Genomic DNA, 40747 nt, shown 5'->3' on the forward strand with positions numbered 1-40747 from the left:
ATAATATCATATTTCTTAATATCCTCTTTAGAAATATATTCCGCAATAAACGCCACTTTATTTTTCCTTTCTTACATCTATTAATGCTACACTAAAATCATCCTTATCCTCCCAGCCTGGTCTAAATTTAAAATCAATCAAAACATCTCTCAATATTTTAATAACTTCATTATCTGGAATAATAGAATTTAGAACATTTACCTCGATAATTTTCCACACCCTTTGAAATTTGCGTCCATCCACTTCTTGATCATATTCGTAGTCCAAAAGAATATCTAAATTATTTCCTTGAATATAAAGCCTCCATAGCTTTTTGCTCCCATAACCATAATCATACCCTTCATTTGGTAGTCTTTCAATTAAAAGAAACCAAATATCTTTTTGTCTATCAACAACAAAATTTCTAGGTAGTTCTTCATGATACGGACTATATTGATAAAAAATTTTGCTCAACCCGTACTTCTCATCATCCTCTTTGGTGATGATTGCATTTTCAAACGCCATTTTATTTTTCTCTCCCATCAACTAAATCTTGTAATTCCATAGTGAAATTTTCAATCTGCCCCCAAGCGCCATCATATCCATATACATTCAAAATTTTATTTAAAAGCATAAGTATTTGATTTTTTGAAAGGGATTTGGTTTCTTTTGGCTTTAATTCTAAAAGCTTCCAAATTCTATGAAATTTTTCTGTATCCGATATATTGTTTTGGTAATCAAGCGTAGCCTCTATTATCTCTCCTTTACAATATAAAGTCCAAACCGATTTCTTAAGATATGCATGATCGTATTCCGGATCTTGAAAAAATTTAGTTTCCATAAACCAGCAATCTGCACTTTTATCGACGACCCATGATTTTCCATCGGGTAAGGTTTTATAAGTGGGGTTAAATTGATAAAACAATTTGCTCAACCCATACTTCTCATCATCCTCTTTCGTGATGATTGCATTTTCAAACGCCATTCTCTCCTCCTTAAGGAATTTAATAATCTTGATTTTACGATATGTTTATATTCGCCTATGCGCTCATAAATATATCGTAGCAAGTAGAATTTATTATACTCGTTTCCCAATCAGGCTTAATAGAATTTAGCTTAGAGGCAAATTCCGCTTTATCCATACCGTTGATTTTAGTGATATTTTTGTTTTTGAGAAGTTCGGGGAGTTCGGTTTGATAGAATGTTCTCTCGACTTTAGCGTCTTTTCCTATTACAGTCACTACTTCACCTTTAATTTTGGAGACAAAGCGCCTAGAGGCTATATCCCATAAGCCGCTGTCTTTCTTATCAACATCGTGAAAGAATTTGTTGAGTTCAGATAGCGGCACTTTGCCATCAGCACTACCGCGTTTCTTATATTCTTCAATTACGTCAAATTCTGGATCACCATTACCAAATGCTCTCGTTAAAGCATTTTGTAAATTTTTATTTTCCCAGATATTTAAGAATTCACCGACTGACGTTTTATCTATCATCCTAACATCATTATATTGATTGGTTTTTCTTATATAGTCTTTAAAACCATCCATATCTTCTATGCCAGAATATAATATGGTTTTTGATCTATGTGCAGACAAGTCCAGCTTATTTAATACATTTATTATATCTTGTTTGGTGTTAGCTGTTTTTAGCAACTCATTTGCTTGTTCAAGTGTTAAATTTTACATAATCTTATCCTTTCAGCTGATTTATTAGTGTTACTTTATAGTTTGGTGATTTAGCCTGTCTCCATGCACCACCCAATCCATAAACATCAAGAATTTCTTTCAAAAGTATAAAAATTTCTTTATTAGTTAATCTACTATAAGTAATCGGTCTTATATCCAATAGAAGCCATACTTTATCATATGATATTTGATCTATAATTTTATTATAAAGCTCGGTATCTAGTATAATTTCGAACATCTCGCCTTTATAATAAAGCACCCATAAACTTTTTGAGAGGTAAGCGTGGTCTAGCTCCGGATCCGGAAAAAATCCACTCTCCATAAGCCAGCAGTCGCGCTCTCTGTCTATGACCCAATACCATTGATCCGGCAAACCCCTATCGTGCCGATTATACTTGAGAAACATCTTAGTAAGTCCATACTTTTCATCATCCTCTTTGGTGATGATCGCATTTTCAAACGCCATTCTCTCCTCCTTAAGAAATTTAATAATCTTGATTTTACGATATGTTTATATTCGCCTATACGCTCATAAATATAGCGTAGGAGTTAAATTTATAATTGATTTTGCCTTGAACCGCGCGCAACGCTCTCGTTAAAATTTTTAAAATTTTAAAGTGCAACTTAAATTTACAGCCGCAGCTCAGCGCGCGCAAAGCGTAGACCGCCGCCGTATGTTTTGAAATCCCGCTGCAAATCATGCGGCACTACGTATTCAAAACCCGCGCATATCAGGCGCTGTGATGGCGCGCCGAGCTACGCGGCGCGATTAAATTTCGCCGCGTCGCGCCTAAGCTTCTATCACGTAGGGGATTTTATCTTTCGCGCCGGCGCCCGCAAAGCCTTTAAGCCGCAGCAGGCAGCTGTCGCAAAGCCCGCACGCAGCGTCCTCACGCTCGTAGCAGCTCCACGTAAGCTCTAACGGCACGCCGATCCCAAGCGCCAACGAGACGATCTGCGCCTTGCTAAGGTGCACGAGCGGGGTTTTGATGCGCGGATGAAAGCCGCGGCTCGTGCCCAGATCGAGCGCTCGCTCAAACGCGCCGATGAAGCCCGCGCTGCAGTCGGGGTAGCCGCTGCTATCCTCCTGCACCACGCCGATGAAAATCGCGTCGCAGCGCTCCTTCTCGGCAAGGGCGGCGGCGATGCTCAAAAACACGCCGTTGCGAAACGGCACGTAGGTGCTCGGCAGATCCGAAAACACGCTCTCGCCGCCCTGCGGCAGAATTTTATCGCTTTGACTTTGCGATGAAATTTCACTCTCTGCGCGCTTCGATGAAATTTTATCGCCCTGCTGCGGCTCGGCTCCGCTTTGAGGTAAAATTTCACCTTCTTGAACCAGAATTTTACTGCCTTGCAGCGAAAGCTCATCGCCCCCTAGTAAAATTTCAGCGTCTTGCGTTAAAATTTCACCGCTCTGCGTACAGCTGCTCCGCGCCAAATCTACGCCGAGCGGAACGTTTGCGGAGCTCGTCGAGAAATTTGACGCAGCAAAATTTTGCCCGCCAATCTCGGCATTAATAGAATTTGCCGCAATAGAATTTTGCCCGTCTAGTTCAGCGGGGGAATTTGTCTCGATAAAATTTTGCCTACTGAGCTCAGTGCTCTTGGAATTTACCGCGCTGTCAATTTCGGCGCCGGTACAATTCGCCGCGCCGCAAAGCTCCGCCGCGCCCTTTCTGATCGGCAATGTGCCGTCTGTAAGGGCGCTGCCGCCGATTTGCGCGATGAAGCGAGCGTCTAAAACGAGCCTCTTTGCGACCCCCAAATCGTCGCAAATTTTACCGAAGCATTCGCGCTCTTTGCCCATCGTGCGCTGATCGTAGTCAAAGTGCAGCGCCACGATCTCGTAACCTTCGCGCCTCGCGATATAGGCGCAGGTCGCGCTGTCCATGCCGCCGCTGATCACGCATAAAGCTCTCATTTTCGTCCTTTTTTTGCTAAAATTATACGAAAATTTTATAAAAGAGGGGTAAAAATGATACTTTGCGAACAGTCCTATCCCGAAATTTTGGACGCTATCGCGGCGGAGCTGGGCGGCGGGAGCGTCGAGCTAATTTTCGTGCGCGGCGAGGAGATGCGGCAGCTAAATGCCCAAACGCGCGGCATCGATAAGACGACCGACGTGCTGAGTTTCCCGCTCGATCCTGCAGCGTTTGCGGGCTTTGTCGGGAATTTGAACGAGGAAAATTCCGCGCATAAAAACAGTGACGATAAAAATCAAAACGCTGCGAATTCCGCTAGTGAAAATACAAGCGCCGCAAATTCTGCGAGTGAAAATTCCAATACCATAAATTCTGAAAATTCCGAGGGCGAAAGTTCTGGCGATAAAAATTTAAAGAATGAGAATTTTGGCGTCGGGAATTTCGCCCCCGCACTGCTCGGCTCGGTCGTGATAAATTTAGACCTCGTAGAGCTGAAAGCCGCGCAGCTTGGGCACGGCAGAGATGACGAGACGGCGCTGCTTTTTACGCACGGCTTGTTGCATGTGCTAGGTTACGACCACGAGAGCGACGACGGGCAGATGCGCGCCAAGGAGTGTGAGATAATCGAGAAATTTCGCCTTCCAAAAAGCCTGATCGTGCGAACGGAGGGAAGCGAGGAGTAGGCGCTGTATATCGAAAAGGGGCGAGCAAAGCATGTGCGGCGACGTAAAATTCTAATCAAATTTTAAAAACGCAGATTGGGAAGCAAAAACTGCAAGCCCAAACCCGCAGCGATAAAAGGATTTTTAGGGTAAATCGCCATGATTTCCCAACCAAAATTTTGCATACTTAAAGTTATCAACGGCAACTGAATGCATTGCATGGTATACTCCTTAACGATAAATTTTTGTATTTAAATACGAATTTATACAATTTATAGAAACGGATGTTCGCGAAACTTTGTCTTTAAATTTACTAATTTGAATAGAAACCGCTTTAAGACCGTTTATTAAATTTACGGAATCGATAAAAAGTAGATAATCTTCGCTCTTATATTTTATCGGTCCGAAATAAATCAGGGTATCTCCTGCGATCTTGTTTCGATAATCCTCAAAATCTGCCCTGCTATAATATGAATCTCGTATGAGGGGTCTTTTATAATTTTACTGCACTCTTGCGGATCTAGAATATACATAAAATTTGCAAAAGACATCTCGTATTGCCGAAAATCTTCTCTATACGTCATAATATACAAAAGCTTATTATCAAATTTATATAACGTAAATCCTCTCCCCGTAAAGCCGTCTCTAATCGTTTTATTCATATCCATATACCAGCAATCGCCCATATTTTTCTTTAAAACGGGGTTATTGTAATCCGTCGTATCAAAAACCAGAGGCTTGATTACGCTTATATTTTTCCATTCGAATAGATCATCGTAAAAGTCGTTGCAGAAGTCTCTTTCTTTTGATAAATGCTCTTCATACTCTTTTTTGAGCGTTGCATTTCTATCTATTTGCCAAAAGCTAACGGTTTTTCCGTTGAAAGTGGTTTCTCCTTCTACCATACCGGAAGGATTGTTTCTTACTACTTTCCTATCATTAGCTTTCCATAAAGCTATTTTTAAATCAAAAGGAATTTCCGTATCGCTTACATCGTTTGCATTCGCAAATAGTACGAATGCGATCATTAAGATGAAAATATGAACCCACATAACCGCCCCTATCGATAAAGCTTCGTATTTACGTATGAATTGCTACAAACAGGCATTTGTAAAATACCGTCTTTAAATTTCCTGATTGTGACGTTGAATAGTTGTCCGCTATCCGTATTGTCAAAATCTATGAAAAGTAGATAGTCTATATCTTTATAACGTATCGGTTCGGCATAAAACAGACGCCGTTTATATATGATATTGCCTGGAATCTCCAAATTTACCCTGCTACGAGGATCTTTTGTGATTTTACTACACTCTTTGGGATCTAAAATGTAAGCAAGATTTGCGAAATCATCCGTCTGATATATATAAGGAGTGGTTTTGTAAATCATAATATACAAAAGCTTATTATCAAATTTATATAATGTAAATCCTCGCCCGCTAAAGCCGTCTTTAATCGTTTTATTCATATCCATATACCAGCAATCGCCCATATTTTTCTTTAAAACGGGGTTATTGTAATCCGTCGTATCAAAAACCAGAGGTTTGATTATATTTATATTTTTCCATTCGAACAGATCATCGTAAAAGTCATTGCAGAAGTCTCTTTCTTTTGATAAATGCTCTTCGTATTCTTTTTTGAGCGTTGCATTATCTTCTATCGTAAAAAAATAAAAACTCTTGCCGTTAAAGGTAGTTGCACCCCGGATCATAGGTTCGTGAAGGGCTTTTCTTACAACTTTTTTATCTTGAATTTTCCATAAAATAGGTTCCAGTTGCCATGGCATCGATGGATGCTTTATATCATCCGCTTTTGCGAACGATACGGCAAACAAGATCGCTAAAATAAAAACACGAATTTGCATCCCTCACTCCTTAAAATGAGCTTTTGAAGCCTTAAAAGCGTTTTTGTTATCGGTCGTATAAGCTTATACAACATAATTACTTAATCAAAGTATAAAATACATTATCATATCCGCACAAATATGAATTTATGCATATACCGCCGATCTATACGGCAGGCTTTCAGTGTTTCAATTACCGATCAATTTTATTCACACTCATGAATGTATGGATCTTTTAGGGTAAATTCACCGTAATTTCCCAACCAAAATTTTGCATACTCAAAATTATCAATCGCAAATGTCGCATGGTGTTCGCTGTATACCCTGCGCGATCTGCATTTTTTGCCTTTGTAATCATAGTGATCTGATAGCTTTTTATAAAACTCGATGCTTTCGTTATCAAAGTCGTAGCCCAGCGCGATATCTTGATTTCGCCCGTCGTAAAAATGAATATAGTCGAAATCGAGGTTGTAATAAACTTTGCAATGATCATTATCGCCGTTTATTATAGCATCGCCGCAATATTTTTCTAGCTTTAATTTCTCTTTTTCAAACTCATGCCGTAGCTCAATCTGCTCAGACGGGTCTAAATTTTGTGTTTTTTCAGTAAAAAATTCCTCTTCATACCTAAGCGCTTTTTGCAATAAAATAGTCGCATATTCGGCTTTTTTGGAATAAAAATATAGGAAATAAGAGGTGTATAACATAAAGATAAACCCTACAAAAATCATAAAATTTCTAAGTAGTTTTTTCAAATCGTTACCTTTTTAGATGCTTTATAGATTATTGGGTATCTCTCGAACCAACTGAATGCGTTTGCATGATTTACTCCTTAGTAAAAAATTTCTTTTTATCTATCAGATACGATATTTCACATTTAGTCTCCAACTTACTATCTTTAATCTCCTTAAGCCTTATAGTAAAGCCGAAGCCCAAACCAGGAAGATTTCTCTCAATATCCAACGCGTAGTATCTATCTTCATAAAAAATGGGTCTAAAATAAACGCCTTCCACATAATTTCTATAATTTTCTAGATGAATCCTACTTTTATACGGATCATAATTAAAATCCCTTATAGCTTTGGTACACTCTTTGATATCTAAAATATAGGCTAAATTTTTAGCAAGATTGTTCGATACGTTATATTCCGCATACTTATAGAACATTATATATAAAAGCCTATGATCGCCGATCTTATACAAAGTGAAACCTCTGCCACGATACCCTACTTGAACCGTTCTATTCATATCCATATACCAACAATCACTCATATTTTGCTTTAGCTCAGGATCATTATAATCTATGCTATCGTTAACTACAGGGCGGATAGCGCTTATATTTTTCCATTTAAACAGATCGTCGTAAAAATCGGTGCAAAAGTCTCTTTCTTTAGCCAAATGCTCTTCATACTCTTTCTTAAGGGTCGCGTTTTGATCCATTTGCCAAAAATACACGCTTTTACTGTTAAAAGTAGTAATACCAAAAGTCGCATTGGTTTCACTGCTCTTTCTAGTAATATTTCTATCCCGTACCTTTGATAAAATCGAATCTAACATCCAAGGCATAGCAGTAGTAGTATTGTTCGTATCGTTTGCATCTATAAACGATACGCTAAGTATGATCACAAGCGTAAATTTTATAAGTAAAGCAGGTCTAGGCATTCTGTCCTCCATTCAAAAAGAGCAATATCATACTAGACTTATGGGTGCATTATATCCTCACTCAAGTTAAATTATACTTAACAATTTGATATTATTTTTTGATTTTGATTTAATATGAGATAGGCGGTAAAGCATAAAAATTCAGCGTTGCAATACATCAAATCCTGCAGGTTCTATGGACAAAATTTATGCGAATAAAATTTTATAAATCGCGCTTAGCCGAAGTTTACGGGATCCATATCGATCTCGACGGGCAGATGCTCAAGCGCGCGCGCAGCATTAATCAGCGGCACGTGCGAACTAGCGCGCAGCAGAATTTCAAAGCGAAATTTCGACGCGATATAGGCGATACCCGCCTTGCCGTAACCGATGATCTCAAAGCTCTCGCTCGCTTTTTCTTTCAAATGCTGCGCGGAATTTTCGGCGGAATTTTCAGCCGCTAAATTTATAAAATTTTGCGCGGCACCGTTTCTTTCAGGCTTTAAATTTACGCTACCCGCATCCCCGTCGCAAGCTGAAATTTGCGCGGTGTTTTTTAAATTTGAAGCATTTTGGCGGTTTAAATTTGCATCACTCCCGCGCAGATCCGGGCTTTGAAATTTAAAATTTGACATCCGTTTACCGCCCTGCTGCACAGAATTTTCTAAATTTAAAGCGCTTAGATTTGCTCTCCTCGCGTCCAGCCCGTCATGCGATACAAACGCGCTGCCTCCCGCCTGCTTGCGTCGTAAGATTTCAAGCGCGGCGCTCATTATCTCGCTCGCCGCGTTTTCGTTTTTATGCGAGATCAGCACGCGCAAAAGCCGCATATACGGCGGATAGAGCCCCTCGCGAAACTCCGCCTCGTCGCGCAAAAAATCATCGTAATTTTCGATATAATCCCTAAAAAAGCCGCTCTGGCGCGTCTGTATGACGACTCTGCCCTGTCCCGAGCGACCCGCGCGACCCGCCACCTGCATCGCAAGCGCCAGCGTCTTTTCGCGCGCCCTAAAATCAGGATAGCTCAGATGCTCGTCGATCCCCATTATCACCGCAAGATCCACGCCGTGGTAATCGTGCCCCTTACTAAGCATCTGCGTGCCTACCAAAATGTCGATTTTATGGGCGTTGAAGTTATTGAGCAGCGCCTCGAGCTTGCGCTGCGTGGTGATCTCGTCGCGATCAAATTTTGCGATGCGAGCGCTCGGGAAATGCGCCGCGAGCTGTGCGGCAAGCTCGCCCGTGCCGATCTTGCGCGCCTGCATTACCTCGCCGCCGCAGTTTTCGCAAGACGCCCTGTAAAACGTGCTAAAGCCGCAGTAATGGCACTTTAGCGCCGCAGCATCCGCGTGGTAGCTCATCCCGACGGCGCAAAACGGGCAGCGCACGATCTGCCCGCAGTTTTCGCAAACCATATATTTGTAGTTCGCGCGCGTCGGCAAAAACACGACAGCCTGCTTGTCCGCTTCGAGGCTACGCCTAATCTCGGTTAAAATTTTAGAACTCAGCCCCGTCTCGCTCTCGTCGAAAATGAAGCGCTTGGCGCTGCTAAAGTAGGTGCCGCGCAGGCGGAAGTGCGGCTGCTTCGCGTAGGTGCTAAGCGCGGGCGTCGCAGAACCTAAAACCACGCGGATGCCAAGCTTCTTGCCGACGAAAATTGCGGCGTCGCGGGCATTTAGGCGCGGCGCGGCGGCGGATTTATAGCTGTCGTCGTGCTCCTCATCCACGACGATGAGGCCTAGATCGCTAAAGGGCAAAAACAGCGCCGAGCGGGCGCCCGCGATGAGCCTGATCTCGCCTGCGTTAAATTTCGCTAAAATTTCACGCTTTTTCTTGGGCGAAATTTTGGAGTGCCAGACGCCGAGCCGCTCGCCGAAATAGCTTTGTAGCCGCTTCGTCATCTGCGGCGTGAGCGAAATCTCGGGCATCAAAAACAGCGCCTGCTTGCCCGCAGCGAGCGCCTGCGCGATCAGCGCTATATAAATTTCGCTCTTACCGCTGCCCGTATCGCCGAAGATCAGCGATGTCTCGTTGGCTTCAGCAAATTTACGCGCTTGCTCCTGCGCGGGGGTTAGGTTTGGAATTTTACCTATTTGAAGCAGGGATAGCGACGGCGGGACGGAGCTTTGTGCCGCGGCGTCTGAATTTTGAATTGAGATGGAATTTTGCGCTGAAGTAGAATTCTGAATCGAAATGGAATTCTCTCCCTCGGTAAAATCCCGCTCTTGGATCGAATTTTGCGCGATAGCGAAATTTTGTTTGTGTGCAGGATCGGGAACGGCAACAAAATTTATTGTCATAGCGGAATTTTGAGCCAATGTAGAGCTTTGAATTGAAACGGAATTTTGCTCATCGACAAAGTCCCTCTCTTGGATAGGATTTTGCGCGGCGGTAGAATTTAACGCCAAATTTTGCGAGATAGAATTTGGCGTCCGCTTTAAATTTTGTTTTTGCGTAGAATTCGGCGCGATGACGGAATTTATAACGGTAACGGAATTTTCTGTGGTAATAGAATTCCTCGTCAATGTAGAATTTTGAATTGAGGCGGAATTGTGTGTGGCACTAAAACCCCAGTCGAAAGCAGAATTTCGTGCGGTAATGAAATTCTGCTCGAAAATAAAATTTTGTTCGCGGGTAGAAGCTTGTTTGCAAGCGGAGACCAACTCACTAACGGGAATTTGCTCGCAAGCGCAATTCCGCTCGGTCATAGGATCCTCCTGCGAATTCCGCAAATCCTGCGCCGTATCGCTCGCAGGCTCGAAAATCCCAAATGCAACGCCCTTTTCGCAGACATAGTAGTACGCGATAAAATTTGCAAGTGCGATCTGAAACGGGCTAAATTTAAGCTGCGAAATCTCTAAAATTTCCTTAGTTTTGAAGCTCGGCTTTGCAACCTCGCGCAGGATCACGGCGGATTTGATACTTGATTTTACGGGAACGGATACGATTTGATAAGTTGGGATTTCAAGATTTGAACTATAAGTAAGCGGTTTTAGGCTGGCGCCCAAAACCGCAACTTCATAATAGAGCATTTAGCTATTGAGCTAAGGATTGACAAAGATCATCAGCGTGATTGCAGTCGAATGAGCCTACATTTCTATCTTTATTTGCACCGGAAGTAGGTATACTAGCTCTTGTTGGATAATAAGTAAAGTTAGTACTTTTGCCTGCTACGGTAGCCGTATATGTAGATGTAGCATTATCGTTGCCATTTCTAACCAAAGTCCAGCCGTTCCTACCGCCATCTCTCATAGGATAGATAGGTTGCTGCAAAACGCCATCAAAAAGAGTGGCGTTGTCTGAGCCCTCCAAAGCAGGCCATGTAGTCACGCCCCTCATCATGTTCTCGCTTCTAACTAGCGAAAGTCCGCTTCTAATGGCGGCGATGTCTCCGCGCATCTTAGCGATAGTAGCATCATCGCGCGTAGCGGCTAATCTAGGCACTGCAATGCCCGCCAAAATACCTAAAACGACGATGACGAAAACAAGCTCTATCATCGTAAAAGCTTTTAAATTTTTCATGTTAAATCCTTTGATTTAAAGTGAGATGATTATAGCCAAATTTAAATAAAATTAATTTTAGTTAAAGAAAAAATCCTGCATTTTAAATGGAATTTTATGAAATTTCATTAAATTCTGCGATTTTTTGTCCGAATTTTACGGACGTATCAGTCGGAGTTTCAAATTTTAAAAACTCGCTTTGCGCTACAAGCACGATCGTCGAGCCCAGCTCGAAATTCCCTAGATGATCGCCCTTTTTAAAGCTTAAATTTTCATATTCGTAAAGCGCCCCCTCCCTATTCGCGCATGCATTCGTTTGTATTCGCGTATCGAAATCAAATCTCATCTTGCCGACGTTTAAAGCGCCCACGAAAACCATCCACAAAATCCCGCCGTTACACATCTTGCACTTCAAAATCACGCGCTCATTTTTAGCGTAGAGGTTTGGAATTTTAAGTAAAAATTTCTTCGCCACGCTGTAAAGATCGGCAGGAATATAAAGCGCCTGCAGCACGCTCAGATCGCACGGCGCGTGATAATGATGATAATCGCGCGGGCTTAGATAAATGTTTGCGTAGCTTAAATTTACGCCGCTTGTATTTTCGCCGCCTTGGGCGTCCTCTGCGCTCGTTTCGCGGCTCACACTACTTTCATCACTATAAATTTCAGCTTGCACGCCGCTCGCGGCATAAGTTGCGCCGCTTTCGTCGCTTATGATTTTCGCTTGCGCAGCGTCCGCGGCGTCATCTAAATTTTTAACCGCTCCGCCGCTTTCACTCGCAGTAAAAGTGCGCCCCAATAGCTCGCTAAGGTTGTATTCGCAGCCCTTCACGCTAAAAGCTCGCAGATTGGCGCAGCATCCGCTCTCAAAGATCACGCCGTCGCTAGGGCTTATAAAAGCCGTCTCGTCTGCCGCTATCTCGCGCGGACGCAGCAAACGGCGAGTAAAAAGCGCGTTTAGGCTCGCGTAGCTTTGCGGCGGATCAAATTCGCTCATATCGATTTTGAAAAATTCCACATATTTGCGGTTGATAAAATTTTGTATAAATTTAGGAAATTTCACCGCGGCGATAACCCCGAAAATCCTCGAAATAAAATTTCTCATCTATGCCTTTCTAAGCTTAAGCAGCGCGATCTCGGCATCAGCAAAGACCCTTATCGGCGGGCCCCAAAACCCTACGCCGCTGCTTACGTAAATTTGCTTCAGCCCGTCATTATACAGCCCGTAAAGATACTTCTGGCTAAGCAGCACCAAAAGCGTCCATGGGAAAATTTGCCCCGCGTGCGTGTGTCCGCAGATACACAGATCGACCTCGTCGCGCACGAAATCCACGACGTATTTTGGCTGATGCGCGAGCAAAATTTTAGGCTTATCGGGGTCTGCCTGCGTTAGCGCGGCGCTTAGATCGGGCTGCATATATCCGAAGCGAAAGCCGCTAAGATCGTGCACGCCCATTAAATTTAGCCCTTCAAATTCCACGCTTTCGTTTTGCAGCACCCGCACGCCCGCTTTTTGCATCGCTTTTATAAGTCCGCTTGCGTCGCCGCGGTAATACTCGTGGTTGCCCGTGACGAAAAATATAGGTTTTTTGATCGCCTCAAGAGACTGCAAAATATCCCCGAGCTCATCCGAGCGCAGATCAAACATATCGCCCACGATCAGCAGCGCATCGTAATTTAGCGAGTTTATCTGCGCTACGACGCCTTGCAAAAACTCCTTTTTCAAAAACTCGCCCAGATGCACGTCTGAGATGACGGCAAAACTTAGCTCGCGAGCTAAGTTTTTGATTTTTATTTCGCGCTCGGTGATTTTTGGAATTTTTAGTGCATTATAAAGCCCTTTAAAAATATAGCTAAACGCCATTATTACGAAGGTTACGTCTATAAAGGTTTTTAAAAATTTTCGCCTGTTTTGGCTAAATTTAACCACATGCGCAGCGGCACTTAGCACATCGTAAGCAAGGCAGATAAAAAAGAGCGAAAAGGACGCTGCCATGCAAAATACGCAAGCTTTATAGAGCAGCTCATTTTTAAAGCTTCCATTAAGCCCAAAACCCGCAAAAAATATTGCATCTAAAATTGCTAAAGCTACGCAAAGTAAGCTCAAGACAGGGCGAAACGTAGCGAAGCCTTTATATGGCGCAAAACGCGCGCTGATCGATCTGTAGACGTAAAGATTAAAAAACAGAAATAAAACCGTACCGACGATCGGGAAAATATAGGCGCTTTTCAAACTCTAGCCTTGGATATACTCGTCCAGCTTATCTTTATCAAAGCCCGTGATTTCTTGCTTATCGTCTAAAATTAGTGCGCCGCTCTTTTTAAATTTAGTGATGGTGCGCGAAAATGTTTCGGGAGTCACGTTTAGAATTCTGGCTATTCTAGTGTATTTTGTGCTCATAAAAATATCAAAATTATCGTTGATAAACTTAGCGATTTTGCCGTCGCAGTTAAGCACGACTTGATTATCAAAGACCGCATTTAGCGCACGGATCTTCTCAGACATCGATTTTAAAAGCTCCAGGCAAATCTTTGGATCACTCATAAACTCGTTTTTAAATTTTTCATAATCGATCTTTAGCACCTCGCCGTTTGTCGAAAACACGCCGCTTGCAGGATAGCTCGTCTCTTCGAAATTTACCATCTCTGCCACGAGCGAGATGGGGCGGATCTCGCGCATATGGATCTCTCGCCCCTTTGCGGAGGTTTTATAGATTTTTAAAATTCCTTTTAGCAGGATTAATAGATACTGCGAGCGCTCGCCCTCGAAAAATAAAATTTCGCCCTTTTTGTAGCTTTTATGGATGCTAATCTGCTCCAAACGATCAATTTGCGCTGCGCTTAGAGCTTTGAAATAAGGAATTCTCTCAAGCATCGCCGCGACCTATTTTTTTAGCAGATCTCTTATCTCGCTAAGAAGTTTGACCTCTTCGCTAGGCTCAGCAGGTGCGGCAGGCTCAGGCGCAGGCTCGGCGGGCTTTTTAAGCTTATTAATCGCCTTGATCGCGCAGAATATACAAAACGCGATGATGATGAAATCGACCGTTACTTGGATAAACGAGCCGTAGTTTATCGTAACGGCCGGGGTCTGCCCCACCGCTTCTTTTAGCACGATCTTAAGATCGGTAAAATTCATTCCTCCCGTAAGAAGTCCTAAAACAGGCATCATAATGTCGCTTACGAGCGAGGTTACGATCTTGCCAAAAGCCCCGCCGATGACGACGCCCACCGCCATATCGATAACGTTGCCTTTCATCGCAAATTCTTTGAATTCCTGAATGAAACTCATATTGTCTCCTTAAATAAAATGCGCCGATATTAGCCTATTTTTGCTTTGTTTTTGCTTTTTATTAGGAAGTAAAAAGTATAATCCCAGCTTAAATTTAAACCCAAAGGACCTAAATTGTATCGCTTCGCTCCGTCGCCCACCGGCGATATGCATATCGGAAATTTACGCGCGGCTATTTTTAACTACATCTGCTCTCTACAGGATAAAAGCGGCTTTATTTTGCGCATCGAGGATACCGACACTGCGCGCAATATCGAAGGCAAAGATCAAGAGATCATCGAAATTTTAAAGCGATTCGGCATCTCGTGGCAGAGTCTGTATTATCAAAGCAAAAATTTAAAATTTCATCAGCAGTTCGCAGCCAAGCTGCTCTCCGAAAAAAAAGCGTTTTGCTGTTTTTGCAGCGAGGAGGAGTTGGAGGCTAAAAAGCAAGCCGCCAAGGACGCGGGCGAGGCTTATCGCTACGACGGGCACTGCGAGCATTTAAGCGACGAGGAGGTGCTAAACTGCGAGAAGCCCTTTACTATCCGCCTTAAAAAACCTGATCACGCGCTGGAATTTACCGACGCGATCAAGGGCCGTATCGCATTTGAGCCGCAGAATATCGACAGCTTTGTCATAATGCGCGCGGACAAGACGCCTACGTATAACTTCGCCTGCGCCTGTGACGATATGATGCAGGGCGTGAACTTCGTAATCCGCGGCGAGGATCACGTCTCAAACACCCCAAAGCAAAACTGGATCCGCCAAAGCCTCGGCTACGACGGCGAGATCAAATACGCGCACCTGCCGATCATATTAAATTCCGAAGGCAAAAAGATGAGCAAGCGCGAGGATAGCTCCTCGGTAAAATGGCTGCTTCAAAGCGGCTACCTGCCCGAGGCGATCGCGAACTATCTGATCCTACTGGGCAACAAAACGCCGCGCGAGGTCTTTAGCATGGATGAAGCGGTGGAGTTTTTCGATATCGCTAAAATTTCAAAAAGCCCAGCAAAATTTGACGAGGACAAACTCGCCTTTATAAACCGCGAGCATATCAAAAGAGCGAGCGAGCAGCGCCTGGCGGAGCTTTTTGAGCTCGAGCCGAAATTTGCGCCTTTGATAAAATTTTACACTCAAGAAGCGAGCCTTATCCCGCAGATCAAAGAGAAGATCGCAGCGATCTACGGCGCGAAAGATATCCCGCAGGAGTGGGCGGCGCAGGCGCAGGCGCTGCGAGAGGCAATCTTAAATTTATTAAGCTCAAACGGCGCACCGGCAGAATTTAATGATTTCAAAGCGGCGCTTTCGCAGGCTACAAGCTTAAAGGGCAAGAGCTTATTTATGCCGCTTAGGTTTTTACTAACCGGCGCACCTCACGGGCCGGAACTTAGCGAGCTGTATCCGCTGATCCGCGCCGATTTAAAGGAGATACTCGATGCTACTAAATAGCGTATTTTACGGCATTTTAGTGAGTATTCACTACGTGATTCAAGCTTATATGATGCTAATTTTCGTCGCCTGCGTTTTGAGTTTCATCCGTCCAAATCCGTTCGGTAAATTTTATAAAATCGTCCGCGTCATCTCTGCGCTTACTGAGCCTGCGTTTGCGTTGGTGCGTCGCTATCTGCCTACGACTTTCGGCGGATTTGATCTTTCGCCGCTTCTTATCCTACTCGTGCTTAATTTCTTTGACAGCGCGATAATCTATATCATCAATAGGACGGTCATTTGAAAATATTTCTGAAATTTAGCCTTGTTTTGGGACTGCTGTGCGCCGCAAGTAGCGGTAAAATTTTAAGCTACGAACAGATCAAAGACGAGCCAAAATCCCTAGCCAAGGACTATTACATCTATCGCCTAATAGATGAGACGAAATACAACAAAGCGGAGATTAAAATTTTAAAACAAAGTATCTTTCGCTACAAAGGCAAGCTAAAAGATAAGCTAGATAGAATTTTCGGCGCCATTCGCCCTCCTAAGCGTCCGGATCGCTGCGCAGGCGTTACCTCCGCCAATATTTTAGATGCAAATTTAACCTGCAAAAAGGCGCGCTCCTATCCAAATTTCATCGCCAAGCTAAGCCCGTCGGTACGCGAGACGCTCGCTTCGCAGCTTGAAAAGCATCAAGACGCGGCAAGTAGAAACGCCGTAAATTTACTGCGCGGATTTAACGACAAAAATCCGAGCGAGTATTTTATGCAGAGCCGCAATGCGCAAAACTACTTTTTATATTATGACTACTTAAAAGGCGCGGGCAAAGACGCTTTGATCGACATCAACGCCGACGCAGCCTTCGTAAGCGAACTAGCTTCGCAAAAAGGCTTCAAAGCGGTTCTCAACGACGCGCTAATTAACCGCAAATACCCGCACTTGCGCCGCTCGCTTACGGGCGTCGATCCGTCGGCTGTAGAAAAGGACGTAGCATTTATGCTGGGCGTAAATGCCGTCATGCAGGGCGATGAAGGGGCTGCGCTTGCGTTTTTTAGCCGCGCAGCAGCGAGCTTTGAAAAGCCTCACGATGTACACAATGCGAAATTTTGGGTATATCTGCTAAACGGAGATCAAAACGTCTTGCGTCAGCTTGCTAGCAGCGATTATTACAGCCTCTATGCGCTTTATGCCAAGGAGGTCTTAGGAGATAAGAATTTAAACATCATCATCCCAAATCCCGCTAAAAATTCCATCGAGGGCTACGATATCACCGATCCTTTCGCTTGGGTTCGCACGAAAAATAGCGCTGATCAGATGTCGCGCCCACAACTTTTGGAATTTGCTAAAAAATTCGACACCAAGCAAAGCATCGGCGAGTACTCATACATCATAAATAAAGCAAGCGGCGGCAAGGACAACTTCTATCCGACGCCGTTTATGGAGTATATCGGCGACGGCGATAACCGCCGCAAGGCGCTAATTTTGGCGCTCGCCCGCCAAGAAAGCCGCTTCGTGCCCGCATCGGTATCTACGTCGTATGCGCTTGGGATGATGCAGTTTATGCCATTTTTGGCTAACGAAATTGGAAAAAAACAACTCAAAATCGACGGCTTTGATCAAGACGATATGTTTCGCCCCGAGATCGCTTACCGCTTCGCCAACATCCATATCGACTGGCTGGAGCGTAAAATTTACAGCCCGGTTTTCATCGCATACGCTTACAACGGCGGGCTCGGGCTCGTCAAAAAGATGCTTCAGCGCGGCGATATGTTTAATAAGGGCAAATTTGAGCCGTGGCTTAGCATGGAGCTCGTGCCATATGCCGAGAGCAGAGACTACGGCAAAAAGGTGCTCGCAAACTTCATCATCTACTCGCAGATCCTCGATCCGCGCGCGAAAGTCTCAGTGCAACAGGAGCTGCAAGACCTGCTGATCCCCTCTCGCAGCGATAACTTTCGCTAAGCTAGCGGCGAGCTTGGAGGATGATTTTAAAAAGCGATGAGCAAGGAATTTTAAAAGCCGTCGCTTTAATAAAAGCGTAAAATTTGCCCGCCAAAGGCTTAGACGGGCAGATCAAAGCGGCGAAATTTTGCCGCGCAAGTAAGCAAAGGCGCTATAAAATCGTGCGAATTTATTTTGACTTCAGTGGTTAAATTTTATCTCTTGATGCTAGCCAAAGGTTATTTCTGCACTGCACGAAAGGCGGCGCGCCATGCAAATTATCGCGACCGTAGTTCTCATAATAGCCGCCATTTTGTGCGTATCGTTATTGAAAGACGAAAAGAAGCGCTCCGCAAATTTAGCGGCTTGTTTGTTTTTTATGGCGTTTGCGTATTGCGTGCAATTCGGCGTAGGGGACGATAGCTACGTCCGAGTGGGCGGCGCGGCGCTGATATTGTTTTTTATATTTGCGCTTGCTTTTTTCGAGCTTTATTTCTGGGGTGACGAGCTTTAAAATTCAAAATTCATTGAAATTTTAACGCGGCGTTTTGTGAGCGATCAAATTAGCACCCGAGCATAAAATTTTAAGTAGCGTGAAATCAAATCGAGCACTTTCGGCTATGGAATTTAAACAGATAAACTATCCGCAGCTTGCCCGCCGCAAAGGCTGCGGCAGGTTTAAATTTAGCCGCTTTTGCGGCCTACTTGCGGCGCTTTAAAGCTTGGGTATGCAAACCGTCGTTTTAAAATTTCGGCAAGTTTTAAATTTTAAATCCACTCCTCTTTGCCGCTGCGCCGTTTTAGTTAAATTTTAACCGCGCGGCGCAGAGCTCGCGAGCGCAAGATGATTTAATTTTACGACCTTAACTCCGCGCGAGCTTCTGCGGAATAAAATTTAGCGATCAAATTGCTATTTGAAAAGCCCTTTGATCTTGCCGAAAAGCGACTTTTCGCCGCCTGCGGAGGTTGCGTCTTTATGATCTTCTGCGGTGGAATTCTCGCTGTCGCCCTCCATTGTATCGCCACTGCAAGGGACGGAATTCTCGCTGCTTACCTTCATTGCGCCGCCATCCGCTTCCGTCGCACTGCCGCCGCCCGTTACATCGACGCCGCGCAAGGCAGAATTCTCTCCGCCCGTAGTATCTCCTCCGCCTGTCTTATCTCGCTCTATCGCCTCGCCGATCTGCTGCGCGGCGATTTCCGCGTAGATCAGCGCGCCCTGCGTATCGCAATTAAAAAGATTTGAAAACGACTCGGACCTATTCAGATCGATCGGATTGGGCTCAACCACCTCGGTAGCCTCAAGCAGCCCTACTCCAAGCTCCGCAGCCAAATTTAGCGCGTTTAAAAACACGGGCAAATTCTGCGCATAAAACCCATCTATCGCCTCTTTTATCTCGCCGTCCGCTTCATAATCGCGCAGCAGTTTCTGCACATTATCGGCGCCAAGATACGCGCCGCAGCAGTAGTTTTCGATGATCTCGCTGTGAATTTCGCCGCTAAACTCCGTTAGAAATTCCGCCGGCAAAACCTCGCGCCAATCGCTTATGTAAGGTTTAAATTTAAAGCTTTGCGCCGCCAAAAAGCTAAACGCCGTGCCGCGCGTGTAAAAATACTCTCTAAAATAGCCCTGCGCCACGGCGAGGTGAAATCCGTGCGTTTTATTAAAAATGCCCCCTGTGCCGTACTGCAGCGCCGAGCGGAAGCCGTCCGCGTATTTTTCTACATAAAATTCATCCATCCCCGCTTCGCGCGCGATTTGGGCGATACTTTCAAAATCTCCCCCCTGCGCGAGCTTTAGCGGCTTAAAATACCACTGCGAAATTTCATCTTTGCCGATCGCGTGATAGCTTATGTCGTAACCCACCTTCTCTCCTTTAATCTTTCAGATCGATCTGCGGCTGCCAATACAGCGACTTTGAAACTTTACGAAATTTCATCGTGGCGCCCAGATCATTTGAGGTGCGGTAGCTAAGCACCAGCTCGTCCTTATCGCTCTTAGGCGCGGTGATCTTGTAGCGGCTTGACCACGCGATCTTAAAAAGCTCCTTTTGCAAAAGCGGATCTCCGTCGTGCAGCGGCACTATGTTTGCGTTTGCGCCGTTGATCTGCACCGCGCGGATCTGCACTTCTTTAGGATAGGAGGTGAGCAAAAACACCTCGTCTCCAGCGGCGTTTCTAAGCTCGGGCGCGACGGGATTTAGATAGGTCGCCACTGCCAAATAGCGATCGCCCGCGCGCACCGATTCAAATTTTTGCGTATAAGCAAGAAACTCGTTTTTAAGCGGATCGTGACGGGGATCGTTTGCGGAGCAGGAGTTTAAAAATAGCGCTAGCACGGCTAAAATAGCGCCCTTTGCCGCAACGCTTAACGAGCCCCTTGCCGCACTGCCTCGCGCGCCGCTAAAATCAAATTTCTTCATCGATCTTCCTTTGAAATTTTAGGCGCATTCTAACGAATTTTGCTTTTTAAAAGGCTAAATTCGCTACAATCTGCTCATCTTAAAAAGCCGGATTTTAAAAATGAAAAGACTTGCTATCGCATTTTCAGGCCCTTCCAATAGCGGCAAAACGACGCTAATTTGCAAGATCGCTAAAATTTTTATCGCTAGCGGGCTTCGGACTGCGATCGTAAAGCACGATCCTGGCGATAAGGCGCGCTTTGACGTAGAGGGCAAGGACAGCGCCAAATTTAGCGAGCTCGGCGCCGAGACCGTCGTGATGAGCCCTACGCGGACGAGCTATTTTTCGCAGCGCTGTATGCAGATTGACGAGGTCGTGCGGATGCTCGGAGATTTCGATATCCTGCTCGTAGAGGGGCTAAAGACGCTGCCGCTGCCGCGCATAAGCCTGTTTCGCGACAAGATCGATCCGGCGTATCTACCATTTTCGGACGCGATCGCTTCAAATTTAAGCGGCGAACAGATGGATAAGTTCTGTCGCGTAAATTTCGACATCGACGACGCTGCGGGCATTAGCGAATGGATCTTAAAAAACGCCAAAAAAATGTAAAGGAATAAAATGCAAGAGATCGTAAAATCAATCCAAAATATCGCGTTACAAATCGCCGAGGAGCTGAAATACGCGGACTTCGGCTACACAGATCATCACAACAGCACGGGCGATACGCAGCTCAAACTCGACGTAAAAAGCGACGCCATAATCGAGGCGGAATTTCGCAAAAACCCGCTCGTACGCGCCCTAATCAGCGAAGAGAAAGATGAAATTTTAACGCTGCGAGAGGACGCGCGCCTCATCGTCGCCTACGATCCGCTCGACGGCTCGAGCTTGGTGGACGTAAATTTCGCCGTGGGCTCGATATTTGGCATCTACGAGGATGAAATTTCGCCCGCAAGCTTAAAAGCGGCGATCTATTGTATCTACGGACCGCGCCTTGAGATGGTCGTTTGCGAGGACGCGCCAAAGCTATACCGCCTAAATCGCGAAGGCAAATTTAGCTTCGTAAAAGATCTGCACCTAAACGAAAAGGGTAAACTAAACGCCACGGGTGCGACGCAAAAGGGCTGGAGCGAGCCGCACCGAAAGCTCGTGCGGGCGCTGTTTGACGAAGGCTACCGCCTGCGATACAGCGGTGCGATGGTAAGCGACCTGCATCAAATTTTATTAAAAGGCGGCGGACTTTTCAGCTACCCCGCTACCAGCGATCATCCGAGCGGCAAGCTTCGCGTAACTTTCGAAGTGCTGCCGTTTGCGTTCATATTCGAGCGCGCAGGAGGCGCCACTAGCGACGGCGCGAACGACTCGCTTTTGGATCTTAAGATTGAAAAAATCCACCAAAGCAGCCCTTGCTTTTTCGGCTCGAAGTACGAGATCGCGAAGATGCATGAAATTTACGGCGAGAAAAACTGATGGCGGATACCGAGGTCGCCGCGCCGCGCGACGTTTACGACGAAATTTTAGATAAAAGCTTAGCCGCGCTACAAGCGTGCCAGGCGGAACACAACCTCACCAGCTGCCTGGAGTGCGAGAAGCTGCTAGATTGCGCGGTGCGCGATAAATACGTCAAGGCGGTCTATGAGAGCATGTCGCACGGCGCGACGGGGGATTTTTCGTTTTAAATTGCGCTATTGCGATCGCGGAATTTTACCAAGCAGGCTGCTTAAAGCTCTTGCGTCACGAGGTTTTGCAAAGCGAGCTTGCGCGCAATATCTCTGCAAACCAGGCTGTGGCGTGGAATTTGCTCTGCAATGTGGATTTAATCCGATAGCGTGCAAATTTTGCTCTGCAGCATGGAATTTGTCCCGCTGCGAAACGATAAAATTTACGGCGCGTTTAGCTTCGCGGCGGGGTCTGCTCTGCGGTGCGTCTGTTTTGCAGGCAAGGTTTTGCGGCTGCCGATAAAATTTAAAATGAGGGCGTAGCTAAATTGCAGGCGTGCGGCTAAATTTCAAACGCACATACGGTTATTCGGCACGCGGCTAATTGAAGCGGACAAACGTTGATCTCGGGCTCCGCGGTCGGATTTTTAAAATTTGCGGATAAAATTTTAAGACAGGCGGAACGGCGGGGTTGTATCCTTCGTTGAATTTTTAAAATTTTCGGATAAAATTTTAAAGCGCGAAATTTCGCTTCGCAAAATTTCAGCCGCGATTTACGAGCGCGGATACGCAAATGTCTGAAATTACGCAGAGCCCCGGCGGGCTAAATTTTACCGCCGCGATCTTAAAATTTACGCGACTAAAACTTACCGACTTGCGCGAGCCGCCGTTTGTCGCCAATCTTTTGCTAGTTTAAATTTTGCCTTGCAAAATTTAGCTCGCAAACTTGCGGCACAAACGAGACGGCAGATTTTGCCTCGCAAAATTCTAGCCGCAAAATTTAAAGTGCAAATTTAAATCGCGATCCGCGCATTGAAATTTAAAAGCTAAATTTAAGTGCCGTGCGAATACTCGTATAAATTTCAAAGCATGAGCATGTAATGCTCGCGTTGAAATTTTGCGACTGAGCGTGTATGTGAATCGCTCGTTAAAATTTCAAAGCCGAGGCGCATGCAACCACACACGTTAAAAATTTTAGAGCCGAAGCATATGCGACTGCTCGCGTTAAAATTTTAAAGCTAAGGCGTATTACGGCGGCGTTTGCATTAAATTTAAAAATCGATCGGCAGTCGCGCGGAATTTTAGATTGGTCTATTTGCAAAGCCGCGCCCATAGATCTATTCGCAGCATCGCACGCCGAAATTTTAGAGCAGTTTGGGGAATGTAAGGAGAGGGATGCAACAATTTTTACAAGGGATTTTGATGGGACTTGGCGTTAGCGTGCCGATCGGCCCGGTAAACGTACTGATAATGTCCTACGCGCTGCGAAGCTACACCAAGGCGCTGTGCCTGGGCCTAGGCGCCATGAGCGCGGATATACTGTATCTGGCGCTATCGGCGTTTGGCATATCGCAGCTAGCCAAAATCCCGATCGTTTTTGCCTGCATATCGGTATTTGGCGCATGCTTTTTACTCTACACGGCGTACGCGATCTGGCATGGCGCGACTAGCTCGGTGCAGCCTGCAAGCGTCGAGGCTTGCTCAGGCGCGGCGCTTTATAGCAAAGGCTTTTTGATAAATTTACTAAATCCATACGTCATTATGTTTTGGCTCAGCGTATCTGCCGGCACCGCGCGAGCAGATTTCGCGCTTGCCCTTGCGGGGCTTGTAAGCGGAATTTTAGCTTGGATCACGCTTTTTCCGCTTGCGATATATCTAGCTCGCAGCAAGCTTCCAAACATGATAGTGCGGGCATTTGCATATATTTCGGCGTTTATTTTGGTATTTTTTGCACTAAAGCTTTTATACGCTATAATTTTTGCTAAAATTTAAACCGAAGGAAGGCTTATGAAACCGATTGAAATTCTAAAAGAGCTCATCAAATTCCGCTCGCTCACGCCTAGCGACGACGGAGCTTTCAACTACGTCTCGATGCTGCTGGCAGACTTTAGCGAGGATAGATTCGAGCTAAACGGCGTAACTAACGCGATTTTTACCAAGTGCTTCGGACAGGGTCCGCATCTGTGCTTTGCCGGACACATCGACGTCGTGCCGCCGGGCGAGGGCTGGGCGAGCGATCCGTTTGTGCCGGTGGAAGCGGAGGGCTTTTTATACGGGCGCGGCGCGCAGGATATGAAAAGCGGCATCGCAGCGGCGATCTGCGCGCTAGCGGCGGCACGCGATTTTAAGGGCACGCTAAGCCTGCTGCTAACCAGCGATGAGGAGGATGACGGCATCTACGGCACGCGCGAAATGCTTTCTAAATTGCGCGAGCAAGGTGCCCTACCCGACTTCGCAGTCGTTGCGGAGCCTACATGCGAAGTGCGCTTCGGCGATACCATTAAGATCGGCCGTCGCGGCTCGATTAACGGCGTCCTCACGCTCACGGGCATCGGCGGGCACGCAGCCTACCCCGATAAATGCATCAATCCTGTCCACATTTTAGCGCCGGTTCTCGCAAGCCTCGCGGGGCATGATCTGGACGCGGGCAGCGAGGATTTCGCTTCGGCTAAGATAGTCATCACCGACATTCGCGGCGGTTCGCAGGTAGTAAACGTAACACCCAAGGACGTGCGCGTGATGTTTAACGTCCGCGGTGGCGTAGGGCTGGGGCTAGAGGACGTGCGAGACTACGTACTGAGGTTATTTGAACTGGACGCTAAAGATGCGCTATGCAGCGAAAGCGAATCCTGCGGCAAGCTAGAAATGAGCTGCACCGCGCAGCTGCGAGCAGGCGCGTCGCTACACCTTGCGCTAAAAAGCTCCTCAAAGCCTTTTTTAACTCAGCGAAACTCCAAAATCGTGCAAAAACTAAGCGCTAGCGTGCAGAAAATCTGCGGCGCAGCAGCCGAGCTAAACACCGCAGGCGGCACGAGCGATGCGAGATACTTCGCGGAGTTTGGCGTGGAGACGGCGGAGTTTGGCGTGCGAAACGACACGATCCATCAGATCAACGAACGAGTAGAGATTAGTGATGTCGAAAATCTAGCTAAAATTTTTAGCGATCTGATAGAAAATTTCGACTAATTTAGGGATTTGGCAAAGCTACGTAGATTTGATAAAATTCTGCGTTCTACCCAAACTTTGCTGAATTTGCCGGGGTTTTCGCTCGTAGTTGCTTGGCAAATTTTATCTCTGCCGTGATTTTGAATGGGATTTCGCTCTGATATGCCACTTTTGTTAAGAATTTCATCTGCAGTACGCTTGCCGCTTTTACAATTACTTTGCTATGCAACGTCGCTTTCGCAAGAAGCCTTAGCAAAACGCCACCGCCTCAAAGGCGAGCTTTGACAACGAACGCTACCGCTGCTAGGAATTTTTTAAAAGAATACTGCTTTTGCGCGAATTTTAGCAAATAGCGCGATCTTTGCGCAAAATTTCCATCGCTCTCTTTGCATGGAATTTCATTCTTGCCTAGCGTTGCTATCAGGATGCTGCTGCACTTTGCTGCCTCCGCGAGAAATTTTATCTTTGGCGCGCTCGCTGCTTACGCAAGAAGCTTGGCTAGGACAATGCCGTTTCTGCTGGGATACCGCCCGCTTCGTGGATTTATAGAATTTTACTTAGCCACGTTGCCGCTGAGATAATTCCGCCCTGCCTTACTACTTCTATGGAAATTTTACCCCGCTTCGGCAAGCGCAATTAAAAATTTACTTTGCCTTAATACGGCGGCGTTGAATTTTACCTTGCAGCGCGGTGACGCAGAATTTTTAAGCTATGCAAAATTCTACCGCAAAACCTTGCTATCCTCGCCTATCTGCACAAAAGGATCGGCAAAATTTTGCTGCCTTACGCGCTGCTGCACAAAATGCACGCAAGATGAAAATTTATCGAAGGACTTCAGCGCGGAATTTCGCGAGGCTAAATTTATCACTGCGAAAAATTTCAACCGCTCATAGCAAATGTCTGCGGCGCGATAAATTTAAAGTTAGGACTTGAAAGCCGGCTTAGCAGGCTCCTTGCTAAATTTTAAATATTTCAATTGCTGTAAAAACTATAAATTTACAAAATCGCTTTATGAAATTTCGCAGCGTCTCGCGGTAAAATTTTAAAATCAGCGCCGTGCCTGCAAGGCATAATTTAACGGAATTTTACTTGCCAAATTTGGCTAAATTTTCTCTTTCGAAGTTTAGCAGCCACGCTTTGGTCGCTACGCCGCCCGCGCCGCTGTATCCTCCGAGCCCGCCCGCAGCTACGACGCGGTGGCACGGCACGATGATGGGAATTTTATTTTTGCCGTTTGCGCCGCCTACTGCGCGGCTTGCGTGCGGTCTACCGATAGCCCGGGCTAGCTCGCCGTATGTTACGACCTCGCCGTAAGGGATCTCTAAAAGCGCGCTCCACACGGACTTTTGAAACTGCGTGCCATTTTGGCTCAGTTTAACGCTGAAGCTCTCAAGCTCGCCTCTAAAATAGGCGCTAAGCTCGTCGGTGCAAAGAGCCAAATTCTTTCTTAAATCGCTAAGCCTTAAATCGCGTCCTTTATCATCCGTAGCACGCACAAAACCGAATTTAAGCCCTGCGTCGTGTTTTTTAAAGATCTCATCATTGGGCCCGCAGACAGAGCTTTTGACCCAGTCGATGTTGCAGATCCCGATCTCGTCATCCTGAATTTCAAGCATTCCAATGGGCGAATTAAAAAAGGCTTTTTGCATCTCAATCCTTTCAAATTTTTACTGGTTTGATCAAAAAAATTTTAAAAAGCGCTTGTTGCGGTGCGAGCTAAAGCTCGAAAACGATGGAATTTCATGCGGTAACGCGAATTTTTAAAATTTACACGCGAGGCGCCGCAAAGCCTCTACTCAAACCGCATGATGTTTACTAAAACCCCGTCGAAAACGTCTTGCTTAAAAAGCTTGATCTCGCGCACGATATCTGCATTGTCGTCGTCGATGACGCCGTTTTTGACGAGGCTGTCCTCGATGAGCTTAAAGATAAAGGCGTGGTTGCTGACGTCAGAGATACCGCTTTTAAAGCCCATTTCAAGGCGCACCGGCACGCCTATGTGCACGCCGCGTAGGTCCTTGGCGATGTAGAGATCGGCGATCGTGCGCACCATCTTTTTCGCCATTTGGTAGCTCGCCGTGGACGACAAAATATCATTAAGACCGAAATTCTCCATCAAAAGCGGAATACGAACGCGCGCCAAAACCCCTTCGCCCGGCTCGCTCGCGCTCTTTTTCAAAAACGAAATTTTAATCCTGTGCGCGATGCCTATGAAGCGCGGCTTAAGCTCGATGAGCCTAGCTTTAGACGTTTGCGGTAGCGAGATAGGACGCGAAGTGCTTGCAATAGGCAGAGCCTGCGGACGCCCCATCAGGCTCGCGCGCTCTTTCGTAGGCGCTTTGCGCGCAGGCTTGTCATAAAAATTTACTGGCTTAGTCGCAAAAGTTGATTCGCTCCCAAAAGCAGCAGACGCGGGCTCATCACCAAGCGCCCCCTCCGCCATAGAAGAAGCAAACGTAGAATTCTCGCCCGTTAACGCAGACTGCGCGGATTGCTCAAATTCGGGCGCAAATTTATTTCCTGCTTGCGGTGGCAAATTTAAAGGCTGCCACTCTTGTGTGGAGCTTTTCTGTGCTAAATTTTGCTCGTCGGAATTTTTTAGCGCGTAATTTTGCCCTTTTGCCAAGCACATTGAATCCTCACCGACTAAATTCTCATCTTGAGGCGTAAATTCCGAGGTATTTTCTGAGGCAAAATTTGCGGCACGGCGGCTAGCGGAATTCGCGATTTGCCCCTTAGAAAACTCGGAGCCTTGAGGCCCACAATCATTTGCGCACTTTATATCAAGCGCAGAATTTGCGAAAGTGGAATTTTTTGATGCAGAGCTTTGCGCCGTAGAATTTTTACTTCGTAAGTTCGCGCCCTGCTCTGCTACAAACGAATTTTCAGCTGCAAAATTCTCCGTTTGCGCCATAAAATTAGAATTTTGCGCCTCAAATGCGGAATCTTTCACGAGCGCAGAGCTTTGCGCGGAAATAAAATTTCGCGATGCAGGAATGAAGCTTTGCCCTTTGGCAGAATTCGCAGACACAGAGCTTTGCGGCATAAAATTTTTACTCCTCGCATTTTCGCTCTCTTCGAAATTAGCAGCAAGCCCCACGCTCATGTCATTCTGCACAGCGTCATTTTGCGAAATTAAATTCTCGCACGACGTATCCCACGCGGTATCTACGCAAAATTCCGCCCGAGCCGCACCATAAAATTCTGCTTGCGAAACATCTTGAAATTCTGCCTGCGAAGTAAAATCTTGCGCGTTATGAGCGCTGCGCGCAGAAAAATCTCGCTCGCCGCGCCTTGCGTTTGTAGTATACGAAGTCTTTGCCAAGCTGTCGCCAGCCTCGGGCGAAACTGCGCTTAAATCTCCTTCGCAAAAGCTACCAAAATCGCAGGCGCCGTCAAACTCAGCATAGCCATAACCATCCGCTGCACGGAGACGATCTGCGCGGGCTTTCTTTTTGGGCGTAGAAGAGAGCGTGAGCCTGCCTGCAAGCTCGCGTCCGCCAGAGTTTAAAATCCCAAAAATTCTAGCCCGAAATCGCTCGAACTGCTCGCCGCTAAGCGCGATCTTATCGCTTAGGCTCTGCACGCCGAAGTCCGCGGCGGTAAAATTTACGATCGCTCCGTCCCTACTCGCGACGCGCACGCGGCCTTTGACCGAGCCTTTTAGCTTAAAATCGCTGCCTGCGAGAATTTTTTTCATCAACTCCTTCGGATTGTAGGGCATTCTAGCGCTCGCCAAAAACCACTTCGTTGAATTTAGCGACGAAGCTTAGCGGATTGACGCTCACGCCGTTGATCGCGATGCCGAAGTGCAGATGCGGACCGCTAACTCTACCGCTCTCGCCCGAAAGTGCGATTTCATCGCCTTTGTGAACGTGATCGCCAAGCGTCACTTTGATCTCGCTTAGATGATAGTACTGCGAATAGATGCCGCCGCCGTGATCGATCACGACCGAACCGCCGGCGTAGTAGCGGTCTTTGGCGATGACTACGACGCCGTCGTTGGCAGCGCGCACCACAGTGCCTACCGCGGCGCGATAATCGGTGCCGCTGTGATAGCTTTTAAGCTCGCCGTTGAAAGTGCGGGCATTGCCGAATGCAGAGGTTATTTTGGAGTTTAAAGGTAGCTCAAATGGCGCGGAAAAAAGATAGCGTGGCGTGGTAATCGCATAGATCGCGTTGGCTTCGTCGAGCTCTTTTTTGATACGCGCGGCGGCTTCTTTGGGCGGTTTAACTTTACCTGGAGCGACGCTTAGAGCCTCTTTTTTATACTCGCCCTTTTTCAAAGCGACGATCTGCTCGTGGCTGCCGCTTTGATCTACTATCCGCAGCGCGAAATCCCCCTTAGCACGGTAGTTTGCCGCCAGAACGACGATTTTATCGCTAGAATTTGGTGCCTCGATGAGGGGGATTTTCTTTGAGCCAAAGCTCAACTCGGTTGTGCCTTTATCTAATTTTAAGACTATGACATCACCGTTTACTATGTCTAAAGCGAAAATTTTGATCGCCAAAAGTGCAAAAATAGCTAGAAATTTCATAAATTTTCCAAAATTAGTTATTTTTCATCAATTTTTTGTTAAAAATTAGCTAAAACAAATGAAATTGCTGTTATAATAACGAAAATTCAATTTTAAAAGGATTAAATGATGAAAAAGTTTTTGCTTCTAGCATCTGTTGCACTTTGCGGTCTTTTGCACGCGGACGTCGTGGCAAATCAAGAGGTTATAGCGGCGACTAACGTCGTTAGATCTTTCGTAGCGGCTAATAACTTCGGCACCGATGAGCGCTATCTAACCAGCGCCAAAGCCGTCGCAATCCTAACCGACGTAAAACGCCTAGCTGCGGGCGCATCGCTACAATACGGCGATGGAATTTTTAGCGTCAAAGGCGAGAACGGCGAGTGGAGTTCGCCGATTTTTATCAAATATAAAGGCTACGGCGTGGGCTTACAGGCAGGCTACGAGACGAGCGACATCGTGATGATCTTTCATACTACGAAGTCATATCAAGACATTTTTACCGGCACAGACACCCTTGAGATCAATGTAGGTGCCGCAGCAGGCGGCGTAGGTAGAAGAACCGGTCGCGCAACCGATCTACCTGATATTTCTGCATGGATGGTAAGCCCGGGCGAACAAACAGGCGTTTACCTAGGCGTATCGATCGACAACGGCAGAATAACTATCGACGATCAGCTAACTAACGACTTCTATGAGAGAATTTACGACTACGAGGATATCTTAAACGATTCTCCGCGCGCGAATAAATACGCAAAAAGATGGAAAGAAGTGATGAGGAAGTATTTTACAAACGGCGAGAAATACGGCGCTAGCAGCAGTGCGGCGATACCTGTAAATCACGTGCAGAAAAAATACCCTGATGGTAAGCCAATCATCTCAAACCGCTCTCCTAGAACTCATGCTAAGGCTACGCGAAGCAAAAAGGCTAAAAAAGCAAAATAAATTATCGAGCCAAGCCCCGCCTATGGGGCTTCTTGTTTTAGCTTTGCGTTGAGTTTATGCTAGAGCGCCTAGATGTGAAATCGAAGCGCATAGGTTATTTTTAAAAAGATTTATTAATTCTTTATTAAAGTATTTTATTTAATTTTTATGAGTTATTAGATATATAAAGACCGAATAAAATTTTATGAAATTTAACGAAATTTTTATAAAATTTAATCAGTTTTTTATATTTTTATCACTACAATTACAATTCTTGTCTCGTTAGCTCAGTTGGTAGAGCATCTGACTCTTAATCAGGCGGCCGTAGGTTCGAATCCTACACGGGACACCATCTATCAAATTTTCCCCCTATTTTTAGTTTTTTGATTTTTTTAAAAGCCCTGTTTTACGGCTTTTTCAAATTTTTTCAAAAAAATTTGAAATGCCAAAAACGCTAGATTATACAGACGGTTTAAGAGAAACTACTATATATTAAAAAAATGTATAGTAGCTCCTAAGCTTGTTAAACTCTTTGGAAACTTTTATAATTTATCCTATCATTTCCATATCCGCCTATTAGTAAATCGCCGCCGCCTTTACCCATTAGCGTTCATCGCCATATCCGCCGAATAAAACATCGTCTTTGTAGTCGCCCGTTAAAAGTCCGCTTGGGGTTACGCCATAAGGGAAAAATGACGACGATAAAGGTCTTGCATAGACTGTTTTGTCGGGCATTGTTACCTTTTAGAATACCTTTTTGCAAAGCGTTCATATCAATATCTGATAGTCCGTCGCCCGTTATTTTGTCCCATAAATTTTGTGCTTGTTTACGTAAATCAAATATGCCGCTATCTTTTCCGTCCAACTTATCTAATAAATTTCCTATGTCATACCATAGCGTTATCCAACCGACAACAGGGATAAATTTTGTAATTGCAATAAGCCCGAAATCCACAGCTGCGCCCACGACGGTATGACCGAAGCTTTGACCGTCAGCTATATCATCGACTATACCAGCCAATGCTTTACCAATTCCAACATATCCTGCAGCTCCCTTTAATTCATCTAACTCCGGTTTTGTATATCTTTTGCCATTTATCTCAACATATTTTTCTAATCCAGTAAATGACATATCAGCACCAGAAAGTGCATCTTTAAGGAATTCAGTTAATTGTCTAACCAAATCACTATTTTTTCTAAGTCTTACTTCTGCTTTGTCTAATTCTTGTTTAGCAACTAATTCTCTACTCATGTTTTTCTCCTTTTTAGGTTAAAATTTCTTTTCAACCAAATTTAAATTTATATGTTTCTTATCAGAAAAATATTTTTGTAAATCTGAATAATCTTGTTTATGAATTATATAAACCATATGAAATTTATCTTTAAGAATATCTAAACTAGACCTTCCTTTGCATATGAGTTCTCCATAATCAAATATAAAAGCAGGAAATAATGTAAAATCTTTCAAATTTCCGCCTAAAATCAAATGAAAAATAAGTTTAAACAAACAATTTAAAAGTAAATAAATGACATAATAGGCGATAAGATAATGAACCATTTTTACTAATACAACCATAAAAAATATAAGTAGATTAAAAACAATAATTCCAATTAGCGATGATGGCGTAAGCAATCTAAATGTCCTTACTACAGGTTCTAAATCAACCAAATTCTTAACCCTTTTTGTTTCGCCATTTATGATAAATTCTATCGTTTTATTTGTGAATTTTGTTTCGCATTTGTTTTTAATAATGTAATAATAAAATGTAGCGACGATATGCAAAACGCCAATTCCAAAAAAAGCCCATAGAAAAATATTGCTAACATTTGTAATCCCCATATAATCAGCATAAACCAATAAAACAAGCACCGTTCCGCAATGAGAAAAAAAGAATAAATTTGAAAGAAAGAATTCGTAAGGATTTTTAATTACTATCGGCTTTTTATCGTAGTCTCTTTGTTGCTTGTTTTAATTGCTTGTTGTATTGGTATTATATTCTTGCACTATAATCCTTTGTAAATTTGAGATTAGCAACTATAGCATCATAAGCTTTATCTAGCTCGATTTTAGCAACACTTTCTCTACTCATGTTTTTCTCCTTTTTTAGGTTGAAAATTTCTTTTTAACCAAATTTAAATTTATATGTTTCTTATCAGAAAAATATTTTTGTAAATCTAAATAATCTTGCTTATGAATTATATAAACCATATGAAATTTTCCACTATATAATCGCATATCAATTGTAGCTAATCTCCACAAGCGTCCACCAATATATTGCGGATAATCAAAAACAATAGCTGGATACAACGAAAAATCTTTTAATTTTCCGCCTAAAATCAAATGAAAAATAAGTTTAAATAAAAAATTTAAAAGAAACCAAAGTATATAATAGACCATTATTATAAAAACATATAGCAATGATTTTTCACTAATTGAAATTAAAATAATCAAAAAAAATAGAAACAAATGAAAATATACTCCAAGAGAATACGAAAGCTTAAAATTTCTTGTAATAGGCTCTAAATCTATCAAATTTTTAACCCTTTTAACTTCTCCATTTATGATAAATTCTATCGTTTTATTTGTGAATTTGGTTTCGCATTTGTTTTTGATAATGTAGTAATAAAAGGCCCAAATAATATGTAAAATTACAAACGCAAAAGGAAAATATAATAAAATTTTAATTTCTTTTGTGTGTATATTGTCTGTGTAATCAATACAGACAGTTGATAAAATCACAAACGCTCCTATAAAACAAAATAAATCCAAATTTTTAAGAAAGAATTCATAAGGATTTTTAATTACTATCGGTTCTTTATCGTAGTCTCTTTGATTGAAATCGCTTAAATTTGCATTTTCGTTTGAGTTTAAATCACGTTTTTTAACATTTTTATTCCAGTTTTCAAAATTTTCCAAATTTTATCCTTCCGTTTTCTTTGCTTTTCTCGTCATTGCAGTAAACTTTGCAAGCGAAGCAATCTGCCAACAGTGAATGTTATAAAAATCTCAGTCCTCTTCTTGCATTTAATTTGATTGCTTTTACGAATTCTATATCCACCTTACTTAAGTAGCTATAAATTCCTCGTGAGTCTTTAGCTGCTTCACTTACTCCCGTCCATTAGTAGATCAGCATCGATAAGAGCAGCAGCCTTAGAGCCTTGTTTTACGGTGTTAGAATTCTCATTTATCGTTATCTCTTTGTAGTTTAGATCAATGCTTTTGACATTATTATCCGCAAGTGAGCTTAATTCTACTTCGTCGGTAATGCCGTTAGAATTCGTACCTTTCCAAATTTTAAGCTTATTAAATATCTCGTCCTTTTAGTCTATTACGTTGTCGTCATTTAGATCATAGGCCTTTAGAGCCTCATAGCCGTTGGTCGCTTTTTATCTGTGTATCCGTAAGCGGTATTTGAAATAATGTGATTTCCGAATAGTTCATTTCCATTGTCTATTTTACCGGACACTATCCCCCTATCCCTCAAACAGATCAAAATTTTATCTGCAAACTCACTAAATTTTAAAACTCAGCTTTTTGCAATGGGCGATTTAGAATTTTAGAAAGAGCGGCGCGGAAGTGAGGATAAAATTCATCCGCTTTGCGTAAATTTTACGTCGTAGTATTCGAGCAGAAGCGGAAAGCAAAAGTAAAATTTAACGGATAGCGCCCCATTTTTATGTGTACTTAAACAATACGATTAACGCTAATACTTTTTCCTAGATACTAGATATTAAAGTTGTCCGCATTAAATTCGCCATCATTTTCGCGTAGTCTTATTTTACGCAAACATGCGATGAAATTTCAAAATTTCAAATTTTACGCCGCAAATTCCTAGCTATTGCCGCGCGATTGTATTGTTATATATATATATATATATATGATTTTAAATAGTGCAAATTTATCCTCAAGCGATTCTAATATCTCGATCAAAGCGCCGTATTAAATTTAAAATTTATCTCAAAAGAAAGAGCCCGTCTTAAAGACTCTATAAGCGATCAGCTTGCCCCTTCACGCGCCAAAACGACTTTGAAGGTTTTTAAAATAATGACGATGTCGTTCCAGATCGACCAGTTTTTCATATACCACGTATCCATGCCCGCTCTAGTCGCAAAATCCACGTCGCTGCGCCCGCTCACCTGCCAAAGCCCCGTAATGCCGGGCTTGACGGCGAGTATGAGATCGGCGTATTCGCCCATATCTTTGCGCTCGTATTGCGCGCACGGGCGAGGGCCTACGATGCTCATTTCGCCCTTTAGGACGTTGATCAGCTGCGGAAGCTCATCAAGCGAGCTTCTTCGCAAAAAATCGCCCAGCTTCGTGATGCGCGGATCGTGCTCGTATTTGTGATATTTTTCAAAATACTCCACCTCTTGCGGATTTTGCTTTAGATACCGAGCTAAAATTTCGTCCCCGTTTTCTCTCATCGAGCGAAATTTCAGACACCCAAACGGCTTGCCGCCAAACCCCATCCTTTGATGCGAAAAAAATATACGCCCCGTGGGCTCTTTTAGCTTCATCATCAGCGCAATTACGCCGAAAATCGGCACTAGCAGAGGAAGCGCCAAAATGATAAGTGCTAAATCAAGCCCGCGTTTAAGCGCTAAATTTAGAGGACTTTTCAGAGAATTTCGTATCGCAAAGAGGCTGGTGCGCGAGGCAAAGATGCTGTAAATATAGGTCTGCGTAAAGTCGTACGAACGCAGCACGGGAGTGAATAAAATTTCTTTATTCTCCCTGATGTTGCTCTCGATGAGCTCGTTTAAGGCGCTCGCTTCGAGCCTGCTTCCGCCGATAAACAGCACGTCGTAATCCCTACCCAGCGCTCTTACATACCCAAGATATGCACTTCCCAAAACAGCGCTTTCAAACTCCTCGCCCTCGCCTAAAATTTTCGCCCTCTTCTGCCATAATCCAAATTTAAAAAGCTTCCTTTTCGTTACGAGCTTAAAAAGCGGCAAAACCACCGCCATAAAGGCAAAGCTCAGAATAAAGCTGGCGCGCGAAAATTCGTAATTGACTTTGATTAAAGCAAGTAGCGCTAGGCTTAGCAAAAGCCCAAAAAAGCAGCTTCTCACTAAAATTCTACTCTCGTGCCAAAAATCATACCGCCTCGAATAGATCCCTTGATAAAAAAATAGAAATATCATTATGACGTAGGACGGCGCGAAGCCCTGATACCTGCCGATGTCCAACAGTACGCTATCGCCGTAGAGCAAATTTTTAAGCACCACGGCAAGTCCGAAGCAAAGCCAGATGCCGAAAATGTCGACCGCCAAGATTATCAAAACGCAGAGTTGCTTTTTCATCCTAGCTCCTATTAAAATCATCTTGCAGGCGCACGATATCATCCTCGCCGGTGTAGCTGCCGACTTGAGCTTCGATTAGCACAACGGGGATTTTGCCTTCGTTTGCGAGGCGATGAACCTCGCCCATTCTAATGAACGTAGATTCGTTCTCGCGCAACAAGAAATTTCGCTCGCCCACGGTCACGGTCGCGGTGCCGCTAACGACGATCCAATGCTCGTTGCGATGGTAGTGCTTCTGCAGCGATAGCCGCTTGCCGGGCTTAACGACGATACGCTTGATCTTGTAGCCGCGCTCATCTTCGAGCACCGTGTAGCTGCCCCACGGGCGGTGCGTCGTTACGTGCACGTGCGCTAGATCGCTACCGCCTAGCCGCTCCACCACCTGCTTTACCTTTTGGGTAGAGCCTTTTTTACATACGAGCAGGGCGTCTTTGGTATCGACGATAGCGAGATCCTCGATGTCTATGGCGGCTATCGTGCGGCCCGAGCCGATGATGAGATTGTTTTTAGAATTTAGAGCGATATTTTGCTCGCTTGCGGTGTTGCCGTTCGCGTCTTTGGGCAGCTCGGCGTCTAAGCTATCAAAGCTTCCCAGATCGCTCCAGCCGATATCTGCGGGTACGACCTTAGCAAGGCTCGTGCGCTCCATAACTGCGTAATCGATACTATCTGCGGGGATTTCTTGCATATCGCCTAGTTTAATTCTAATCGGATTTTCCGCGTTAGAATTTTCGTACGCACGAACGCAGGCTTCGTAAATTTCAGAGCTTTGCGCCTTTAGTTCGTCTAAAAATACGCCTGCTTTAAACATAAACATGCCGCTATTCCAGTAAAAATTCCCCGCCGCTATGTAGCTTTGCGCCGCCGCAAGCTCAGGCTTTTCGTGAAATTTTAACACGTCCTCGCCGCTTGCTTCGATATAGCCGTAGCCCGTATTTGCATCCGCGGGCTTGATACCAAATGTCACCAAAAACCCCTGCTTTGCAAGCTCGCGTGCGCGCAAGACGCTGTTTTTATACGCCGCCTCATCTCTAATTAGATGATCGCTCGGCGTTACGAAAACGATCTCCTCGGCCTTTAAGCTCAAACACGCAAGTGCGATCGCAGGAGCCGTATTTCTGCCGACGGGCTCAAGTAGAAATTTCACGCCGCGCGCGCCTAAAACCTCAAGCTGATCGAGCGCCAAAAAATACTGCTGCTCGTTTGAGACGACAAGCGTGCGCTCGCATAGCGTGGAGTTTCGCTCGTAGCTCATCATAAAAAGCGAGCGATCGTCAAAGAGGCGCACGAACTGCTTTGGCATAAGCGTGCGGCTGATGGGCCACAGCCTCGTGCCGCTGCCGCCGCTTAGGATTATATTAGTCATTTAGGCCGTCCTTAAATTCCTCATATTTTTTCTCGACGTAGCTTTTGATCTCGGCCTCAAAGCGCGCGCGCGAAAATTTTAAAGAATTTTCTCTGATTTTTGTAGGCTCAAATTTATCATAATTTTGCTCAAATTTAGCTACGACGGCGAGCAGCTCTTTTGCGTTTTGCTCCATAAAATACAGTCCGCTCTCGCCATCGCGCACCGTCTCGCGGGCGCCGCCGCGCCCAAAGCAGATCACCGGCGTACCGCATGCCTGCGCCTCCACCGGCGTAATGCCGAAGTCCTCCTCGGCGGCAAAAACAAACGCCTTTGCCCGCCCCATTAGATCCGCCATCGTTTCATCGCTCGCAAAGCCCAAAAGTTCGATATTTTTGCCCGCTTTTGATTTGATTTTTGCCATATCGGGGCCATCGCCTATGACGAGCAGCTTCTTATCCGTTTGCGAAAATGCCTCGACGATGAGATCAATCTTTTTGTACGGCACCATGCGTGAGGCGGTGAGGTAGAAGTCCTCTTTGGCTTCGCGCAGCGTAAATTTATCCACGTCCACGGGCGGATAGATGACGTCGCTAGGCTTGCCGTATGTTTTTTTGATACGGCGCGCGATGTAGCGGCTATTTGCGACGTAGTGATCCACGCGGTTTGCGGTGCTCGCGTCCCAAAGCCTAATTTTATGTAAAAAATACTTTGCCAGCACGCCCTTTAGACCGCGATCCAGCCCGCTTTCGCGCAAGTACTTATGATACAGATCCCACGCGTAGCGGATCGGCGTGTGCACATATGCGATGTGAAGCTGATTTGAGTGCGTCAGCACCCCCTTTGCGACAGCATGTGAGCTAGATAGCACGACGTCATAGCCACTTAGATCAAACTGCTCGATCGCGAGCGGAAATAGTGGCAGATAGTTGCGATATTTGTCCTTCGCGAAGGGCAGCTTCTGAATAAAGCTCGTGTGGGCGCGCTTGCCTTTTAAAATTTTATCTCGGTCGGCATCGCTTAAAAAGTCGATGAGGCTGTAAATTTCAAAATCATCCCAGATATCAGTAAAACTCTCGACGCATTTCTCCGCGCCCGCGTAGGTGCTAAACCAGTCGTGGATAAGGGCTTTTTTCATTGCAAATTCTCCATTATTTCGATAATCTGCTTAGCCGAGCGCTCCCAGCTAAATCTTTTTACATTTTCAAAACCTTTAGCGCGAAGCTCGTTTTGTAAATTTTTATCGTTTAAAACAGTTTGAATTTTATTTCTCATATCTTCTATGTCATTCGGATCAAAATAAACAACGCTATCACCGCAAACTTCAGGCAAACTTGCAGCATTTGAGCAAACGACCGGACAACTACACGCTTGTGCCTCAAGCGGCGGAATACCAAAACCCTCGTATAGCGATGGAAATACGAATAATTTCGCCAAATTATAAATAGCGGCGATATCCGCGTCTTTAACATAGCCCGTAAAAAATATACGATTGCCAAGATTTTTTGTCTGAATAATCTCAGAAATAGTGCTATCGCCCGTTATGAAGCCGTCCTTTTTGCCCACTATAACCAAATTGAGATTCGTCTTTTCTAATGCAAATAATAAATTCTTTAAATTCTTATGCGGTTTGACATTTCCCACAAATAGAACGAAATCATTAGGAAGGCTATAATACTTTGCCGCCGCTTCTAAGGTATTTGAATCGCAATGGCGATTAAAGCGCCTCTCATCTATTGCGTTTGGTACAACGAAAATATTTTTACCGGTTTTAGTGTATTTTAATATCTCACTCTGCGAAAAATTTGAAACGCTAAGAACTATATCGCTTCGGTTTAGTGCTTGATTAAAAAGCGTTTTTGCATATATTTTCTGCATAAAATTTAGCGTATCGTAGAAAGCCAAATGGAATACGTCATGGATAGTAACCACTCTAAATTTCGCTCTTATCGGCAGGATTGGGATATTAAAATGTGGAGACCAAAAAATATCACATTCAGGAATTGTTAAAGGCAGTTCAAGCTGCTCTTTTACAGAATAAATTTTGCATTCGCATTCTAAAATTTGAACACTTTTACTCCAAGCATAGTCCTGCATCTCGGCTCTACTACCAAGCAGAATAACTTCAAATTTTTCTACCAAAAAAGGTAGTAGCGATTTGATATATGTACCTATACCGGATGCTTTATGCATACGAAAATCAATTACTAACTTTTTATACTGCATTTATTACTTTCGTTTCGCCTCATCGTTTAGATTTAAAAATATTATAAATGAAATTATATCTAATTTTAAATGATATGTCGTATCTTTTCTCTCCAATCATTATCCTTGGCAAAATTTAAAATTTCAGTCTTGTCGCTTTTACTTAAATCTAGAGATTTTTTTATATATCTTACAAAGTCCTCTTTTGAACTTGCCAATAAAGCAGGACTGTTAAGCCGCTCCAACTCTCGCCATTTAGTTGCTACCGTATGAAGTCCAGCCGCAGAATACTCATATAGTTTTAGAGGGCTTATAGAATGAACCAAATCCATATCCAGTCTAAACGGGATTATACCGACATCTGAAAATTGCAAAAAAGAGGCAATCAAATCATTATCGACATTGCCGTAAAACGTAATATTTTCTCTAGATCGTATTTGATCAAAATTGTCGGGTTTAAATTTTATAGCTCCAATTACTAAAAAATGCACATCTTTTAGCTCTTCGGCGATATAATCTAATAGACTGAAGTCAAACCAGCTTTCGATAGCGCCCACATAAACAGCAACCGGTTTTGTAATCGCGCAAAAAAAATCCGGTTTATCGTATTTTTTTTGAAATTTATTAAAATCAACTCCGTTTGGCAGATAGAGGCAATTTTTATTAAATTTTTCTATATAGTTTTTAAGGTTTGATGATGTATATATCACTTTATCTGCTTTTTTTATTAGATGCTCCTCTGCCTTGATAGCTGCTGCTCCTACGCCAAAGCCGCTAAGATTATCGGTAACCCTAACAATCAGTTTCTTACATTTTATGATGTTTATTAAGGGCAGAAATACGAAATTATCTATCACTAAAATATCTACATTTAAGAAATCATAATTTTTAAGCATATTTTTAAAATTCGGTAAGGTAAAAATATGCCATATTTTTATAATCCAATAAAATTGGGACGGCAAATTTTTAAACGGCGGAATAAGTGCAAATGGGGTATATATAAAATAGTTTTCACAAATTTCATGCACGCCTTTTTTTGACTGAGCCAACCTAGTGGCTTCGTTGATTTTATTATGAAAGGGGGAAACGGGCGGCGCGACAAATAAAACTTTATTTCCATCCTTTGCCAATAATTCACTATAATAATTACAACCTACCTTAAATGGAGATCCATAATAAGAATTTCCGCACCATAGTATTTTTTTAGACATTTTTCATCCTACTGCGATATAAGCTTTTACTTTTTAGGTTTAAACACGGTTTCTCTACAAAAAACCAGCTGATTATAGCGCAACATATAGACAAAATAGCGACATATACTACATAAATGCTGCCCCCCCCCATTACCTATTTGGACAAAAATATTTACAAAAAACATATGGTATATGTAAATACCATATGTAAAATCATTTCCTCGCAAAAATTTATCGAGACCTTCGAAACTGAAAGCAAAAGAAAAAACTAGAAATGAGAATATAAAATAATTTACAAATATATCTAAAAAAATATTATTAAAATAATGGAAGCAAATTATACCGATAACATAAGCAGCAAAATATATAAAGA

Annotated in this window: 40 protein-coding genes, 1 tRNA gene and 5 pseudogenes; 13 read left to right on the forward strand and 33 right to left on the reverse strand. The window is 44.1% G+C overall.

Annotated elements, in window-relative coordinates; translation table 11 throughout:
• Positions 1-57: 57 nt before the first annotated feature.
• From Q0117_RS06105 to Q0117_RS06130, 6 genes and pseudogenes are all read right to left on the reverse strand, one after another.
• Positions 58-525 (reverse strand): hypothetical protein, encoded by a 468-nt coding sequence (locus Q0117_RS06105; protein WP_297923751.1) that lies wholly within the window; start codon positions 523-525, stop codon positions 58-60.
• Positions 506-964, reverse strand: coding sequence for a hypothetical protein (locus Q0117_RS06110; protein ID WP_297923753.1), 459 nt, complete (start codon positions 962-964; stop codon positions 506-508). Before Q0117_RS06110 ends, Q0117_RS06105 begins: the two co-directional genes overlap by 20 nt.
• Before the next feature lie 55 nt (positions 965-1019).
• Positions 1020-1634, reverse strand: coding sequence for a hypothetical protein (locus Q0117_RS06115; RefSeq protein WP_297923755.1), 615 nt, complete (start codon positions 1632-1634; stop codon positions 1020-1022).
• Between the two features lie 37 nt (positions 1635-1671).
• Positions 1672-2133: a hypothetical protein gene (locus Q0117_RS06120; protein WP_297923757.1), complete on the reverse strand. Its 462-nt coding sequence runs from the start codon at positions 2131-2133 to the stop codon at positions 1672-1674.
• Positions 2134-2457: 324 nt separating this feature from the next.
• A pseudogene (locus Q0117_RS06125) lies at positions 2458-2877 on the reverse strand (7-cyano-7-deazaguanine synthase); the annotation flags it as partial.
• Positions 2878-3324: 447 nt separating this feature from the next.
• Positions 3325-3591, reverse strand: a pseudogene (locus Q0117_RS06130) (7-cyano-7-deazaguanine synthase); the annotation flags it as partial.
• A gap of 54 nt (positions 3592-3645) precedes the next feature.
• Between Q0117_RS06130 and ybeY the strand changes: the two are divergent.
• Positions 3646-4275, forward strand: a complete 630-nt coding sequence (ybeY, locus tag Q0117_RS06135) for an rRNA maturation RNase YbeY (protein WP_297923759.1) — start codon at positions 3646-3648, stop codon at positions 4273-4275.
• A 62-nt stretch (positions 4276-4337) separates the two neighbouring features.
• Here ybeY and Q0117_RS06140 read toward each other — a convergent pair whose 3' ends face one another.
• The 12 genes and pseudogenes from Q0117_RS06140 to mscL form a co-directional block, all read right to left on the reverse strand.
• On the reverse strand, positions 4338-4475 hold the full coding sequence (locus Q0117_RS06140; protein WP_297923761.1) for a hypothetical protein: 138 nt from the start codon (positions 4473-4475) through the stop codon (positions 4338-4340).
• A gap of 192 nt (positions 4476-4667) precedes the next feature.
• On the reverse strand, positions 4668-5306 hold the full coding sequence (locus Q0117_RS06145) for a hypothetical protein (protein WP_297923763.1): 639 nt from the start codon (positions 5304-5306) through the stop codon (positions 4668-4670).
• 8 nt (positions 5307-5314) lie between these two features.
• Positions 5315-5962, reverse strand: coding sequence for a hypothetical protein (locus tag Q0117_RS06150; RefSeq protein ID WP_297923765.1), 648 nt, complete (start codon positions 5960-5962; stop codon positions 5315-5317).
• Between the two features lie 338 nt (positions 5963-6300).
• A complete protein-coding gene (locus Q0117_RS06155) occupies positions 6301-6849 on the reverse strand; it encodes a hypothetical protein (RefSeq protein WP_297923767.1) in 549 nt (182 codons plus the stop codon).
• 70 nt (positions 6850-6919) lie between these two features.
• Positions 6920-7756 carry a hypothetical protein gene (locus Q0117_RS06160; protein ID WP_297923769.1) on the reverse strand — a complete coding sequence of 279 codons (837 nt, stop codon included), beginning with the start codon at positions 7754-7756 and terminating at the stop codon, positions 6920-6922.
• 722 nt (positions 7757-8478) lie between these two features.
• Positions 8479-9822, reverse strand: a pseudogene (gene priA, locus Q0117_RS10640) (primosomal protein N'); the annotation flags it as partial.
• Positions 9823-10515: 693 nt separating this feature from the next.
• Positions 10516-10767, reverse strand: a pseudogene (locus tag Q0117_RS10645) (primosomal protein N'); the annotation flags it as partial.
• A gap of 4 nt (positions 10768-10771) precedes the next feature.
• Entirely contained in the window at positions 10772-11257 is a 486-nt protein-coding gene (locus tag Q0117_RS06170; protein ID WP_297923772.1) for a prepilin-type N-terminal cleavage/methylation domain-containing protein, read from the reverse strand.
• A 94-nt stretch (positions 11258-11351) separates the two neighbouring features.
• Entirely contained in the window at positions 11352-12341 is a 990-nt protein-coding gene (asd, locus tag Q0117_RS06175; protein WP_297923774.1) for an archaetidylserine decarboxylase, read from the reverse strand.
• Positions 12342-13469: a metallophosphoesterase gene (locus Q0117_RS06180; protein WP_297923776.1), complete on the reverse strand. Its 1128-nt coding sequence runs from the start codon at positions 13467-13469 to the stop codon at positions 12342-12344. It abuts the gene before it with no gap.
• Between the two features lie 3 nt (positions 13470-13472).
• The gene (locus Q0117_RS06185; RefSeq protein ID WP_297923778.1) at positions 13473-14111 is read right to left on the reverse strand and encodes a Crp/Fnr family transcriptional regulator; all 639 of its coding nucleotides are present in this window, start codon (positions 14109-14111) and stop codon (positions 13473-13475) included.
• Between the two features lie 9 nt (positions 14112-14120).
• Complete coding sequence (gene mscL / locus Q0117_RS06190; RefSeq protein WP_297923780.1) at positions 14121-14525, reverse strand: large-conductance mechanosensitive channel protein MscL; 405 nt, start codon at positions 14523-14525, stop codon at positions 14121-14123.
• Positions 14526-14639: 114 nt separating this feature from the next.
• Between mscL and gltX the strand changes: the two genes are divergently transcribed.
• The 4 genes from gltX (at position 14640) to Q0117_RS06210 (ending at position 18393) form a co-directional block, all read left to right on the forward strand.
• Positions 14640-15956 (forward strand): glutamate--tRNA ligase, encoded by a 1317-nt coding sequence (gene gltX, locus Q0117_RS06195; protein ID WP_297923782.1) that lies wholly within the window; start codon positions 14640-14642, stop codon positions 15954-15956.
• Positions 15943-16239 (forward strand): YggT family protein, encoded by a 297-nt coding sequence (locus Q0117_RS06200; RefSeq protein ID WP_297903307.1) that lies wholly within the window; start codon positions 15943-15945, stop codon positions 16237-16239. Before gltX ends, Q0117_RS06200 begins: the two co-directional genes overlap by 14 nt.
• Positions 16236-17900 (forward strand): lytic transglycosylase domain-containing protein, encoded by a 1665-nt coding sequence (locus Q0117_RS06205; RefSeq protein ID WP_297923784.1) that lies wholly within the window; start codon positions 16236-16238, stop codon positions 17898-17900. Before Q0117_RS06200 ends, Q0117_RS06205 begins: the two co-directional genes overlap by 4 nt.
• Before the next feature lie 250 nt (positions 17901-18150).
• A complete protein-coding gene (locus Q0117_RS06210) occupies positions 18151-18393 on the forward strand; it encodes a hypothetical protein (RefSeq protein ID WP_297923786.1) in 243 nt (80 codons plus the stop codon).
• A 396-nt stretch (positions 18394-18789) separates the two neighbouring features.
• Here the strand turns inward: Q0117_RS06210 and Q0117_RS06215 are convergent, their stop codons facing one another.
• Together Q0117_RS06215 and Q0117_RS06220 are read right to left on the reverse strand one after the other, a co-directional pair.
• Positions 18790-19746, reverse strand: coding sequence for a hypothetical protein (locus Q0117_RS06215; protein WP_297923788.1), 957 nt, complete (start codon positions 19744-19746; stop codon positions 18790-18792).
• 10 nt (positions 19747-19756) lie between these two features.
• A complete protein-coding gene (locus Q0117_RS06220; RefSeq protein WP_297923790.1) occupies positions 19757-20302 on the reverse strand; it encodes a hypothetical protein in 546 nt (181 codons plus the stop codon).
• Positions 20303-20402: 100 nt separating this feature from the next.
• Between Q0117_RS06220 and mobB the strand changes: the two genes are divergently transcribed.
• The 6 genes from mobB to dapE all read left to right on the forward strand — a co-directional run bounded on the left by mobB (position 20403) and on the right by dapE (position 24904).
• Complete coding sequence (gene mobB, locus Q0117_RS06225) at positions 20403-20891, forward strand: molybdopterin-guanine dinucleotide biosynthesis protein B (RefSeq protein WP_297923792.1); 489 nt, start codon at positions 20403-20405, stop codon at positions 20889-20891.
• A gap of 9 nt (positions 20892-20900) precedes the next feature.
• The gene (locus Q0117_RS06230) at positions 20901-21749 is read left to right on the forward strand and encodes a class 1 fructose-bisphosphatase (RefSeq protein WP_297923793.1); all 849 of its coding nucleotides are present in this window, start codon (positions 20901-20903) and stop codon (positions 21747-21749) included.
• Positions 21749-21958 carry a hypothetical protein gene (locus Q0117_RS06235; protein WP_005872202.1) on the forward strand — a complete coding sequence of 70 codons (210 nt, stop codon included), beginning with the start codon at positions 21749-21751 and terminating at the stop codon, positions 21956-21958. The genes Q0117_RS06230 and Q0117_RS06235 overlap by 1 nt, the downstream gene beginning before the upstream one ends.
• 553 nt (positions 21959-22511) lie before the next feature.
• A complete protein-coding gene (locus tag Q0117_RS06240) occupies positions 22512-22634 on the forward strand; it encodes a hypothetical protein (protein WP_297923795.1) in 123 nt (40 codons plus the stop codon).
• 479 nt (positions 22635-23113) lie between these two features.
• The gene (locus Q0117_RS06245) at positions 23114-23710 is read left to right on the forward strand and encodes a LysE family transporter (RefSeq protein WP_297923797.1); all 597 of its coding nucleotides are present in this window, start codon (positions 23114-23116) and stop codon (positions 23708-23710) included.
• Between the two features lie 15 nt (positions 23711-23725).
• Positions 23726-24904: a succinyl-diaminopimelate desuccinylase gene (gene dapE / locus Q0117_RS06250; RefSeq protein WP_297923799.1), complete on the forward strand. Its 1179-nt coding sequence runs from the start codon at positions 23726-23728 to the stop codon at positions 24902-24904.
• 700 nt (positions 24905-25604) lie between these two features.
• On the opposite strand, the gene Q0117_RS06255 is transcribed toward dapE, so the two are convergent.
• The 4 genes from Q0117_RS06255 to Q0117_RS06270 form a co-directional block, all read right to left on the reverse strand.
• Positions 25605-25766: a hypothetical protein gene (locus tag Q0117_RS06255; protein ID WP_297923801.1), complete on the reverse strand. Its 162-nt coding sequence runs from the start codon at positions 25764-25766 to the stop codon at positions 25605-25607.
• Positions 25767-25968: 202 nt separating this feature from the next.
• Positions 25969-26532: a methylated-DNA--[protein]-cysteine S-methyltransferase gene (locus Q0117_RS06260; RefSeq protein WP_297923802.1), complete on the reverse strand. Its 564-nt coding sequence runs from the start codon at positions 26530-26532 to the stop codon at positions 25969-25971.
• 143 nt (positions 26533-26675) lie between these two features.
• Positions 26676-28583 carry a hypothetical protein gene (locus tag Q0117_RS06265; protein WP_297923804.1) on the reverse strand — a complete coding sequence of 636 codons (1908 nt, stop codon included), beginning with the start codon at positions 28581-28583 and terminating at the stop codon, positions 26676-26678.
• Positions 28584-28608: 25 nt separating this feature from the next.
• On the reverse strand, positions 28609-29421 hold the full coding sequence (locus Q0117_RS06270; RefSeq protein WP_297923806.1) for a M23 family metallopeptidase: 813 nt from the start codon (positions 29419-29421) through the stop codon (positions 28609-28611).
• Positions 29422-29529: 108 nt separating this feature from the next.
• Here Q0117_RS06270 and Q0117_RS06275 point away from each other — a divergent pair, with 108 nt between their 5' ends.
• The gene (locus Q0117_RS06275) at positions 29530-30345 is read left to right on the forward strand and encodes a lipid-binding SYLF domain-containing protein (RefSeq protein ID WP_005872227.1); all 816 of its coding nucleotides are present in this window, start codon (positions 29530-29532) and stop codon (positions 30343-30345) included.
• Between the two features lie 255 nt (positions 30346-30600).
• Positions 30601-30676: transfer RNA gene (locus Q0117_RS06280), tRNA-Lys, on the forward strand.
• A 258-nt stretch (positions 30677-30934) separates the two neighbouring features.
• Here the strand turns inward: Q0117_RS06280 and Q0117_RS06285 are convergent.
• The 9 genes and pseudogenes from Q0117_RS06285 to Q0117_RS06325 all read right to left on the reverse strand — a co-directional run.
• On the reverse strand, positions 30935-31576 hold the full coding sequence (locus Q0117_RS06285) for a hypothetical protein (protein ID WP_297923808.1): 642 nt from the start codon (positions 31574-31576) through the stop codon (positions 30935-30937).
• 18 nt (positions 31577-31594) lie between these two features.
• The gene (locus tag Q0117_RS06290) at positions 31595-32194 is read right to left on the reverse strand and encodes a hypothetical protein (RefSeq protein ID WP_297923810.1); all 600 of its coding nucleotides are present in this window, start codon (positions 32192-32194) and stop codon (positions 31595-31597) included.
• 234 nt (positions 32195-32428) lie between these two features.
• The gene (locus Q0117_RS06295) at positions 32429-33241 is read right to left on the reverse strand and encodes a hypothetical protein (RefSeq protein WP_297923811.1); all 813 of its coding nucleotides are present in this window, start codon (positions 33239-33241) and stop codon (positions 32429-32431) included.
• 1079 nt (positions 33242-34320) lie between these two features.
• Complete coding sequence (locus Q0117_RS06300) at positions 34321-35631, reverse strand: sugar transferase (protein ID WP_297923814.1); 1311 nt, start codon at positions 35629-35631, stop codon at positions 34321-34323.
• Between the two features lies 1 nt (position 35632).
• Positions 35633-36997: a mannose-1-phosphate guanylyltransferase/mannose-6-phosphate isomerase gene (locus Q0117_RS06305; RefSeq protein ID WP_297923816.1), complete on the reverse strand. Its 1365-nt coding sequence runs from the start codon at positions 36995-36997 to the stop codon at positions 35633-35635.
• Positions 36990-38114 (reverse strand): glycosyltransferase family 4 protein, encoded by a 1125-nt coding sequence (locus Q0117_RS06310; RefSeq protein ID WP_297923818.1) that lies wholly within the window; start codon positions 38112-38114, stop codon positions 36990-36992. Before Q0117_RS06310 ends, Q0117_RS06305 begins: the two co-directional genes overlap by 8 nt.
• Positions 38111-39169, reverse strand: coding sequence for a glycosyltransferase family 1 protein (locus tag Q0117_RS06315; RefSeq protein ID WP_297923820.1), 1059 nt, complete (start codon positions 39167-39169; stop codon positions 38111-38113). Before Q0117_RS06315 ends, Q0117_RS06310 begins: the two co-directional genes overlap by 4 nt.
• A 98-nt stretch (positions 39170-39267) precedes the next feature.
• Complete coding sequence (locus Q0117_RS06320; protein ID WP_297923822.1) at positions 39268-40392, reverse strand: glycosyltransferase; 1125 nt, start codon at positions 40390-40392, stop codon at positions 39268-39270.
• A 26-nt stretch (positions 40393-40418) separates the two neighbouring features.
• A pseudogene (locus Q0117_RS06325) lies at positions 40419-40747 on the reverse strand (hypothetical protein); the annotation flags it as partial.

Origin of the sequence: uncultured Campylobacter sp., from assembly GCF_937997535.1 — a bacterium.
In the GTDB taxonomy this organism is placed as follows: Bacteria; Campylobacterota; Campylobacteria; order Campylobacterales; family Campylobacteraceae; genus Campylobacter_B.

Bases quoted from the DNA above. Each gene is read 5' to 3' on its own strand.
- Q0117_RS06110 (WP_297923753.1), bottom strand. From the start codon at position 964: ATGGCGTTTGAAAATGCAATCATCACGAAAGAGGATGATGAGAAGTAT.
- Q0117_RS06120 (WP_297923757.1), bottom strand. From the start codon at position 2,133: ATGGCGTTTGAAAATGCGATCATCACCAAAGAGGATGATGAAAAGTAT.
- ybeY (WP_297923759.1), top strand. From the start codon at position 3,646: ATGATACTTTGCGAACAGTCCTATCCCGAAATTTTGGACGCTATCGCG.
- Q0117_RS06140 (WP_297923761.1), bottom strand. From the start codon at position 4,475: ATGCAATGCATTCAGTTGCCGTTGATAACTTTAAGTATGCAAAATTTT.
- Q0117_RS06145 (WP_297923763.1), bottom strand. From the start codon at position 5,306: ATGTGGGTTCATATTTTCATCTTAATGATCGCATTCGTACTATTTGCG.
- Q0117_RS06150 (WP_297923765.1), bottom strand. From the start codon at position 5,962: ATGATCCGGGGTGCAACTACCTTTAACGGCAAGAGTTTTTATTTTTTT.
- Q0117_RS06160 (WP_297923769.1), bottom strand. From the start codon at position 7,756: ATGCCTAGACCTGCTTTACTTATAAAATTTACGCTTGTGATCATACTT.
- Q0117_RS06170 (WP_297923772.1), bottom strand. From the start codon at position 11,257: ATGAAAAATTTAAAAGCTTTTACGATGATAGAGCTTGTTTTCGTCATC.
- asd (WP_297923774.1), bottom strand. From the start codon at position 12,341: ATGAGAAATTTTATTTCGAGGATTTTCGGGGTTATCGCCGCGGTGAAA.
- Q0117_RS06185 (WP_297923778.1), bottom strand. From the start codon at position 14,111: ATGCTTGAGAGAATTCCTTATTTCAAAGCTCTAAGCGCAGCGCAAATT.
- mscL (WP_297923780.1), bottom strand. From the start codon at position 14,525: ATGAGTTTCATTCAGGAATTCAAAGAATTTGCGATGAAAGGCAACGTT.
- Q0117_RS06200 (WP_297903307.1), top strand. From the start codon at position 15,943: ATGCTACTAAATAGCGTATTTTACGGCATTTTAGTGAGTATTCACTAC.
- Q0117_RS06210 (WP_297923786.1), top strand. From the start codon at position 18,151: ATGCAAATTATCGCGACCGTAGTTCTCATAATAGCCGCCATTTTGTGC.
- Q0117_RS06220 (WP_297923790.1), bottom strand. From the start codon at position 20,302: ATGAAGAAATTTGATTTTAGCGGCGCGCGAGGCAGTGCGGCAAGGGGC.
- mobB (WP_297923792.1), top strand. From the start codon at position 20,403: ATGAAAAGACTTGCTATCGCATTTTCAGGCCCTTCCAATAGCGGCAAA.
- Q0117_RS06230 (WP_297923793.1), top strand. From the start codon at position 20,901: ATGCAAGAGATCGTAAAATCAATCCAAAATATCGCGTTACAAATCGCC.
- Q0117_RS06235 (WP_005872202.1), top strand. From the start codon at position 21,749: ATGGCGGATACCGAGGTCGCCGCGCCGCGCGACGTTTACGACGAAATT.
- Q0117_RS06240 (WP_297923795.1), top strand. From the start codon at position 22,512: ATGTCTGAAATTACGCAGAGCCCCGGCGGGCTAAATTTTACCGCCGCG.
- Q0117_RS06245 (WP_297923797.1), top strand. From the start codon at position 23,114: ATGCAACAATTTTTACAAGGGATTTTGATGGGACTTGGCGTTAGCGTG.
- dapE (WP_297923799.1), top strand. From the start codon at position 23,726: ATGAAACCGATTGAAATTCTAAAAGAGCTCATCAAATTCCGCTCGCTC.
- Q0117_RS06260 (WP_297923802.1), bottom strand. From the start codon at position 26,532: ATGCAAAAAGCCTTTTTTAATTCGCCCATTGGAATGCTTGAAATTCAG.
- Q0117_RS06265 (WP_297923804.1), bottom strand. From the start codon at position 28,583: ATGAAAAAAATTCTCGCAGGCAGCGATTTTAAGCTAAAAGGCTCGGTC.
- Q0117_RS06270 (WP_297923806.1), bottom strand. From the start codon at position 29,421: ATGAAATTTCTAGCTATTTTTGCACTTTTGGCGATCAAAATTTTCGCT.
- Q0117_RS06275 (WP_005872227.1), top strand. From the start codon at position 29,530: ATGAAAAAGTTTTTGCTTCTAGCATCTGTTGCACTTTGCGGTCTTTTG.
- Q0117_RS06285 (WP_297923808.1), bottom strand. From the start codon at position 31,576: ATGAGTAGAGAATTAGTTGCTAAACAAGAATTAGACAAAGCAGAAGTA.
- Q0117_RS06300 (WP_297923814.1), bottom strand. From the start codon at position 35,631: ATGAAAAAGCAACTCTGCGTTTTGATAATCTTGGCGGTCGACATTTTC.
- Q0117_RS06305 (WP_297923816.1), bottom strand. From the start codon at position 36,997: ATGACTAATATAATCCTAAGCGGCGGCAGCGGCACGAGGCTGTGGCCC.
- Q0117_RS06310 (WP_297923818.1), bottom strand. From the start codon at position 38,114: ATGAAAAAAGCCCTTATCCACGACTGGTTTAGCACCTACGCGGGCGCG.
- Q0117_RS06315 (WP_297923820.1), bottom strand. From the start codon at position 39,169: ATGCATAAAGCATCCGGTATAGGTACATATATCAAATCGCTACTACCT.
- Q0117_RS06320 (WP_297923822.1), bottom strand. From the start codon at position 40,392: ATGTCTAAAAAAATACTATGGTGCGGAAATTCTTATTATGGATCTCCA.